The organism is Vibrio sp. SG41-7, from assembly GCF_014164465.1.
GTDB classification, from domain to species: Bacteria; Pseudomonadota; Gammaproteobacteria; order Enterobacterales; family Vibrionaceae; genus Vibrio; species Vibrio splendidus.
Window position 1 is genome coordinate 1 of sequence record NZ_JACJFF010000037.1, and the last position, 45,431, is coordinate 45,431.

General features: G+C 43.4%; 35 protein-coding genes and 2 pseudogenes. 16 read left to right on the forward strand and 21 right to left on the reverse strand.

Features of this window, described 5'->3' with window-relative positions; genetic code table 11:
* Positions 1-75 precede the first annotated feature (75 nt).
* Positions 76-1,290 carry a serine/threonine transporter SstT gene (sstT, locus tag H5300_RS11935; protein WP_004732110.1) on the reverse strand — a complete coding sequence of 405 codons (1,215 nt, stop codon included), beginning with the start codon at positions 1,288-1,290 and terminating at the stop codon, positions 76-78.
* Positions 1,291-1,926: 636 nt separating this feature from the next.
* On the opposite strand from sstT, the gene H5300_RS11940 reads away from it, so the two are divergent.
* From H5300_RS11940 to H5300_RS11950, 3 genes are all read left to right on the forward strand, one after another.
* Complete coding sequence (locus H5300_RS11940; protein WP_017072398.1) at positions 1,927-2,247, forward strand: hypothetical protein; 321 nt, start codon at positions 1,927-1,929, stop codon at positions 2,245-2,247.
* On the forward strand, positions 2,248-3,471 hold the full coding sequence (locus H5300_RS11945; protein ID WP_017081815.1) for an HlyD family secretion protein: 1,224 nt from the start codon (positions 2,248-2,250) through the stop codon (positions 3,469-3,471). It begins immediately after the preceding gene.
* 188 nt (positions 3,472-3,659) lie between these two features.
* Positions 3,660-4,322, forward strand: coding sequence for an OmpA family protein (locus H5300_RS11950; protein ID WP_029224309.1), 663 nt, complete (start codon positions 3,660-3,662; stop codon positions 4,320-4,322).
* 56 nt (positions 4,323-4,378) lie between these two features.
* Here H5300_RS11950 and H5300_RS11955 read toward each other — a convergent pair whose 3' ends face one another.
* Complete coding sequence (locus H5300_RS11955) at positions 4,379-5,404, reverse strand: AraC family transcriptional regulator (RefSeq protein ID WP_182796040.1); 1,026 nt, start codon at positions 5,402-5,404, stop codon at positions 4,379-4,381.
* A gap of 437 nt (positions 5,405-5,841) precedes the next feature.
* Between H5300_RS11955 and H5300_RS11960 the strand changes: the two genes are divergently transcribed.
* The 6 genes from H5300_RS11960 (at position 5,842) to H5300_RS11985 (ending at position 12,513) form a co-directional block, all read left to right on the forward strand.
* Positions 5,842-6,663: an alpha/beta fold hydrolase gene (locus tag H5300_RS11960; protein ID WP_259397683.1), complete on the forward strand. Its 822-nt coding sequence runs from the start codon at positions 5,842-5,844 to the stop codon at positions 6,661-6,663.
* Between the two features lie 55 nt (positions 6,664-6,718).
* Positions 6,719-8,521 (forward strand): arylsulfatase, encoded by a 1,803-nt coding sequence (locus tag H5300_RS11965; protein WP_081089959.1) that lies wholly within the window; start codon positions 6,719-6,721, stop codon positions 8,519-8,521.
* Positions 8,521-9,606: a transporter gene (locus tag H5300_RS11970; RefSeq protein ID WP_017081820.1), complete on the forward strand. Its 1,086-nt coding sequence runs from the start codon at positions 8,521-8,523 to the stop codon at positions 9,604-9,606. Before H5300_RS11965 ends, H5300_RS11970 begins: the two co-directional genes overlap by 1 nt.
* Positions 9,607-9,686: 80 nt before the next feature.
* Positions 9,687-9,986: a muconolactone Delta-isomerase family protein gene (locus H5300_RS11975; RefSeq protein ID WP_182796041.1), complete on the forward strand. Its 300-nt coding sequence runs from the start codon at positions 9,687-9,689 to the stop codon at positions 9,984-9,986.
* A 141-nt stretch (positions 9,987-10,127) separates the two neighbouring features.
* Positions 10,128-10,838: a DUF302 domain-containing protein gene (locus H5300_RS11980; protein WP_182796042.1), complete on the forward strand. Its 711-nt coding sequence runs from the start codon at positions 10,128-10,130 to the stop codon at positions 10,836-10,838.
* A gap of 322 nt (positions 10,839-11,160) precedes the next feature.
* Positions 11,161-12,513 (forward strand): BamA/TamA family outer membrane protein, encoded by a 1,353-nt coding sequence (locus H5300_RS11985; protein ID WP_182796043.1) that lies wholly within the window; start codon positions 11,161-11,163, stop codon positions 12,511-12,513.
* Between the two features lie 154 nt (positions 12,514-12,667).
* Here H5300_RS11985 and H5300_RS11990 read toward each other — a convergent pair whose 3' ends face one another.
* Complete coding sequence (locus H5300_RS11990) at positions 12,668-13,201, reverse strand: DUF4136 domain-containing protein (protein ID WP_054541576.1); 534 nt, start codon at positions 13,199-13,201, stop codon at positions 12,668-12,670.
* A gap of 273 nt (positions 13,202-13,474) precedes the next feature.
* Between H5300_RS11990 and H5300_RS11995 the strand changes: the two genes are divergently transcribed.
* Positions 13,475-14,095, forward strand: a complete 621-nt coding sequence (locus tag H5300_RS11995) for a glutathione S-transferase family protein (RefSeq protein ID WP_108121867.1) — start codon at positions 13,475-13,477, stop codon at positions 14,093-14,095.
* A gap of 99 nt (positions 14,096-14,194) precedes the next feature.
* On the opposite strand, the gene H5300_RS12000 is transcribed toward H5300_RS11995, so the two are convergent.
* The 5 genes from H5300_RS12000 to malT form a co-directional block, all read right to left on the reverse strand.
* Entirely contained in the window at positions 14,195-14,653 is a 459-nt protein-coding gene (locus H5300_RS12000) for a copper chaperone PCu(A)C (RefSeq protein ID WP_065206703.1), read from the reverse strand.
* Positions 14,654-14,736: 83 nt separating this feature from the next.
* Positions 14,737-15,333 carry an SCO family protein gene (locus H5300_RS12005; RefSeq protein ID WP_182796044.1) on the reverse strand — a complete coding sequence of 199 codons (597 nt, stop codon included), beginning with the start codon at positions 15,331-15,333 and terminating at the stop codon, positions 14,737-14,739.
* Positions 15,330-15,770, reverse strand: a complete 441-nt coding sequence (locus H5300_RS12010; RefSeq protein WP_102448285.1) for a hypothetical protein — start codon at positions 15,768-15,770, stop codon at positions 15,330-15,332. The genes H5300_RS12005 and H5300_RS12010 overlap by 4 nt, the downstream gene beginning before the upstream one ends.
* A gap of 203 nt (positions 15,771-15,973) precedes the next feature.
* Positions 15,974-16,894 (reverse strand): DUF368 domain-containing protein, encoded by a 921-nt coding sequence (locus tag H5300_RS12015; protein WP_182796045.1) that lies wholly within the window; start codon positions 16,892-16,894, stop codon positions 15,974-15,976.
* 579 nt (positions 16,895-17,473) lie between these two features.
* Positions 17,474-20,182, reverse strand: a complete 2,709-nt coding sequence (malT, locus tag H5300_RS12020) for an HTH-type transcriptional regulator MalT (protein ID WP_026012276.1) — start codon at positions 20,180-20,182, stop codon at positions 17,474-17,476.
* A 568-nt stretch (positions 20,183-20,750) separates the two neighbouring features.
* Here malT and H5300_RS12025 point away from each other — a divergent pair.
* The 3 genes from H5300_RS12025 (at position 20,751) to glgB (ending at position 27,929) form a co-directional block, all read left to right on the forward strand.
* Positions 20,751-23,204 (forward strand): glycogen/starch/alpha-glucan phosphorylase, encoded by a 2,454-nt coding sequence (locus H5300_RS12025; RefSeq protein ID WP_017078593.1) that lies wholly within the window; start codon positions 20,751-20,753, stop codon positions 23,202-23,204.
* Between the two features lie 188 nt (positions 23,205-23,392).
* Positions 23,393-25,573, forward strand: coding sequence for a 4-alpha-glucanotransferase (gene malQ, locus H5300_RS12030; protein WP_017090326.1), 2,181 nt, complete (start codon positions 23,393-23,395; stop codon positions 25,571-25,573).
* A 175-nt stretch (positions 25,574-25,748) separates the two neighbouring features.
* The gene (glgB, locus tag H5300_RS12035; protein ID WP_182796046.1) at positions 25,749-27,929 is read left to right on the forward strand and encodes a 1,4-alpha-glucan branching protein GlgB; all 2,181 of its coding nucleotides are present in this window, start codon (positions 25,749-25,751) and stop codon (positions 27,927-27,929) included.
* A gap of 80 nt (positions 27,930-28,009) precedes the next feature.
* Here glgB and H5300_RS12040 read toward each other — a convergent pair.
* The 6 genes and pseudogenes from H5300_RS12040 to H5300_RS12065 all read right to left on the reverse strand — a co-directional run bounded on the left by H5300_RS12040 (position 28,010) and on the right by H5300_RS12065 (position 33,633).
* Positions 28,010-28,480: pseudogene (locus H5300_RS12040) on the reverse strand (TetR/AcrR family transcriptional regulator).
* 222 nt (positions 28,481-28,702) lie between these two features.
* Complete coding sequence (locus H5300_RS12045) at positions 28,703-29,542, reverse strand: energy-coupling factor transporter transmembrane protein EcfT (protein WP_017078595.1); 840 nt, start codon at positions 29,540-29,542, stop codon at positions 28,703-28,705.
* Entirely contained in the window at positions 29,539-31,233 is a 1,695-nt protein-coding gene (locus tag H5300_RS12050) for an ABC transporter ATP-binding protein (protein WP_017078596.1), read from the reverse strand. The genes H5300_RS12045 and H5300_RS12050 overlap by 4 nt, the downstream gene beginning before the upstream one ends.
* 6 nt (positions 31,234-31,239) lie before the next feature.
* A complete protein-coding gene (locus H5300_RS12055; protein ID WP_004732085.1) occupies positions 31,240-31,788 on the reverse strand; it encodes an ECF-type riboflavin transporter substrate-binding protein in 549 nt (182 codons plus the stop codon).
* 319 nt (positions 31,789-32,107) lie between these two features.
* Positions 32,108-33,238: an HlyD family secretion protein gene (locus tag H5300_RS12060; protein WP_017061874.1), complete on the reverse strand. Its 1,131-nt coding sequence runs from the start codon at positions 33,236-33,238 to the stop codon at positions 32,108-32,110.
* Positions 33,238-33,633 (reverse strand): DUF3302 domain-containing protein, encoded by a 396-nt coding sequence (locus H5300_RS12065; RefSeq protein WP_017078598.1) that lies wholly within the window; start codon positions 33,631-33,633, stop codon positions 33,238-33,240. The genes H5300_RS12060 and H5300_RS12065 overlap by 1 nt, the downstream gene beginning before the upstream one ends.
* Before the next feature lie 250 nt (positions 33,634-33,883).
* Here H5300_RS12065 and H5300_RS12070 point away from each other — a divergent pair, with 250 nt between their 5' ends.
* The gene (locus tag H5300_RS12070) at positions 33,884-34,786 is read left to right on the forward strand and encodes a DMT family transporter (protein ID WP_182796047.1); all 903 of its coding nucleotides are present in this window, start codon (positions 33,884-33,886) and stop codon (positions 34,784-34,786) included.
* A 31-nt stretch (positions 34,787-34,817) separates the two neighbouring features.
* Here the strand turns inward: H5300_RS12070 and H5300_RS12075 are convergent, their stop codons facing one another.
* From H5300_RS12075 to deoD, 4 genes are all read right to left on the reverse strand, one after another.
* On the reverse strand, positions 34,818-36,398 hold the full coding sequence (locus tag H5300_RS12075) for a GGDEF domain-containing protein (RefSeq protein WP_102462190.1): 1,581 nt from the start codon (positions 36,396-36,398) through the stop codon (positions 34,818-34,820).
* Positions 36,398-37,867 (reverse strand): hypothetical protein, encoded by a 1,470-nt coding sequence (locus H5300_RS12080; RefSeq protein ID WP_017078601.1) that lies wholly within the window; start codon positions 37,865-37,867, stop codon positions 36,398-36,400. Before H5300_RS12080 ends, H5300_RS12075 begins: the two co-directional genes overlap by 1 nt.
* Positions 37,868-38,052: 185 nt before the next feature.
* Positions 38,053-39,522: a hypothetical protein gene (locus H5300_RS12085; protein ID WP_004732073.1), complete on the reverse strand. Its 1,470-nt coding sequence runs from the start codon at positions 39,520-39,522 to the stop codon at positions 38,053-38,055.
* Between the two features lie 81 nt (positions 39,523-39,603).
* Positions 39,604-40,314, reverse strand: coding sequence for a purine-nucleoside phosphorylase (gene deoD / locus H5300_RS12090; RefSeq protein ID WP_004732072.1), 711 nt, complete (start codon positions 40,312-40,314; stop codon positions 39,604-39,606).
* A gap of 347 nt (positions 40,315-40,661) precedes the next feature.
* Between deoD and H5300_RS12095 the strand changes: the two genes are divergently transcribed.
* On the forward strand, positions 40,662-41,738 hold the full coding sequence (locus tag H5300_RS12095) for a L,D-transpeptidase family protein (RefSeq protein ID WP_182796048.1): 1,077 nt from the start codon (positions 40,662-40,664) through the stop codon (positions 41,736-41,738).
* Positions 41,739-41,883: 145 nt separating this feature from the next.
* Here H5300_RS12095 and H5300_RS12100 read toward each other — a convergent pair whose 3' ends face one another.
* Positions 41,884-42,150, reverse strand: a complete 267-nt coding sequence (locus H5300_RS12100; RefSeq protein WP_004732066.1) for an Lpp/OprI family alanine-zipper lipoprotein — start codon at positions 42,148-42,150, stop codon at positions 41,884-41,886.
* Between the two features lie 361 nt (positions 42,151-42,511).
* On the opposite strand from H5300_RS12100, the gene H5300_RS12105 reads away from it, so the two are divergent.
* The gene (locus tag H5300_RS12105) at positions 42,512-43,843 is read left to right on the forward strand and encodes a DEAD/DEAH box helicase (RefSeq protein WP_004732064.1); all 1,332 of its coding nucleotides are present in this window, start codon (positions 42,512-42,514) and stop codon (positions 43,841-43,843) included.
* A 166-nt stretch (positions 43,844-44,009) separates the two neighbouring features.
* Here the strand turns inward: H5300_RS12105 and H5300_RS12110 are convergent, their stop codons facing one another.
* Both H5300_RS12110 and H5300_RS12115 read right to left on the reverse strand, forming a co-directional pair.
* Entirely contained in the window at positions 44,010-45,260 is a 1,251-nt protein-coding gene (locus tag H5300_RS12110) for an SGNH/GDSL hydrolase family protein (protein WP_102442357.1), read from the reverse strand.
* 82 nt (positions 45,261-45,342) lie between these two features.
* Positions 45,343-45,431 (reverse strand): annotated as a pseudogene (locus H5300_RS12115) (IS5/IS1182 family transposase); the annotation flags it as partial.

Here is a 45,431-nt window from a genome sequence, read left to right on the forward strand (position 1 = left end):
CTTTTAGAGCTTAGAGCTTAGAGCTTAGAGCTTAGAGCTTAGAGCTTATAGCTAAAGCCTAATACCCAAGAGCTGTTAAGCTTTGTTTTGCTCAGCTTTACATACAGCCGCAGTGAACACGACGTCAGTTGAGCTGTTAAGCGCTGTTTCAGCAGAATCTTGAATCACACCAATGATGAAACCAACCGCTACAACCTGCATCGCTACATCGTTTGAGATACCGAATAGGCCACAAGCTAGAGGAATCAGTAGCAGTGAACCACCGGCAACGCCTGATGCGCCACATGCTGAAATTGCAGCAACAAGGCTTAGTAGAATCGCAGTGAAGATATCAATCTCAATACCCATTGTGTGTACAGCTGCAAGCGTTAACACAGTGATGGTGATTGCAGCACCAGCCATGTTGATGGTTGCGCCTAGAGGGATTGATACAGAGTAAGTATCTTCATCTAGCTCTAGCTTCTTACAAAGGTTCATGTTCACTGGGATGTTTGCAGCGCTTGAACGAGTGAAAAATGCCGTTACACCAGACTCACGAATACATTGCAGTACAAGTGGGTATGGGTTCTGTTTTGTCTTTACAAAGACAAGCAGTGGGTTAACGACAAGAGCAATGATCAGCATTGAGCTTAGTAGAACCGCTAGCAGTTGACCGTAGCTTGCTAGTGCATCGAAGCCCGTTGTTGCGAACGTAGTCGAAACAAGGCCGAAGATACCGAATGGCGCAAGACGAATAATGAAGCGAACAATGTGTGAAACACTGTGGCTAAGGTCTTCGAAAACCGCTTTGGTTGTTGCAGATGCGTGGTGCAGTGCAAGACCAAGACCGATTGCCCAAGCAAGAATACCGATGTAGTTAGCGTTCATTAGTGCGCTAACTGGGTTATCTACAAGCTTGAATAGAAGCGTATGAAGAACTTCGGCAATACCTTGAGGAGGGTTAGCACCTTCAGCGCCAGCAACCAGTGTCAAAGTGGTTGGGAACATGAAGCTCAGTACTACAGCCGTCAGTGCTGCAGAGAACGTACCAATCAGGTAAAGCACAATGATTGGACGCATATGAGTATGCTGACCTTTCTTTTGGTTTGCGATAGAAGCTGCAACAAGAATGAATACTAAAATTGGGGCAACAGCTTTCAGAGCACCAACAAACAGACTACCTAATAGGCCTGCATCTTGAGCTGCTGAAGGAGAAACCATGGCGAGAACGACACCGAAAACAATACCAGCAAGGATCTGTAGAACGAGATTTCCACGAGCGATGCGGGCGAGCATGTTGTGATTTTGCATAAAATACCTGCAATTGTTAATTTATTATAGTGATGTATTTTTTATAAAGTTGTACCAAATCCAACTATACACTAGTGGAATGGGCGGTCATATTAGCGGGATCTAAGAGGGTGTCTAGGAATAGTTTACTTTTAGGGTGGTTGTTTGCGCCATGTGGTGCTTTTGGAGCTAAATGTTAAATCTTTGTGCTTTTGTTGAGGTATAAGTCTGCTGAATAATGTTCCATTGGCTTAATGTTCTAGTATTTATGGTGTGTAAACCATTACTGATAAAAACATTGTGTTCGGAAATAGCTGCCTAAACTTGTATAGGTAAAAAAAACCACTTCAACAGACATCATAGACATCACCTGCTTTGCTTAATCTACGTTGGTGCATGACTTGCCATGTTTTGTCGTCATCTAATCTTTCTATCGGCATTCCCACCTACTTAAGCAGCGTTAGCTGTGAATCTCATCAGCTCTCCTTAATAGCGTCAGGCTACTGAACTTAATACCTTGCTACTTTGATATACCGCACACCTTATCTGATGAATTATATCAACATGTTATTTTATATGACGTAATTTATCTAAAATTGCCGTTGTAAGTGGGGGGCATATATCCTGTGTTGGTCTTAATTTACAAGAGTATGAGCAATGAGTTTAATCAGTATCCCTTATGTAGAGACCTCTGCAGATACCGTTTTACATATAGCAGCCGCTATCGTGCTGATCAGCACCATAGCGGCTGGCCTGTTCGGTTTTTGGAAGCTTCACGAGATCCCTATTCAAAAGGCTCATAAGACTGACCACCATCAGATAGGGTTGATTACCGCGCTCACTTGGATTGGCTTCATTTGGCACTGGGTGTGGGTGCTCGCCATTATCATTGCGTTTGTAGATTTTGAAAAAGCCATTATCCGACTGCGTGATTTATGGAATTCTCCGGCTCAAGTTAATCAATCAGAGGATGTCTAAATGTTAGAAGGTTTAGCGGTTTGGTGTTTGTTCATCTATTTATTAAGACTTGTTGGCATGCCTTGGAACACAGGGACTAAAGCATTCGCTTATCTAGGAGGGAGCGGTTGGTTGTTATTTGTGTGGGTAGGATTAATTAACTATACACCAATGGATTTGTCGGGAGGCTCTGTGGTGCAGTCTCCTCACATTCAGCTTCGCCCAACCTCAACCAATGTCTCGGGCAAGGTCGACCAGATTTATATCACCCCGAACCAACGCATTGAGAAAGGGCAGTTAATCTATGAGATTGAAAACGAGCCTTATCAAATTGCTTATGAACAAGCGAAGATTTCGCGCGACTCGGCAAACGTAGCGGTTAGCACTGCGGCTGAAGAAGTAAAAATCGCTGAATCCAGCTATCAGGCAGCGTTACATGATTTTGAAATGACACAAAGTGAGCTTTCAGCTGCTCAGTCAAATAGAGACTTACAGAAAAGAACGTTGAAGCGTTATCTTGAACAAAACCGAGTCGTGCGTAATACGATCACTGAAAGCATGATTGATAACCAGCAAACGGTCGCCGATTCTGCTGTGTACACTGTGGCCAAGCTTGAGTCACAGCTGAGCAAAAAGAAATCTGATGTAGAGAAAGCCAAGCTACAAATAACCAAAGCGGAACTCTCGGTTGAATCCCGTCAGTCAGACTTTAACGAAACAATTCAGAAGGTGAATAAAGCGAAATGGGATCTTGATAGCACCAAGATTTATGCACCCGCTGATGGCTTTGTGACTAACTTTATTCTTCGTGAAGGTCAGCTTGTTTCTAGAGTTCCACGATTGCAGATGTACACCAACGAGAAATACGTATTGATGAGAGTGAATCATCAAGCGATTAGAAATGTTAAACCGGGTCAATTGGCTGAATTTACAACGCCAGTTTATCCAGGGAAAGTATTCACGGCAGAGGTTGAAGGTATTATTGAAGCAACCGGCGAAGCGCAAAGTAACTTGCTTGGCTTTGACCAGAATGTTCGCTCTACGACAGGCAAGAACCTACAAAACAAACATCACTTTGTTAGGTTGAAAGTCTTTGAACCTGAAGGCTATAGCGTACCAGTCGGCTCGGTTGGTTTAGCTTGGATTAGCGGAGAAAAGCCAACAGAGCTTATGGCGTTTCTTGATGTAATACGTGGAATCATTTTACGTATGAAGTCGCAGCTTTACTACTTCTACTCTTTCTAGATCTAGAACCAGAGTTAATTCGGTTATTTAATTCCGAATTATTCAAAATAAGATTATTAATGAAATTACGGGCCACAGTCGTGGTCTGTAATTTTAATATGTTTGCTATTCAGTGAATATTTAATCGAAAGTCTAAATTTAACTGGAATATATTTATGCTATTCATATCTTCTGAAATAAAAAGATGCATTAAACCTATTATCTCTCTGTTGCTATTAACGAGCTTGGTGGGCTGTCAGGCGACTCAACGTCAGGACGCAACGACTGGTGAGATGGAAACGAATTCCACAACAAAAGGGGCTGCGATTGGTTCTTTGTCTGGTGCTGCGATTGGTCTCCTGTCTGGAGATAATTCAAAAGAACGGAAAAAGAGAGCGTTAATTGGGGCAACGGCTGGCGGTCTCATCGGTGGAGGAGTCGGCTACTCACTGGATAAACAAGAGGAAGCTTTGCGTCAGGAGTTGCTAGATTCAGGCGTTCAAGTAAAGCGTGTTGGTGAAAATGAGTTAGTGTTGGTGATGGAAAACGGCATCGGTTTTCGCTCTGGTGAATACCTACTTGAAGCGACGGTATACAATTCATTGAATGGTGTTGCGAGAATATTGGTCGAGTACCCAGATTCGTATTTGCAGATCAAAGGCTATACCGACAGTACTGGCAATGATGCTTCTAATCAGCAGTTGTCTGAGAAACGTGCTGATTCAGTAAAAGCTTACTTAGTGAATCAAAAAGTGAAAGGTGGACGAATCAGTACCAGCGGCCTTGGTGAACGTTACCCTATTTGTGACAATGCAACCGAAGACGGAAGAGCCTGCAATCGCCGTGTCGAGATCAGTATCCAAGCCATCTAGCGAGGTGATGCAATCTTTCTCATCCGCAAGTAGAGACATTTTGCGGATGTTCTATTTTATTCTAATGACTTGAGGTATTGCTTTGGTGTCATGCCTCGATGTTTCTTAAACATATGTGTAAAACTGTCTAGGTGGCTATATCCCAATTTGTGGGCAACTTCGTCGACAGGCATTGATTGGCTTAGCATCTTGACGGCTTTATTACTCAAGACAAAACCACACATTTCGGTGAAGTTATGGCCATACTTGTGGAATCTGCGTTGAAATGTTTGTGTAGATAGACCAAATAATTTCGATACTCTTTCGAGCGTCGGTAATCCAAAGTGACATGAGTAATTGATGGCCTCATAAACCAATTTAGTATCATCGCTTGGATCGGGCATATCTAAGCATCGATCCAAGTCCTCAAAATTTAAAGAAAAGGTTTGTTTGGTATCTTGATTTTCAGCCAGATTTGCCAAGCGTAAGTTGGAATGAAACCAGATCTCTGTTTGATGATGATTCCATGTTACGTCACAGCCAAAATAGTCTCGATATAGGTTCTCATCCGCACGCTCCCCAGAAAGTAATACGCGCATCGGAGCGAAATCTACCCCAAGGTATTTCTTTAATATCTTTAATATCTTTAATATCTTTAACATCAAAACAGCGACTCTAATACTGTCATGAACGTCTAAGTGTTCTGCGTCATACTGATTGTTGTAAGTCCACTTGATGATAGACCCCGCAGGTGCAGCAACCCAAAAAGCACCGGATTGAATACACCCCATGCCGTAATTTACCTTTCTTATCGTCGACATTAAGTCATGACCAGAGAACATCCATTGGCCTAATCCGCCCAAGTCTTCGACCCGGAAATGGCGTACAGCCTCGAGCATAAAGTTTGGATTTTTTGTATAGCATTCGAGTTCTTCATAAAGCTGAAATACCTCAGAAATGGGCAACAGGTTCATTGTGTGATTAAACGCGGATTGGGGAATTGTCTGTGGGGAGATTGGATCTGAATAATATTGATTACATACGTTGTAATACAAATTCATCAGGCTATTTACCCTTATAAAGTAAGTTGTGTTGATAGTCATTGATCCATCCAAACCTCTGTGAATTAGGTCATAAATATAGCATAAATGACGTAATTTAACGAGTTTTAACAGACCCCAACGATGTTAGTTAACATCAAATATATCGGTAAAGTAGTGGCGATAATATTAGTAACAATGGTGTTAACTACAATTGTTGATAGCTGTAAATACTGAGTTGAGTAAACCCCAATACTATTTTTTGAGAACCATAAATAAATTGGATGGAAATTTTTAATCATGGTTTCAGCGTCTTTTAACTTCAGAGAATTAAATAGAGATTAATTAATGACACATACTCCTAAGATAGAAAAAATTAGCGTGTTTGATCGTATTAACGCATCGGCACTGATGTTATTGACTTCTGAATATAAAAGCTTGGAGCAGTTGCGAAGAAAAAACGACTATCCAATGTTCCCAACATTTGAAAGACACCATCCATGCCAATAAAGCGAACCAAGATAAATGGTGTCGATATTCGATACGCACATTCTGAAGCGATTGGTAAACCGACTCTTGTGATGCTTTCCCCTTTTCCTCAAAGCATTCTTGCGTATGCCCCTATTTGGACAGGGTTGGCTGAACACTACAACCTATATGCCTACGATATGCCAGGATTCGGCGGCAGTACTGGCGGGTTTGAATATATGTCTTTCAAGGCTCAAGGTGACTTTTTAAAAGATTTCTTGAATCATTTTGATATTCAATCACCACACTTATTAGGGCCTGATGTTGGTATGCCGGCGATCGTTTATTACACGGGCACTTATGACAACGATGTAAAAAGCCTATTGATAGGTGATGGCCCAGCGATTGACCCTTCGTCAAATGCAAGTGCCATTCGCAAAATGGTCGGCTCATCATTCTGGCGCACTGTCTTTAAAGTGACAGGATCTGGGTCTTTAATTCAAGGCTGTATCAAGGTTTGTTATACAAACTATCGCCCTAATGAAGAAGAGGTTTCGGACTATATCGCATCGTATCGCAATCGAATGCCCGCCGTAATGCAATGGTTCAAAGATTACCCAAAAAGTTTAACAACGGTTGATCCACTTCTCGAGAGAATTGAGTTACCTACTCAAATATTTTGGGGAGAAAACGACGCCATTCTCTATGTCGAGAATGGGGAACGTCTCGCTGAACGCATGCCGAATGCTGAATTAACAGTGTTTAAAGACAGTGGCCATTTTTGTTATCAAGACAGTCATAAAGAATTCGAATACATGGTAATTGATTGGATTACTAAGCAAGAGGAAAAATAAGTGGTTATTGAGACCGGTAAACAGAAATTGAATAAGAGGCTCAGGTTATTTTGATATGAACAAAGAAAGAAAATATCGGGTGTTCAGTAGCTTACTGATGAGTTTCACTTTGATGTACGCTCATACCTCGTTGGCACAAGAAAAACAGCCGAACGTTTTAATCATCACCGCTGATGACATGGGCTTTTCAGATGTTGGTGCATTTGGTAGTGAAATTCAAACGCCAACAATCGATTCTATCGCGAACGAAGGGCTACGTTTTAACAACTATTACACCAATCCTTTATGTACCCCAACCCGAACTTCGCTAATGTCTGGCGTTGATCATCACCGTGCGGGCGCCGGTACTATGGGTCTATTCACTGCACCAAACCAAAAGGACAAACCTGGGTATGAGGGTTTCCTTCGAGAAGAATTTGTCACCCTAGGTGATCTTATGAAGGGAGCGGGTTATACGACGTTTGTTAGTGGCAAATGGGATCTGGGGCGTTTTCCTAATTTGATTCCAAGAGCGAGAGGTTTTGATCGTGATTTCGTTATGCTGGATGATCATGGTAGCCACTACAGTATGTTAGCGATGTGGGAAGAGGCACCAAAGCTACAATTTACTGAAGACGGAAAGTACCTTAAAGAGCTGCCAGATAACTATTACTCGAGTAAGACTTACACCGATAAAATGCTGTCTTTCATGAAAGATAATAAAGCAAAGGATGACAAGCCTTTCTTTGCTTTCCTCTCTTACCAAGCGCCTCATGATCCTTTGCATGTCGATGAACCGTGGAGAAGCATGTATCAAGGGCAGTATGACAAAGGTTGGTCTGCAGTACGATTAGCTCGTTATAACAAGCAAAAAGAGCTGGGTATTATTCCTGAGTTTACTGAACTTGCGGAGCGATATTGGTTCGTGCCGGATAGTGAGATGCTCGCACCAATTGTCAGAGCGGCACTAGGAAGAGAAATGGAGCTTTATGCTGGCTTGATGACCAACATGGATCATCATCTTAACCGTGTAATACAGTACTTGAAGGACAGTGGCGAATATGACAATACCATGATTTTGTTCTTTGGAGACAACGGCCCTGAGGGCAACGGCACTTTTGACAGAATCACGACGTTTGGAACGAAAAATTACATTTTCAAAGCAAGAAACTGGTCTGATCAAGGTGATATTCGTTTGCAAGGCACAGAGAATAACTATACCGAGCTCGATCCCGGTTGGGCGCAAGTTTCGGCTGCACCATTCTTTGGACATAAAGACTTTGCCTTGGAAGGTGGAATTCGTAATGCACTGATTGTTAAACCGGCGAAAGATAGCCCGCATAAGCCCGGAAGTATTCGTAATGATTTTATGCATGTTCAAGACATTTTCTTGACCTTAGCTGAAATGACCAATCAAGATTTCCCCAATGGATACACTCAGGCTAAATCTTGGCTTGAGATGTTAAATGATCCTGAGGCAACGGTTCGAACGGGAGAGGATTGGTTTGGTTGGGAGAGTGGTAACTCACGAGCATTACGTCGCGGCGAGTGGAAAATCTCTAATAATATTAAGCCTTGGGGTAATGAGCAGTGGCAACTGTATAACATTGAGAAAGATCTCTCTGAACGTTACGACCTAGCTGATAAGCATCCAGAGATATTGAATGAACTCGTCTCAATTTATGAAAACGAATATGTGCCAAAGAACAATGTCATTCTTGGCAGCCGAAATTTCCATGAAAGTGATTGGTGGGATGGGCCTCTTCGTTTTGAAGAGGGCAATGATGAAGGATCAGAGTATCCGCCTGGTTTGTACAAAAAAGGATGGACGCCACCTCAAGATATGATGGCAGAACCTAAGCAAGTGGAGGAGGAATAATGATGAAAGGATTCAGCATAAATTCAGATTCAGTTAATCAAATGACTAAATACCTCGTGGGTGCCGGGCTCATTGTTTCTACCAGTGCTAGTGCTTTGACATTACCTCCAAGGTTTTATGAACGTACGTTACTAGGAGTAGAAGCGATACCTATATTAGGGATCAGCTTTGACGGAAATATTAACCCATTTGACCCTACATTAGGTGACAACGGTAATGCTCATTTACCACAACCCGGTATTGATGACATTCATTTAGAAGGAACAATGGCGTTAGCGGGCTATTCGATTAGCTTCCCCATTAGTGACAGGTCAGCTCGTATTTCCTACTTACAACCTGTTGGCAACATGAATGTGACAGCGACGGGGCAAGTAACTAGTGGTGGGCAAACAGTATCCAATGTGCCTATTCAGTATTATTCAACTAATGGTATCGGTGACCCATTTTTTGAATTTACGATTGGGCTAATCGGTTCTCCAGCATTAGATGAGCTACCTAAAGCGATTCGTTATCAACCGGGCTTTCAAATGGACTTATTGGTCGACTTAAGCGTACCGCTTGGTGAATATGACTCGGATCAAGCGATTAACATGGGCACGAACAGATTGTGGGGAAGAGTGGGTTTCCCGATGATGTATCAGTTAGGAGATGTGTGGGCGCCAAGTAAGCGTGCTTCGCTAGAACTCCTACCTGCTGTCACTTGGTATGGCGATAATGACGACATGTATGGAGGCGGCTCTCAAAGCACTGATTTAGGTTACAGCCTCGGTGCTCATTTGACTTACGATTTAAGCCAACATGTGTGGGTTTCTTTGGACTACTCCTACGTGAAATCAGGTGATTATACCAACAGCGGTAATGTTCAAGTTTCCAACAATGGAAGCTTTGAGGGTCAGGACTTTTCAAGCGTTGGCTTTACGGTTGCTACGGATCTTACGCGTAATTTGAATGCCTCATTGGGTTATCAGACGACCATTAATGATGGTGGTGCTGGCGAAGCGCAAATGAGCACCTTCAGTTTCAACTTGGTCTATTACTGGGCAGATATTCTTGATGGGTTAGACCGGACAGGTTTTAAGTTCTAAATATGAATTTTTAAACTCAGCTTCCTACTTCCTACTTCCAGAGTGATGGGGGAAGCTGAACTATAGTTTGAGAGGTTTCAATGTATTTTGTAAAAGTGCGTGTTGAACATGCGGGGTTAACAGAGAAAGAGCTGTGGGACCTTTGGGAAAAAAAAGCCGAAGCGGCGTTAAAAGCTAAGTCAGCAGGTAAGATTAAGTTTCTATATAAAATTACAGGACAACGCGGCGTGATAATGGTTGTTGATATGGAGCACCATGAAATAGAGCAAACTGTTCATGGCGATATGCCAATGAGAAATATCATGGTTCTAGAAGAGGTTATCCCGGTTCGTGACTATGAAGAGTTTGCTGAAGATGTAAAGCGCAGGTGGAAAAAGTAATATTTATAGACTGAGGGGAATGATTTTACTTGGTCTATTTAATTATTCATTTTTATTACTATCTCCATCCCCCTATTTAAAAATTATTCAGGGCATTGTAAATGCGAAAGTTAATTTTTTTTAGCGTTAAGCTGTACTCTATTGGTAGGTTGTTCCTTTAATAAGATATTTGAAGGAAAATACCAACTCGTTGATGATTATATCGAAATTATTGATAGCAATATTAAAGACCTACCTCAACTGTCAAATGTTATCGCGATTGATCATTCTAGACTTGCCAATCAAGCTGAAGAGCCGCTTTTACCCTCGAAGGTAATTATGTTTCATGATCCAGTTTTGGAGTCGAGTCTGATAGAAAAAGAACGTTTAATTGCGTTAGATATGCCTTTGAAAATATTGGTATATATGGACGAAAATGGAGACTCCAACGTGATTTGGAATCAAACTCGTTATTTTGAGGAGCGTTATAACGTTAGCTTCACGGTTGAGGAAAAGCAACAATATGATGAGGCTATGAGTGATGTTTTGAATGGAGTGCCCGAGAGCGCTTTGAATTCATTCACTAGTGATAAAATGGCGCAAAACGACGTGATAACCATCGAAAGTGAATTGTCTTTAGAAGAAACCATCAGAAAAGCACTTGAGGTTATTAGCCGTAATGATGACGTAACGATCTTTAAAGAGATCGATTATCAAAAACTGGCAGCTCAAAATGACGTCAAGTTACCGCCAACATATCTCATTATGTATGGTGCACCATCGCCAGGAGGTAAAGCCATGAAGCAAGCACAAACGTTAGGCCTTGATGCATTTCCACAAAAATTATTGGTTTGGCAGAATGAGATGGGATAGGTACGTGTAAGCTTCAACAATTTATTTCTTTTAGCCGATAGGCAAGACGTTCATAAATCTTTTTCATTATTGATGATACAGAAGAGGCTTTTAATAAAATATAAAACTAGCTATATATTTACCTACTACTATAAAACTTAATGAAACGTTCCCAGTGTTTCTTGTTATTTATAGTGACGGTGTGTTTTTCATCTAATTGACATTGTGCTAAATATCACTCTACCGTGTTCGATATAACTCAGTCCACTGCTCCTAACTCTTTTTGGTGACACGTGACTTGTAAGTGTATTTATATGTTAAGGCTTTAATGGAAATATAATAAGTGATTTTTTTAAAAGTTGGCGGCCTAATTAACCCCTTTGAAAATAACATAGTAGGTGTTGTTATGGTGTGTGTGATTAGCTTAGTGAGTTTCTCTTCTATGGCGGCTACGCCAGTTTCAAGTAAGTATGTTCTTGAGCGTATCAATGAAATTAAATTAAATAAAAACAATCTGATAATTCCTTTCGCATTTAATACTGAGTCCATGGGTTTTAATATGGGTGTAGGTGGTGTCTTTCAAGGTATTGGACAAGAACAACTGAAAGTTGGTGCAGCTGCGTATTCGGGAGGCGCTGATAGTTATGCATTGGGAGGAGGAGTCTGGAACTACCAAGTAGAGAGTATAGAAAGGCTATTCATCTCTGTATATGGAATGTATGCGTATTACCCTGAAAATACGGCTTATACAGGGGCTGAATATTATCCATATCCTAATGGGATTCCGATACCAGGAAGCTCCAGCTCTTCCAGTGAGCAAAACATTCAAGCGAGCGGGTTTTCTAATTGGTTAGACATTAAACTAGAGTACATATTACCGATTGGTACCGGTAAAAGTGAGATTATCAAGAGTTATCGAGTATCCAACGGTTTGCTAGTCGATCTTCCCGTCAGGCACCAATGGAATCCATTCGAGTATGGATCAACAACCATCATCATGAACCAGTTCAATCGATATCAGTCTTTCGAAAATGAAGACCAAATCAGTGGAGATCTTCATGCCATAGAATTCGGTGTTCAGTACGATAATACGGACTTCTATCCAAACCCTAGTATGGGAAGTCGACAGTATCTGAGTTTTTCTGGCGATGGCAATTTGATTGACTCTGATGGCGATTGGAATTTTATTCAGTTAGACGTCAGCAAATACTTTTCAATGGGACAGAGCCAATTTGCATCGCAACGAATCTTAGCTTTTAACCTGTGGACTGGTTATTCGCCGAGCTGGAGTGTAAATAATGACTCCGACAGCGGACGGCTTGTTGAGAATTCCCCCCCTTATAACGAAGGAGCAACGTTAGGAGGTTGGAACCGAATGCGTGGCTATGATTCCTATCGTTTCCATGACAAGGCGAGCCTATATTTGTCTGGTGAGTATCGTTATACCCTTAAATATAACCCGATAACAAACGTTAATTGGTTGAGCTTTTTAAATGTCGATTGGTTCCAACTGGTTGGGTTCGTTGAGGTGGGAGAGGTGGCAAGCGACTATAACCTGAAAGAGCTAACATCAGATATGAAAATGGACGTTGGGGTGTCTTTACGAGCATTTGCTGGAGGTATAGTTGTGCGTACGGACCTCGCTGTTTCTAATGAAGGAGCCAACCTCTGGTTTATGGTGAATCAACCCTTTTGATTGAGAAATCGAGGTATTATTTATCAAGCTTTGGTCTACTGATGCTTCTCTTACATTGGTGACTAAGGTGCCTTCTTCCTTGAAGGCCTGGGCTTTTCCTCTCTCTAAACTGAATGACCAAAATTTAGAGAAGTAATAACCTAGAAGTTTTCATTCATTTATACGAAGGGTACTGTTGGAACATTTCAGCGACTTCCTCGGAAATCAGTTCTCCACGTTCCTCAGAACTCATTGAGCGAGTTAATTTTCGGCTTGAATTCGCTGTCCATACAACGATGTTTGTTCGGTCATCGACCAACTCTACAACTAATTGTCCATACGTCTGTTCGTGATAATTTTGTGGGGTGGACATTACCCCGCGGAAATTGTTCCGACCATAGCCAATACCAAAGGAAGAGCCGGAAGAAACAAGTTCTGATTCTTGCTGAAGTTGGTAGCGAACATATAGGCTGCCTCCGTCTTCTACAAACTCTACCTCAGTACGATCCATTTCTTTGATGATCGCACTTTCAATCCTGATTGAATCGATGCTGATCGGCACTTTATTCATTGTTTCTGTCGCTGTTTCAAGCGAGCCGAAATCATAGGTTTTATACATTGAGAAATCGGTTTGCTTATCAAAGTCAGTATTTATTGTAGAGCAGGCCGCTAGAGGAAGCGTTAATAATATTGTTGTTAAGCGAAGCATGTTTTATGTCCTATGACGGTGGTTTGAAATGAATCTCTCTTTCTATGGTGATTATACTTTTCTGGTATTCGAAGATTTCTGTTCGATATATCCAATCAATCAGACAACTAAATTGATGTTATTAACCGAACTTTGGTTTTATTGCTCAAGGGGAAATTATAGTGAACTGGATAAAGGGAGTATTGACTTCAATGATTAGCACGGTTGTTGTGCTTCACTTGGTTGTATTTTTTGCATCAGTCACTGGTGTTTAGTTATATAGGTAAATAATGCATGATTGATATTTATGGCACCCCAAATAGCCGCTCTACTCGCGTACTTTGGTGTGCAGAAGAGCTCGGTATTGAATATAACTTTAAAAAAGTTGATTTCTCATCGGGTGAAAATAAGTCCGATGCGTATTTGGCAATTAACCCAGCAGGTAAAACGCCAGCGATCGTCGACGGAGATTTTGTCTTGTCTGAATCAACAGCGATTTTAGAGTTTTTAGCGCAGGAGTACGGTAAGGGGCAAATCAAACCAAGCGACAAGAGTGACAATCGAGAAAAGGCACTTTGTGCTAAATGGTGCTCTTTTGCGGTTTGTGAGCTTGAGCAACCTTTGTGGACGATGGCTAAACACAGCTTTATTTACCCCGAAGATATGCGTCAGGATGGCATTTTACCTGTCTGTCAAAAGGAGTTCCAAAACGCTTTATCAGTTTTGAGCCAACAACTTGATAGTAACGAATACCTATTGGGTGAGGTGTTTTCTATTGCTGATATTTTAATTTCACACACCTTAGCGTGGGCGCTAAGTTTTCAGCAAGAGATCCCACAATCTAATTTGATGAGTTATGTGCAACGTTGTACATCTCGTCCCGCATTTAAAATGGCTCAGCAGAGAGAGCCTTGAACTTTACTTTGATTAAGTAAAAACAGCCATGATAACTTTCGTCATCATGGCTGTTTTCTTTTATAGCTATAACAGAATGTTTGTTAGTGCTGTATTGTATTAATGATGATCGTGATTCATCTTCTTCATGCCGCTCATTACTTTCTTAACCGGCGCATCGAAGGTCTGCGTTTCACCATTGGCGAAAGTCAGTGTCATCTCGATTTTCTCACCTTCTTTTAGGCTGCTTGCTAGGTCGAACAACATGATGTGTAGGCTACCTGGTTTAAGTACCGCTTCACCGTTCGCAGGAATGGTGATCTCTTGAATTTGGCGCATTTTCATAACATCGCCATCCATGATTACATCATGAAGTTCTACTTTACCTGCTGCAGGTGTTGTTGCAGAAACAATAGCGCGATCTTTATCGCTGTGGTTCATCAGAGTCGTGAATACCGCGCTGTTCACTGCTGAAGGCGGTGTTGCACGAGCGTACGCGTCATGAACCATAATATCGCTACTAGCCTGAGCAAAAGGGGTGAGCAATAAGCCTGCTAGAGCAAGTGCTTTTAACTTCATGTTGTTGTCCTTAATTTTTATGTTTTGGTCTGGGACCTGACTTTATGTTTGAACTTTATTGGTTAAGTTCTTTGTTTTTACGTTTACTGCGTCAGCTTGTTGATAGCCTCAACAATTGGCGCTGGCGTCAACGTGTGCGGTACTTTGGTAATCAAGGTACCGTCGGGCTTTAAAAAATAAAAATATGAGCTGTGGTCTAGGGTGTATTCCAACTCTGAACCTTCAAGCTTGGTCTTTCTGAAAATAACGCCGTAGTTATGAGCCAGAGTCGTTGTGATATCCAATGGACCACTTAGTCCTTCCATCATCGGGTGGAAATATTGCGCGTATTCATACGAGGCTTCAGCGGCATCACGTTCAGGGTCAAGAGAAACAAACATTGGGCGAATCTTGGCTTTTGCTTCATCAGAAACTTGGTTAAGTGCTCCGGCCAACATAGCCAAAGAAGTAGGGCATACATCTGGGCAACGTGTGAAACCGAAGTAAACGATGCGAATTCTGTCATCGGTTTGGTCAAAGATTTCCGTTGGTTGGTTGTCTTTGCCGAAAAGAGTCGTTGCGGAGAACTCTTGTTTTGCAGCGTGTTGTTCTTGAACTTCGTTTTGCCCATCAAGATAGCTTTTGACACCAAAGCCAAGTACAAAAGCGACAACCAATGCTAACGACCAATTTCTACTCATCTTGCCATCCTTATTGCAGGGTTTACAGTATCGACACCATCAGTGAGTTCACCGATCCATGTCATTTTATCTAAAGTACATACAGGTAAAATCACATCACCTTCATAGGTATTGTTGCCAATGCTCTTTAATTGAAAACGCGCTGATCCCATTTCCATTTCTAAACCTGTGAGCGATAACATCAGTGTCTCAGATGCAGCACCTTCCCAAACGACCTTTATCTTTGTGGGTAGAAGAGGTTGCGCGGTTTCGCGATCAAGCGACATTGAAATGGATTCCTGCTCACACGATATGGTTGAAAGCATGCAGTAGTCATCCAAGTTGACTTCGGCAGTTGAGTGCTCAATGACCGACTTAAATTTTTGAAATACTTGCGGCCCATAAAAACCTGCCACGAGAGCAATGCCAAGAGCCACCACCTTTAATGCTGGGTGCATGTCGTGTTCTCATCTAATTTTATAAGAGCGGCGATGTTATCATACCCCTCAATACGTGCTTGTATCAAAAAGCAATTTTGTGCGTATGGTAGAACTAAAAAAGCGAAGCCATTGGCTTCGCTTTTGTCTGTTCAATCGAGAAGTGAGCTTAGTATTTCTAAGCATTATCCGTTCTAAACGCTTTCCAGAAGTTGGCTGAATGATTAGTCAGCGTTGCGCTCTGCAAATTTCTCTAGTCCTAGAACCAAGGCAATAGCAGCCAACATCATCATAATCGCCATTACCAGCTGAGAAGGCTGAGAGGTTACGGCTTCAAAATCAAACGGTGACAGATTTTCTTGAAGTAGAGGAACTTGCTCACCTTTTGAGTTTGTGCGCCAGCTGATGGTTTCTTTCCACGGCCAAATCTTAGGCAGCGTACCGATCATCAAACCAGTTAAGAACACTAGTGTGAAATCGCGGAATGAGCGCAGTAACCAAGAAAGTACGTGCGAGAAAGTCAGTAGGCCAATCACACAACCACTAAGGAATAGCGCAAGCACGTCGATTTGGAACTCTTTAACCGCACCAAGAACCGGACCATACATACCAATCAATAGCAGAATGAAGCTACCCGAGATACCCGGCAAAATCATCGCACAGATCGCAATCGCACCCGCAATGAGGATATTGATACTGGTAGGCTCCATTTGCAGCGGCTTAAGCACGGTAATGCTATAAGCGAAAGCAACGCCAAGCAGCAAAAACACGAATCGAATCATATCGCGCTTCTCTACTTGCTTAAGAATATGGAAAACCGACACCAAGATCAGGCCAAAGAAGAAAGACCACAGTGGAACGGGGTGGGTGACTAATAACCAAGAAATCAGTTTTGCAAATGTCGCAATGCTCGTGAATACGCCTGCGAACAGTGAAATCAGGAAGAAACCGTTGATGTGGTTAAATGCGGCTTTGAAGCCTTCGCGTTTCCATAAGCCAAGTACACTAGGGTTAATCCTGCGAATGCTTTCTAGCAGCGTATCGTAGATACCAGTGATGAATGCGATGGTTCCGCCCGACACGCCAGGAACAACGTCTGCTGCGCCCATTGCCATGCCTTTGAAAAAAGTACTTAAGTAGTTCATTGCTTCATAGAGTTGAGGGTGATTTTGTGCAGTATACAAACTTTAGTGTAAAAAAAGTATGAATATGCCATTGGGGAGGGGCTTTTATTACTCTCTTAATTGTAAGGCAATAAGTTGAAGTGAACATTTGCCTAACATTTAAAATACAACCACTTAGTAATTTGTCATTAAGAGCAAAGATAAAACTGATCTCTTATCAATATTGCATCTTGGTTGCATTATGCAAATGCACTTTGCAATTCGCATGACAAATTCATGGTTTTTATGCGATGCAGGGCTTATAAAACGCCGAATTAAAGTTGGCGCGCTAACTGCATTATATACATTGACCCTTCTTAAGCCGAGGGTCACCTAGCCAACTGACGTTGTTAGTGAACTTATGATTTGTTCACAAATATATAGAGCCAATCGCGATTATTGCGGTTGGCTATTTTTTTGCCTGTCGTTTGGTGATTGTCTTTTTTCTTTTCCAGTTCCTACATTTTTAAGCTCTAACCTCAGATGAAAAAAAAGCCAGCCACCATTGGTGACTAGCTTAAGCTTTTCTCGAATCAATCTCGAATCAATCTCGAATCCGTTTTAGTAACCCATCAACTGCAGCAAGTTCTCTGCCGTGCTGATTGCTTCTTTGCGGTTAGCAATGTTGAGCTTTTGGTAAAGGTTACGGATGTGAGTTTTGATCGTGGTCCCCGCTACATCGAGCTCTTGAGCGATTTGCTCATTACTGAACCCAGAATAGATCAGACCAAGTACTTGCCATTCACGCTGGGTGAGTGGGCTAGTGCGCACAAGCTCAGGAATATTCGGGTGATTAACCAAGTTCTCAACAAAGTCTTCATCGAAGTGAACCGAGCGGCTGCGTTGGGTGGTTGAGATATCTTTCATGATCTGTTGAGCGCGATGGCGTTCTAAGTCACCTAAGCCTGGCTTGTTGCTCAATTTATCCAAGATATGCCCGATAGTCCCACCGTCGACCAAGAAGTTACCAACCATACCGGTTTGGTTGGTCATATGAAGCGCTTCTTCAAGTAGCACGCGTGCGCTGTCTTCATCGTTAATTTGTGTACGCAACACCGCTTCAACGATCAAGTTTCGGTTGGTGTCTGTAATCAGATGTGAACGCTGCGCTTCACTCTTAAGGAAAGTCAGCGCTTCTTCCGCATCTTCATACTGCTCAAGGATGATGTGAGAACGTACGATGTTTCTCCATTGAAGCTGACAGAAGTGGTTACTCGCCGATTCAGGTCGAACCGCCACGCTTAGCCAATCACGGATTGCCTCTTTATTGCCTTTTACTTGCCAGAACAGAATCAAAGAAAGAGAAGCATTTGCGGTCCAATCTACGTGGTAAGTTGATTGACGTAGCAGGTGTTGAATTTGGTCGATAAATTTCGACGCTTTATCAATCTCGCCGCGGCTCAATGAAATTCGAGCCAGCATTGAGTAACTGTGCAGGTGCTTACTTGGTGAGTGGTGTCCAAGGATATCTAAGCCTTTGTAGCAACACTCTTCCGCTTCATCTAATCGGTTCCAGCACCAGAAGATCTGAGCGCGAACACGCAGCAAAAATTCATGTAGAGGCACGTATTGAAGCTGATGCTCTTCGATCAATTTGAATGCGCTGTCTTGTAGCTCAAACGCAGCTTGAACATAACCTTGAGCAATCAAAATTTCGCTTTGTTGCAGAATCGCCCACAGCGCCTGATGGTAAACTTGATACTGGCGAGCAAGCTTCTCTGTTTGCTGCATCATCGGTAGCGCACGGCTCAGGTTGCCCATCACGTGATTCACTTCACCTACAACTGACGTTGCCACAATGCGGCTACGATAAACGGTCGTGTTCAGCTGGCTTAACGACAGCTCAGCCAATTCCAATGCTTTCTCAGGCTCATTGCTGTTGATGGCAACTTGGGCGCGCAAGGCGTTGTATTGGCCTTGCTGCTGAGTATCGAGTTCGATGTTTCGAGCTTGATATTGAGTCTCAGCCTCTTCCAACAAAGTCCCCACTTGATCATAGCGGTGCTGACTTTGTGCAAGCCAAGCGCGCAGCATTGATAGCTTCGGCTCACTGTATAGTTGATCCGTAGTCAATTGCTTGATCGCCATCTCTAATGATGAAAGCTCACCTTGGTTGAACATCGGCCAACCGTGTTCAGTCAGGATTTGGATGATCAGCTCTGGGTCTTCAGCGCGCTGCGCGTGTCGCAGTGCTTGATGAGGCGTTTTCTGTTTGATCCACGCTTTCGCGGCACTTCGGTGCAACTCGGCTTCTTGTTGCGGAATTCGAGCTTGGCGCTCATGTGCGAGGAATTCGCCGAATAGATTGTGGAATCGGTACCAGTTCTTCTCGCCTTCAAGCGGGTAGATGAATAAGCCAAATCGGTTGAGTGATTCGATCATACCCAGTGCGTCTTCACGCTGTGTAAGCGCGCAGACTAATTCGTCATTGAAATGATCAAGTACTGAACACTGCATTAAGAACTGTCGGGTTTCTTTATCCAGTAGATCGAATACTTCTTCAACCAAGTAATCCCAAAGGTGGGCATGGTTAAAGTGAGAGAAAGACTCTGCCGATTGCGCAAGCGTACGTTTTTGATGCTGAGCTTGAAGGGCAATAAGCTGTAACGCCGAAGGCCATCCCTCAACATAAGTACAGATACTGCCAGCGGTCGTGTCATCTACGCCATCGGCGACACGTTGGTTGAAGAAGCGCGTCGTCTCTTCAGTATCGAAAGCCAGCGAATCGTTGCCAATCTCAATCATCAAATCACGAACGCGAAGGTTTGCCGTGCCAAGTGGTGGAGTGCCACGGCTAGTCACAACAAGCGTCAGGTTGTCAGGCATGTGCTTGAGGAAAAAGCGCATCGCCTCGTGAATGTCATCGTTATTAACTAAGTGGTAGTCATCCAGCACAAGGAAACATTCTTGGTGGAATTCAGACATCTCAGCAAACACTTCACTTAACAAAGAATGCAACGATGAAAACTGTCGTTTTTCTGCCAGCTTTTGGGCATTAGGGCAGGCATTTTGAGTTGCTTTATTGAGTGATTGCATTAGGTAGTTGATAAAGCGAAAAGCATCGTTGTCACTGTCATCAATGCTGTACCAACCCACATTGGGTTTATCTACCAGCCATTGTGCTGCCATTGTGGTTTTGCCGTACCCCGCTGGAGAGCGGAATAATACAAGCTTATAGCAATCTGCGTGTTGGAGCAGATCGAGAACCCTAGGTCGTAGGATTGCATTATGTAAGCGGCCGGGACGAGTCAGTTTCGAAGGGATCCACATGTCGAAGTTTTTCACCTATTCCGTGGCTTATGTTCTGGATTACCTCAATCTATCGTTGAGTGTAATCGAATGACATCAGCCTAATTACTTAAGTCTTCAATCATATTACGTGAAGCAAAACGGCACCGACTATGATCCTCCTCAGAAACCTTGCACTCCTGCATGTTTTTAGGCATCTACGCCCTTTATTTGAGACTTTGCTCACATAGCGGGTTGGTTTGTGAATGTGACTTCCTTCATTCCAACACGTGAATCTATGCAAAAGATGAGAGGACGAAATTATTTTCGTGATCTGAATATCAAATTTGATAATGACTTTAATCCGGTTAAATAAAAGTCACATCAATTGAAGGTAAGTTATCGAACGGGAGCTTGTGATCTTAGTCACTCCAAGTTTTTGTTCGAAGTCAGAACATGAGAGTCAGATCACTAACCCTATGTCGGTACGCCCCCTACGCCCTCCCATCTACTCCTAGTTTGTCGCGTTAGCGGGAGGATGTTTAGTTAATGGTGACCATGCACGATATGTCACAGATGAATTAGAACTATTAAAAGCGAGATTTCTGAAATGAAACCAACTCAGCAAAAAACTTTCGATAAAGTGTCGTTCCAAGAAAGCGTTAAGAAGCATTTATCTGCAACCTACGCAACAACGATTGAAAACGCAGATAGCCGCGCATGGTACCTAGCAATGGGGCGTGCGCTAGCAGAACTCACAACATTTGATCTGTTAGAAACTGAAAATGACGAAAAAATTAAGAACGCGAAAAGCGTTAACTACCTTTCATTAGAGTTTTTGATTGGTCGTTTAACCGGTAATAACCTGATCAGCATGGGTCTGTATGAACAGATCACTCATGCAATGGAAGAGCTAGGTCAAAACCTAACTGATCTTCTAGAAGAAGAACGCGACCCATCACTAGGTAATGGTGGTCTTGGTCGTCTAGCCGCTTGTTTCATGGATTCTTGTGCCGCTCAAGAATATCCAACAGTGGGCTACGGTCTTCACTACGAATACGGTCTATTCAAACAGTCTTTCCAAGACGGTCGTCAACAAGAAGCACCTGACGCATGGCGTGGTGTTGAAGGTTACCCATGGGAAGTGGCTCGTCCAGAACTAGCACAACACATTGGTTTTTATGGTCATGTAGAAGTTGAATACATCGACGGTAAAGAAGTTCGTACTTGGGTTCCGGGTATGGAAGTGAAAGCAATGCCTTGGGATCTACCTATCGTAGGTTACGAGTCAAACACGGTTTACCCACTGCGCCTTTGGGAATGTCAGGCAATCGCACCATTCTCACTAGCAAGCTTTAACAACGGTGACTACTTCGAAGCGCAACACTCGCTAATCGATGCGGGTAACATTACTAAAGTACTTTACCCGAACGACAACCACGAGAAAGGTAAGACACTGCGTCTAATGCAGCAGTACTTCCACTCAGCAGCGTCTGTTCGCGATATTCTACGTCGTCACGAAGCAGCAGGTTTCTCTCTAGAAGATCTGCCTAAGCAAGAAACGATTCAACTGAACGATACGCACCCAACTATCGCTATCCCTGAATTGATGCGCATCCTGATCGATGAAAAAGGTTTAACTTGGGACCAAGCTTGGGAAATCAGTGCTCATACGTTCGCATACACGAACCACACACTACTTCCAGAAGCATTAGAGACTTGGTCTGAATCTTTGATCAACCGCCTTCTTCCACGTCACATGGAAATCATTTTTGAAATCAACCACCGCTTCATGCAAGAAGTTCGCAAGATGTGGCCTGGTGACGGTGAGAAGCAAGCGAAGCTTTCTATCATCCAAGAAGGTTTCCACCGCATGGTTCGCATGGCAAACCTATGTGTGATTGGCTCTTACAAAGTAAACGGTGTAGCTGCGCTTCACTCTCAACTGGTTAAGAAAGACTTGTTCCCAGAGTTCAACGAAATCTTCCCTGGCAAACTGACTAACGTAACGAACGGCATCACGCCACGTCGTTGGTTGAAGTTCTGTAACCCAGGCCTATCTACGCTAATTACTGGCAAGATCGGCACTGAGTGGCCAGCAAAACTAGAGCAGCTTGAAGGCATCGCTAAGTTTGCAACAGACGCGAAATTCCAAAAAGAATTCATGGCTGTTAAGAAAGAAAACAAACAGCGTCTTGCTGATTGGGTTCAAGAGAACATGGGTATCGAGCTAGATACGAACGCTATCTTCGACGTGCAAATCAAGCGTCTTCACGAATACAAGCGTCAGCACCTAGATTTGCTACACATTCTATCTCTGTACCACCGTATTCTTAACGAACCTGGTTTCGAGTGTGAACCACGCGTATGTTTCTTCGCAGCGAAAGCAGCACCGGGTTACCACCTAGCGAAAGAGATCATCTTCGCGGTTAACAAGATTGCAGAGAAGATCAATAACGACCCTCGCATTGGCAACAAACTGAAAGTGGTATTCATCCCTGATTACCGTGTAAGCATGGCTGAAATCATTATTCCTGCGGCAGACGTTTCTCAGCAAATCTCACTGGCTGGTAAAGAAGCATCGGGTACGGGCAACATGAAGATGGCGCTAAACGGCGCGCTAACTATCGGTACTATGGATGGTGCAAACGTTGAGATTCGTGAAGAAGTTGGCGATGAAAACATCTACATCTTTGGCCTAGACGTTGATGGTGTAGTGGCATTGCAAGCTCAGGGTTACAACCCATACGATTACTACAACGCAGACCCACTGCTGAAAGCATCTCTAAACCTACTGACTGGCGATGAGTTCTCTCCAGGTCAACCAGGCCTTCTACGTGCAACGTTTGATAGCCTACTCGACGGTGGCGACCCGTACCTATGTCTTGCTGACTTCGCATCTTATGTGAAAGCACATGAAGACATGGGCAAGCAGTACAAAGACCAAGCAGGTTGGGCTAAGAAAGCAATTCTTAACACAGCATTGGTTGGTAAGTTCACATCAGACCGCTCTATTCGCGATTACGTGAACAACATTTGGAAACTTGAAGCGGTTAACCGTTAATACTTCCAAAGTAGCCAAGGCAGTTTCTGCCTTGGCTCAATTAGCTTGTGAGCAAACGAAAGGCTTAAAGGTTTGTCGTTTATAAACAAGCTGCTTACAAACCGATTGTCACAAGCTAATTGATTAGTAAAAAATTAAATTAACAACCCTACAAAATAGAAAGCGTCAGAACGTTTTCGGAGAGAGCGATGAAAGAACAGACCGTATTAAAACAAGTCGCAGAAATGGCAAACATTGCCGACAGTTACGTTAGTGCGTGGGGCGATGAAGCACAAGTATCAGAAGAGACGATTACGTCTCTATTGGCTTCATTGGGCTACGATACAAGCAGCGATGATGCACTGCTTAAATCTGCAGAAAGAAAACACAAAAAAGATGTACTAGACCCAGTTCTTGTCTTGCGTGACGGTGAGCCAGTAGAAGTGGCGCTTAATCTAGGTGTTAGTGCTCGTGAAAGTGAGTTCAGCTGGCGCTTAGAAACCGAGCAAGGAGAGGTACTTGAAGGCTATCTTCAATCTCAAGTCGTTCGTGACGAGCGTGCCGAGGGTGGCCCTTTAGTGTTTGCATTGCCAAGTGATTTGGCATGGGGTTATCACAAGCTGATTGTGAGTCGTAAGCGCCGTAAGAAGCCTTACGAGATGACATTGATCATTACGCCAAAAGCGTGTTTCAAGCAGTCACCAATCGAGCAAGGCAAAAAACTTTGGGGACCAAGTGTTCAACTGTACACACTAAGAACTCAGCACAACTGGGGTATTGGTGATTTTGGTGACCTTAAACAGCTTGTTGCTGATATCGCTTCTCGTGGTGGTGATTTTGTTGGCCTAAACCCAATTCACTCATTGTTCCCAGCGAACCCAGAAGGCGCGAGCCCATACAGCCCGTCGTCACGTCGTTGGTTAAACATCTTATACATTGATGTGAGCTCAGTACCTGAATTCGCATTAAGTGCTGAAGCACAACAAACGGTAGGCAGCGCTGAATTCCAACAGCGTCTACAAAAAGCTCGTGAAGCGCACTGGGTAAACTACACCGAAGTGTCTGAGCTTAAGATGAACATCTTGCCTATGTTATTCGCAGAATTTAAGACTCGTCATCTAGACAAGAACAGCGATCGTGCACAAGCGTTCTTAGCGTTTGTAGAAGAGGGCGGTGAAAGCCTGATGCATCAAGCGGCGTTTGATGCTCTGCACGGTGAGTTACATGCCGAAGATTCAGGTATGTGGGGCTGGCCTGTATTCCCTGAGAAATACCGCACATTCGAAAGCCCAGCGACACAGAAATACATTAAAGAGAACCTAGAGAATGTTCATCTTTACATGTACCTGCAATGGTTAGCGGATTGCCAAATCAACGATGCACAGTCTCTTGCTGAAGAGAAAGGCATGGCCGTTGGTTTGTACCGTGACCTAGCTGTTGGTGTTGCGGATTCAGGCAGCGAAACTTGGGCCGATGAAGGCAACCTAGTGATGGATGCGAGCATCGGTGCTCCACCGGATGTGCTTGGTCCTCTAGGTCAAAACTGGGGTTTACCACCGCTTAATCCTGAAGTGCTTCAAGAAACGAGCTACGACGCATACATCAAGCTACTCCGTGCCAATATGAAGCACTGTGGTGCACTTCGTATTGACCACGTATTAGGCCTACTGCGTTTGTGGTGGATTCCAAAAGGTGAAAACGCAACCAAGGGTGCGTACATCTATTACCCAGTACAAGACATGCTGTCAATTCTGGCGCTTGAATCTCACCGTTACCAATGTAGCGTTATCGGTGAAGACTTAGGTACGGTGCCGGATGAAATCGTCGATATCCTAGCGGATGCGGGTGTGCATTCTTACAAAGTATTCTTCTTCGAAACATCAGAAGATGACGGTGGCTTTATCTCACCGAAACATTATGCACCACAATCGATGGCGGCACTTTGTACTCATGATATGCCAACGCTTCGCGGCTTCTGGCATTGTGATGACTTGAAAATGGGTCAAGAGATTGGTTTATACCCAGATGCAGAACAGCTAGAAACCTTGTTCGACGACCGTCTGGAGTGCAAACAAGGTATCTTAGATTCAGTAGCATGGCATGGCTTCTTACCTGAAGGTGTTGGTCGTGATGCAAGCCAAGTACCGATGGACTCTTATCTTGCTGAAGCACTTCAACTGCACGTTGCGGCTGGTGGTTCGACACTGCTTAGTGTTCAACTGGAAGATTGGTTAGAGATGGACAAGCCAGTAAACATCCCTGGCACTGTCGATGAATACCCTAACTGGCGTCGTAAACTATCAATGAACTTGGACGAAATATTTGCTCACGAAGGGGTAAATCGTATCGCTTCTAAGCTGACTGACGTTCGAGAAAAAGCAGCTAAGTAATGACGTTGAGTGGCTTGAAAATAGGTGGTTTTTTGCTTACGCCGTACGAAAATACAACCTCGGTCACTCAATAATGAATGCTCATCTGGTAGAATAAACCGTCGTTATATTGCCCGCACTAATAGCGGGCATTTTTGTATTATATTTTTTGGATGTTTGGTTAGGGAGAAGCGTTTTGGAACTAAGTTCGATTTCAAAGCAAAAACAAATATATACCCAACTATCACAGGCTTGTTTCACTGACCCATTTGCGTTTTTAGGGCCATACTTACCTTCTGAGCAAGGTGCATTACGTGTGTGGATTCCTGGGGCAAATAAAGTCGAGTTGATTGTTGGAAAGGAACCTCGTATTGAGTTAGCGCAAGAGGGTGAAAGTGGTTTCATTCTTAAGCAAGAGAGAGATTTACGTTTTACTCACTACAAGCTCGCGGTTGATTGGGCTGGAGTCGAGCAGATCATCGATGATCCATACCAGTACCACGATCTGTACGCGAGTTATGAAGATCTCCATACACCTAAAGATATGTATCATCACATGGGGGCTCAGTTTATTACGCTAGAGCGTGATGGACAGACGATTTCAGGTACGCGTTTCTTGGTGTATGCACCGCATGCAACAGCGGCAAGCTTAGTGGGTAACTTCAACGCTTGGGATGGTCGTCGTCATCCAATGCAACGCTTAGATTATGGCATGTGGGGCCTATTCATTCCTGAACTGGAAGAAGGCGCTCAATACAAGTTTGAATTAAAAGGACCTGATGGCGAAGGCTTACCACACAAAGCTGACCCATGGGGTTTTTACTCTGAGCAATACCCTTCATTTTCTTCAGTGACTTACGATCACGCTCGTTACGAGTGGCAAGATACTCAGTGGCAGAATCGCCCAGTAACGCAAAAGCGTAAAGAAGCACTTTCGTTCTATGAACTGCACGCTGGTTCTTGGAAGCGTAACGCTGAAGGGGAATTCTTAAACTACCGTGAACTTGCTGCTGAATTGATCCCATATTTAACGGACTTGGGTTACACGCATGTCGAGTTGATGCCGGTTTCAGAGCATCCGTTTTACGGTTCTTGGGGCTATCAGCCAATAGGCTTGTTCGCACCAACGAGTCGTTTTGGGTCTCCTGATGACTTCAAATTCTTCGTCGATCAATGTCACCAAGCTGGTTTAGGTGTTGTTCTGGATTGGGTTCCAGCGCACTTCCCTAGTGATGATCACGGCTTAGCCAATTTTGATGGAACACCTTTGTTCCATGATCCAGATCCACGTCGTGGTTGGCATCAAGATTGGAATTCGTACATTTATGATTTAGGCAAAGAGCATGTGCGTCGTTTCTTGGTTGCAAACGCACTGTACTGGTTCGAACAATTCCATATCGACGGCATTCGTGTTGATGCGGTTGCTTCGATGTTGTACCTCGATTATTCGCGTAGCCATGATCAATGGATTCCGAACGCAGACGGCGGCAACGAAAACTACGATGCCATCGCAACCCTTAAGTGGATGAACGAAGAAGTTTACAAGCACTTCCCTAATGCGATGACTATTGCTGAAGAATCGACGGCTTTCCCTGGTGTTTCAGCCCCAACCTTTATGGGCGGTTTAGGCTTCGGGTTTAAGTGGAACATGGGTTGGATGCACGATAGCTTGTCTTACATCCAAGAAGATCCAATCAATCGTAAATATCACCACGATACAATTACCTTCCCATTGGTTTATGCACACAGTGAGAACTATGTATTGTCTCTATCTCACGATGAGGTGGTTTATGGTAAAGGATCTATCCACGAAAAAATGCCTGGTGATGAATGGCAGCAAACGGCAAATCTACGTGCTTACATGGGTTACATGTACGCGCAGCCGGGTAAGAAGCTGAACTTCATGGGTGCTGAATTTGGTCAGACGGCGGAATGGAACCATGATGATCAACTGCAATGGTTCTTGCTAGATTATGAACGTCATAAAGGTGTTCAGCGCTTAACGAAAGATTTGAACAATCTGTACCGTTCTGAAGCTGCAATGCATGATCTTGATTTCGACCCGAAAGGTTTTGAATGGCGTCTACAGGATTCAGCTGAAGCGAGCATCTTAGCTCATGAGCGTATCAGTGAATCAGGCGAGCGTGTATTGGTGGTTTCTAACTTTACCCCCGTTCCTCATGAGCACTTCCGCTTAGGTGTTCCAGCACAAGGTCAGTACTCTTTGTTATTGAATACAGACTCTGCGGATTATGCAGGCAGTGGCTTTGAAGTGAAGCCGGTTGCTAAGGTTGAATCAGTAGAAAGCGAAGGCTTAGACACATCGATTGAGCTGCGTTTACCACCGTTATCGACCGTTTTTTACAAGCTAAATTAGGTCTATAAGTTGAAATAAGCGATAACTAAAAAGAAAATGGGAGCCGAAAGGCTCCCATTTTTGTATTTATAACGCTTGGTTTAATGCTGATTGAAGTTCGTGAGATAGAGCATTGAACGTCCTACGACAGTCTCAAGGATTCGAACGGAATCAAGCCCAAAGCTATTAAACATTATCTCGCGGAATTAACCATCTGAACTGATGTTAAACTGTTCAGGGCTCTTTACCTGGGAGGCATGGAAAAACATCAATTTGATCACGAATCGAAATTGATCATTATCTAGAGCGTTTTGCCAAGATTGAATGAATACTTCTTCCGACGAGAACTCTAGATTCTCTATAACAATTGATAGCATGTGTTGGTGTAACGCTGATCGGATAGCGCGAGTCGATGGATAATAGCCCTGAAGCGTCGTCAAACTAATGCCAATTTCTTGAGCAATCCTTGCATAAGTTAGTGCTTCATGTCCTTCAGCCAGAAAAAGGTTTAGTACGATCTCGTCGTAGTGCTTTTGATTTTCTAGTTTCTGTACTTGAGTAATTCGAGCCATTACAAATCTCTATTGAGTGTAACATTCTGTAAACGTGTATATTAAGAGTTTCTAAATTAGATTTCAAACCAAAGACGTAAGTAAACGGTCAGTTTATCGTCAAAAATAGTCAGTATTGAGTTATTGGTTCAATTGTTAATCAGATCTTGGCACACATAAAAACACCGCCCTATTGAGCGGTGTGTAATTTTAAGTCGTTGTTTGTATGTGGTAAATGAAAAATTAGAATGGATACCAAAACAATTCAGGTTCAAGAATGCGTTTCGCTATGGCCAACACCACAATAAAAGCAATGACACTCAAACAAACAAAGTCGATACGTTTCAAAGGCGCATAGCTATACCAAGTACGTGCCTTGTGTCGGCCAAAGCCTCGTAACGTCATTGCGTTAGAGATTTCGTCTGCGCGGTCTAAGCTAGAGAAAATGAGCGGTCCTAGAACCTTAGCCACGTTTTTGATTCGAGTTATTAGGGGCGCTTTCTTCGAGAGTTCTACACCACGAGCTTGCTGAGCATGCATGATATTGATGAAGTCCTTCTTAACTTCTGGCAAGTAACGCAGCGTTAAGCTTACCGCATAGGCGATCTTGTACGGAACGCCGATACGGTTGAGGCTCGCTGCAAACTCAGTCGGGTGCGTAGTGAATACGAATATTAACGCTATCGGGAACATACTCATGTACTTGAGCGTCACCGTGACTAAGTAAAACAGAGTCTCTTGGCTCAACGAGTAGTTACCCGGCAATGTCAGTAATAAAGTTTCGCTACCGATGAGCTCAGTGCCTTGCTGCGGAGCAAGCAGGAACATGAATAAAGCATTTAGACTTAAGACACTCGCCGTACCTAATAACAAAGGCTTATACACGCGTATAGGCACATTGGTGAGCTTTAATAGGTATAAACCAGTCATAATAAGCAGCGTAATCAATCTCAGGTCGAACGTAGTCAATACCACGGTTACCCAAGCTAAGAAGAGTGCAAATTTCGTGATGCCATTTAATGCGTGCAGGGGGGATTTGGTATCAATGTAGTTGATGCCGAATTTTACTTTTGATGCGTTCATAGAGAACTTCTCTCGTAGTCGATGAAGTACTGCATAAACGCATTGGTATCGTCGATTTTCATCATAGTCGCGAGTTCATAAATACTAGTGGTACAGAGGTTTGCACGTTCTAGAAGCGATGGCTGACTAAACACTTCCGTCATGGCTGCATTGGCAATCAACTTGCTGTCTGCGATTACGATTGAACGTGTGGTGTACTCGAGAACGAGATGCATGTCGTGTGAGATGATCACCACAGTAATACCCAAATCACGGTTAAGCTTTTGGATAAACGCCAACATTGACGTGTAGTTTCGGTAATCTTGGCCTGCTGTTGGTTCATCCAATATGAGGAGTTCAGGTTCCAACACTAAGATAGAAGCGATGGTTACACGCTTTTTCTGACCGTAGCTCAAAGCTTCGATAGGCCAGTGACGGAACTTACTCAGCCCACACAGCTCAAGAATGTTTTCAACTTTTTCTTTAATCAGCTCTTCTGCAATATTGCGGTTACGAAGACCAAAAGCAATCTCGTCAAAAATCATATGATGCGAAATCATATGATTTGGGTTCTGCATTACCACACCGACCTTTTGGCTTCTTTCGAAGATAGAAAGCTCAGATAAGTCTTCACCATTTAGATAGGAAGAGCCTGAATCGGCATCGATCACACCCATGATGAGTTTGGTGATGGTAGATTTACCCGAACCGTTCTTGCCCAGAATCGAAACAAACTCGCCTTTGCCAATCTTGAAGCTCACATCTTCGAGTGCGTTCTTCTCGCCGTCGTAAGAATAAGTCAGACCATGAACTTCGAGTAAAGGTTGATACTGCTTTTCTGCAGCTGGGGCAGGGCGATCAGCAAACCAAGCTTGAACTGCTGGGCGGAACCTTTTGTAATCCAAAGCTTTGAGGTTTGACAGCTTATCTTCGCAGGTTAGTGGGGCTTTCGCCGCTTTAAGCGCGGATAAGTAAAGAGGCTCACGAATACCGTGCGTATCAAGTAACTTAGACGCTAAAATTTCATCGGGAGTCATATCCGCGACGATTTCACCGCGCTCCATTAAGATCACACGATCGATATCACGATGTAGGACATCCTCGAGGCGGTGCTCGATAATCACGATGGTTTTGTTGGTTTCTTTATGCAGTTGGTCGATGATCTCAATCGTTGCCTTGCCTGTCTTAGGGTCAAGACTTGCTAAAGGCTCATCAAACAGCAAGATATCAACGTCATCAACTAAGATGCCTGCTAGCGATACTCTCTGCTTTTGACCACCTGAAAGATCGTGTGGCGAGCGCTCAAGCATGTCCGCTAGGTCAACCATTTTTGCAGTCGACTTAACTAACGGGTACATGTCAATGTTCGACATCAACTGATTTTCGAGTGCGAAAGCAATATCTTCACCGATACTCAAACCCACAAACTGGCTGTCAGTATCTTGCAGTACTGTGCCGACTTGTTCGGTATAATCGTGCATCGAAAATTCAGAGATATTCTTGCCGTTGATCTCTAAAGAGCCAGTTACCTCACCTTTAATTGCATGAGGTATTAGGCCATTGAGACATTGACCTAGGGTAGATTTACCACTGCCACTTGGTCCAATAATGACGATTTTCTCTCCTTTCTCTATCCTTAGATTGATATTTTTTAGCGTCGGTTTATCCAGCGACTCATATCTAAAAGAGAAGTTCGAAAATGCTATAGTCATTATCGCTTATGCCTCAGTCAGGTTGCGGCTTTGTTTGTTGCGTTTAGCGACTGATTTTAGGATCAGGAAGCCCACAACAGCGATCAAAACGGTGTTACCCGCTGCGATGATAGACAGTTGAGTGAAGACTTTAGTAAACGGTTCTGCATATAAGATAGTATCTAGGAACGCAGAGCAGCCATAGCCTACAACGTTACCTGCAAGGGCTAGTATCACGAACAATACAAAATCTTTCATTGGCAGTTCGCCTTGTTGAAGACGGTTCTTAGTCATCATAGGGAATAAGCCGATAACCATACCTACGATACCTGAGCCTAGTACCCAAGTTAACCAAACGCCCCAGCCTGCGAACAGATCCGTTACCCAGTGACCGATAAAGCCAACCAAGAAGCCAACAATTGGGCCGAACAAAACAGAAAACAGTGCTAGGACTGCCATCGCTGGTTTCAATGTCGTGTTCGCAAACACTGGGACACCAAACATAGGTAAACCACCAATGCCGTACAGTGCCGCGCCAATGGCAATAACGACCACTGTTTTAGCTGAAAAGTTCATAGATAACCTCGAATACTGAAAGATAAAGCTTAATAAAGAACGAATATTCACCATTATTAATATGCGTCTCAATGAGAACGTTTTTTGGGCAAATATAAAAAATAAGGCGCGCATTATACAGTAGAACGCTTCCATAAGGGAAGGTAAGTGTCTAGATGTCTAAAATTCCATCTGAACACTTAAATATCGTGTAAAAAGCGCAATTTTACGGTTAATCAAGCAACAAAAAAGCCAGAGCGAGTCTGGCTTTTCATGCGTCTTAACAATGTGTTAAGCGGGTTCGTCACATATCTACGACCGTTTAGTGGTCTAGGTATAGTTAGTGGTCTAGATATAGATAGTTTTGCCAACTCTTCATGCGAATAAGGACCTTACGCATGATCGATACGTGGGTAAAGCTGTCAGAATAAACAGCAACTTCAACCGCAGTACCCATAGGTAAATGGTAGTCAGACAGGTCATCAGTGATGGTCATTTTAGCAAATACACGTCCATTAGTACGAAGTGCATTGGTACCAATAAGTGTCCCGCGCGCTTGAATTTGACTCTCACCAATAGCTGGGATTATTTCATCAATGCGTCCTTTGAAAATCTTGCCTGGTAGTGCTCTGAATAAAAATTCAGCTTCGAAACCAGGATGCAGTCGTTGCAATGAGTTTTGTCTGAATGCTGCGATGTAGTATTTTTCTTCCGTATGGACAAATGTCATGACAGGAGCAAGAGGTAGCGGTACAGCCATTACGCCTGGACGCAGTGCTAGTTGTGTAACATATCCATCCGTTGGTGCTCTCACGACCGTTTGGTCAAGGTTGAATTGAGCCTTACGTAAGTCTGCAAGTAATCCTGCCACTGCGGTGTTCTCGCCACCAATTTCAGAATTTAGAGCAATCTGAGCTTGTTGTTGACTTGCTTCTGCTACTTTTACTGCAGCTTCCGATGCCTTGTAAGCTTGTCTACGAGTATCCAATTGTTGTTCGGTGAACGCACCACTTTCAAAGCCACGCTTATAACGAGAAAACTCGCGTTGCGCTTTGTCTCTTTCTGCAATCGCTTTGATTTTAGCAGCTTCAGCTTCAGCAACTTGAGATTCAAGCCCAAGTGCTCCTTGGCTTGCTTCTTTTACTTTCGCTTCGAGCTTAGCGACTTCTGCTTCAAAAGGGATAGGGTCAATTTTAAAGAGGATGTCTCCTTTCTTTAAAGGAGAATTCGCCTCAACAGGAACCTCAATGACTTTACCTCTAACGCCTGAAACAATTGGAGTCGTTGAGTAAACTTGGTTGCCAAGTTGTGTGAAAGGATGGTTGTAGTTCATTAATAGGATCAATGTTCCTACGATGACCACACCACCGAGCACTGCGGTAGGCACTGTCCATTTGTTTAGTGGGATATTAAATACTTTGAAAATAGTGATACAAAGTGCCGCGTAGGTCATTATCAGTAGTAAATCCATTACTTAGCCTCCTGATCTTGAACGTTGTTTGACTCTTTTTCTGTGCTGCTTTGTTTAGTATTTGCTTGTTTGAGCTGTGCGATCTCTTCTTGAAGGGTGCTAACTTGATCGATTAAAACATCCACTCGGTGATGAATATCGTGCTGCTCTTCTTCGAGTTTTTCGAAGCCCCAGCCTCGGTCTTTGCGCCATAATGTTGCCCAAATCCATAGAAAGGGCCAAATTGTGTGCAAAGTGAATAGGCTAACCCAGCCTGAGACGTGAATTGCGTCTTGGTGAGGATGATTACGTTCTTTGGCTATTTCATAAGGGATATCGTGAATAACGATGATGCCGTAAAAGATGACTAGAGCAACGAAAATGAGTAAGCCGAGTGCAAAGTAGTCTAAAAACATAACAGATCCTTGTAATGTTAGATGTTAGTTATAAATATAGTACGCTATCATCCAAGTAATTGTTATAAAAATGATTTACTGAGTTAGAAATAATGAGTGTTCGCTTCTAATGTGAGCAAAACCATTGATGAATCTTATGAAATCTCATCGCGTTTGAAGAGGCTATTTCGGCTTTCTGGTTGGTATTTTAGCTGAAATGATGACAGCTACGATTCTAAATGACGTGCACAACCACAAAGGATAAACACGGATGTATATAGGTGAATTGGCGGCTATTGGTGCTGCGATTGTGTGGGCGTGTGCGACATGGATTTATGGACAGTTTGGTCATCGCTTCTCTGCTATGCAGTTGAATATTGTTAAGGGTGTTGTAGCCTCTGGCATGATGCTGTTGGTCATGCCGTTAATACCGATGCCTGAATTTGAATTGAGTACCAACCATTTCCTGATATTGGCCATTTCAGGTGTTATTGGAATTGCGATTGGAGACAGCGCCTATTTTGCGGCATTGAAGAGAGTCGGTGCAAATAAGACTTTGTTGCTCGAATCTTTGGCTCCACCTCTTTCTGGCGTGCTGGCACTCATGTTTCTTGGTGCTGTATTGACAGTACAAAGTTGGCTCGGTGTCGTGATTACAACACTAGCGGTGACCTTCGTTGTCTTCCAGCCATCAAAATCGGCGAGCGGTGAATCGAATGACAAAGCACAGTGGGGTGGCATTGGTTATGGGCTTGTGGCGAGTGTTTGTCAGGCATCTGGTGTGGTTATTTCTCATTACGCGTTAGTGGCGGGTGACATTCCACCATTGTTAGGTGCTTTGATTCGCCTGACGATTGGCGTGTTTGCCGTAATGCTGATTATCCCTTTTGTTGAAAAGAAGCCGTATTCATCGATAAAAAGAGATTTATGGGAAATGACCAAGCTCGATAAACTTTGGTTATTAGGGGCAATCTTTGTCGGAACCTTTTTGGCATTGTGGCTTCAGCAAGTGGCATTGAAGAATGCGAACCCTGCGATTGCACAAACGTTGATAGCGACTAGCCCGGTCTTTATTTTGGTGATTTATGCGCTGAAAGGGGAGAAGGTGTCAAAGCAAAGCGTCATAGGGACGCTTGCTGCCCTTGCTGGAATATCTCTGTTCTTTTATCAATAAGATGCAGGCTTAGCTACAGGCCTACATGCCACTACTCTGTACACACTTGATTACGGCCATTGGCTTTAGCTCGGTATAGCGCTTTATCGGCACGGTAGAAGGTACGCTGAGTATTTTCTCCGTCGCGATGTAAAGTGATACCGATACTCACGGTTAAACCGCGTTCTCCGAGTATTTCATGCCATCCGAATTGGAAGATGCGCTCTCGATAATTTTCAGAGTGCATTTCTGCTTTAGGAAGATCCGTGTTCTCTAGAATGACGAGGAACTCTTCTCCACCAAACCTGACACACGACGCGCCTCTAAACTTAAAGTATGAACGCAGCTCTTGAGACACACTAACAATCGCTTTATCACCGACTAAGTGACTCAGTTCATCATTGATAGACTTGAAGTGGTCAATATCAACAACCATCAAGGCGAAAGGTGCTTCGTGAAGCAACAGGTCTTTTAGTTTTACATCTAACCATCGACGGTTGTGTAACCCGGTCAGTGGGTCGGTGAAAACATCTTGTTGTAGTTGAGCAACTGTATTCTTGTGCTGTTCAGTCGTCTCTTTGAGTTCTCTATTTTCTTGTTCAGAGAGAATGAGTTTTAGTTGTAACTCAAAACGCGATAGGCGGCGTAGTTGGCTTGCACCGAGTTCGCTGATCGGGATCTGCTTCATCAGATCCGTTTCAATTCGGTAACCTTTTTTCTCATAGCTCAGAGCTTCTTGAAAACGGCCCTGATTCATACATACGTCACTCAAAGAGTCATAGAAACGCTTTGCAAGCACTGGCGATGAGTAGGCTTTTACACGTTTGTCTGTGCTCGACAAAATCATGCTCGCATAGTCTTGCTTTCCTGTTGCACTTAGGCAATGTGCTAACTCGAGACGAGTCATGGTCGCGAGCCAGCTTGCTTGAGTGCTGTTGGCTGGGTATTGAACTTTTGATAGGCAACGTAAGGCTTCATGGTATTTTTTCTTAGCACGAAGCACTTTCGCTTGGTAGAGCAATATTTGAGCTGTGAGCAACTTGTCACTCACTAGAATACTTAATTCTTCGCACTCATTCAGTAAATCGCTGGCCGCGGTAATGCGGTTGAGCAGAAGTAGGCTTGCTACCATATGCAGCTTGAATTTGAGGCGAAGTGAGCGACTGCTTATCGCGTGGTCGATACTGCTGATTTTTTGGTAATAGCGAAGAGCTCTGTTGTGATCACCATAGGCATCACACAGGTTGCCCATGCCTAAGATAGCCAATACATATTCATCGATATGGCCGTGTTCAACCGCAATTGTCGATGAGCTGACGAATTCATTCAGTGCCGATGTGTAATCACCAATTTCAACTAAGCGGTCGCTTAGGCTGGTCTTTACTGTGAGAATGTCTTCGATATCTACAGGAAGGTGGAGTAGGTCGAGTGCAAACCTGAGTTCTTCGATACTGGTTTGATTTTGTTGTAACTCGGCACGGTACTCAGAGCTGATGATATAGCAGTGCGCTTGCTCAGTTTGCGTGGTCGAAACGTGCTGGCGAATGTGGTTCCAGAATATGATCGCTTCTTCACCCGATACCGATGAAGGGTCTAAACCAGCATCTGTGATTTTGCGTAATAGGGTTTCCATTATTCTATTACCTCAGCATCGTCTTCTTCTAATTGTTCAAGAGTGAACGGGAACGTCAAAATATCATTGAGGCTGACGGTAGGTCTCGAACCTTTTAATCCTTTTCTATGCCATGGATATATTTCTAGCATGGTGCTGAGAGTTTGGAAGGTTTGTTCTGCGGCTTCGCCTTTCTCTGAAAGCATCATAGCAACACGCTCTGAACTCAGCCTAGCGATGAAGTCGTTTTGATTACACAAGGTATGAGCAATCTCGGTACAGACATCTAAGTAATCGGTATCGACATGATGGAACATAATGATGCTGTGGTTCGAACGCTTAAGTTCTGTCTTAAATAGGACCAGCTTCTCCCACCAAAAGGTTTCAGATACGACATAAGAGAGGTGCTTTTCAGGATCGTACTCATGCTGGCCACGAATACGATTAATCAGCTTTCGTGCTCTCTGTTCAAGCTGGCGTTTTGAACTGCGCGCTTTGTCTAAACCGACACGATTCGTTTGCTCTTTAAGCATACCGATGGAATATTGACGGTACTTTTTAAAGGCGACCAACGCAGCTTTGAAATCTTGGTTTTCTTCTGCAACCAAGGATTGTTGGTAACAAATTTGGCTAAGCAACTCACCATTATCGAATTCATTTGCAGAGTGTTCAGCGAGTTTCAGCAATTCTGCCGCTTGTTCTGGTCTTTTTCTCAGGAGCTCCAATCGAGCTCGACTGATGTAAGAGTGCGCTTTCATCCAAACGAGGTTATGTTCTACGGCTAGATTGTGCGCTTTAGCTGTCGCGCGCTCTGCATCATCTAGACGTTCAAGGCCAAGCAGAGCAAGGCCTCGAAAGTCCCATACTTCGGCATGCCAAGTGTTATCTTTATGCTCTTTTAACGCTTCTTCTGCACCGTCGAGTACCGACAGCATTTCGACATAGTTGTTAAGCAGGTAGTAATCCCAAGCGAGCAGTATTCTTGCTTTGCCCTCTAGCCAACCAATGCGGCTGTTGTTAGCCACTTTAACGGCAAGTTGATGGGTAGAACGTGCAAGCTTATATTCATGAGTCATTCGCCAAATGTTGCCAAGCCCAATGAGACATTCAATTTGAATCTCGACTTCATCAACCAGTGCAGACTGCTCTAAGGCATTGATCCAGAACTGTTGGGCGGAATAGTACTTGGCTTGTCCCCAGTACTGGAGCGCGTGTAAATGGAGGATTTCAGGGAGGAAAAGGTCGGTATCTAATCGGTTCTGGCGCTTGTAGGCTTCCTTGATGTACTTCAAACCTTTTTGGTAATCCATCAGGTTCCAGCTACACCTTGCCATTAACATTAACGACTGGATAGCACCCTCTTCAAACAGAACTTGCTCCGATCGGACTAGGCACTGTTGGGCAATCTCTAGGATCACCGATGGCTCAGAGTCGACACGAGTTTTGAGTTGTTCTAGTTCTGTTTCAAGAAGGTACTGATTTTTGTCCAAGAGTTAGATCCATAATTATCGAACATATTGATAACACAATCATTATAAGAGTGTGATTTGAGATAAGCACCAATTATCTTTCTTAGGGCCTTAAAGGAACATGTATCTTTTCCAATTATGGGTGTTACCTCATGTTGTTGCTTTAAAATCAATGAGTTCCCGAATAATTATCTAGAGGTCTGTTTCTATGAAAGTAGTTGCTTTAGGGTCAATGGCTGCTCTGCTACACCTAAGCGCTGCGCTGCCGTGAGCCCTTGCTTATCTTGGTAGCACAGATTGTGCCAAGCTCTAAATATGTCGAGCAATGGAAGAATGCCCCCAGGACGAAGCTTACGTCTGGGCTCATTGATGAAGCTATCAAATAACAGCTGGAAGCGTTGTTGATAGAACTTGGTTTGCTGAATTGAGGCAGTGTTAAACCACTGTTTTGGTTCTGGATTGTTACCCGTTAGGTAGCAAATACCTTTCTGGTTATCACCTTGATTTGCGATAGCCCAACGATCGCGCCACCAACTCATGTGAACGATGTCGATCTTTTCGAAACTTTGATCGTCTTGCCAGCCGGGATCTTCCTCTACATACATAAGGTCAATATTTTGACTCTGAATGCGCGGCAAACATACACTTAAAGCGGCAGATCTTAGTAATGGATCTTGTGGCATATAGATAGCGACATGCTTGTCTTCATTACACATATCAAGCACATGTAAGAAGTGAGCATAAGAGGTATAAGGCGGTCGAATCAGCGCGCCTTTTGAAGGGTAGCTAAATGTGGTGAGGTTACCCATAGGATCCTCAACGTTACCTCTCGCTAGAATCACTTGGTACTGCTGTTCAATACGCTCTTTCAACTTGTCAGATGGCTGAGGTTGTTCGAGGTTCGCTTCTGATGAGTGATCTTTGGATACAAAACGCGCAACGTCATCGTAAGGATTGTGATCAACATTCCCTGAAGGCTCTTCATTTTGAGAATAGTTGACGTGTTGGCAAAGGATATAGCCAGAATGCGCTTCGCCAGTCGCTATCCAAACCACACCGTTGTTACTTTGTGGCTGTAGACGCTGGTAGTGGGATGCGAACTCGTAATCTTTGGCATGATTAACCCATCGTGCATCGATCATCGCTAATTTACGACGGCAACGGCTCGCGATGTGGTCAACATGATCATAGAAAGTCTTTGGGTTGATCTCAAGTTTTCTGCAGATTTCACGTACGGAATAACCCATGAACAATAAGCCCATGAGGTTTTCTTGAAATTGAAGTTTTTTATTGGATCCAGACCACTTGTCAACGAAGGTTGACTGGCAGTCTTTACATCGATAACGCTGCCTGTCGCCACTGTAGCCGAAGGCATGGTAAAGATGTTTGTGGGTATGAACCGATAAGCCGAAGTTATCGCAATCATCATTACGACAGGCAGGGAGCCCATCGCTGTGAAGTTGTCTTAGGCGATGAAGTTCGCTTAACACTTCACGATTGTTAAGTAAGGGGGGGAAAGCTCCACATTCACGACAAACCATCGCCGGACGCTTAGGGTTTGCGTGTTGCAAAACATACCGTTTTGCATCGCTCAAGCCAAAGTTGTCACACGCCAATGTTTTACAAAAGTTGAGTTGCAAACCATCCGCATCTTTTGGCAGCTTGTCGTTAGACACGATCTCCCCCTCGGGATTATTTGAGCAGCCAAGTAAGCTTGGCTGCGGGGTAACGCTTTTCAATGTATCTTATTCAAGTCGTTAGATGTTGATTGCAGTCTCTAGAGCCACTTTCATCATGTCGTTGAAAGATTTTTGACGATCTTCAGAGCTTAATTTCTCACCACGGATGATGTGGTCAGACACTGTTAGGATGGTTAGTGCTTTAGCACCAAGATCCGCAGCAACACCGTAGATACCAGCCGCTTCCATATCAACACCAAGGATGCCTAGCTTTTCCATTTTCTCGAAAAGGTCAGCTTCTGGAGTGTAGAAAAGGTCTGCAGAGAATACGTTACCAACTTTAACTGGAACTTCTTGTGCACGTGCTTGGTTTACAGCTTCTTCTAGAAGACCGAAATCAGCGATTGCAGCGAAGTCGTGGTTGTTGAAACGAATGCGGTTTACTTTTGAGTCTGTAGAAGCACCCATACCGATAACAACGTCCATTAGTTTAACGTCGTCACGTACCGCACCACAGCTACCTACGCGAATAACGTTTTTCACGCCGTATTCAGCGATAAGCTCGTGTACGTAGATGCAGCATGATGGGATACCCATACCGTGGCCCATTACAGAAACTTTCTTACCTTTGTAAGTGCCTGTGTAACCAAACATGTTGCGAACGTCACAAACTTGCTTCACGTCATCAAGGAATGTTTCTGCAATGTATTTTGCGCGAAGCGGGTCGCCCGGCATAAGTACTGTTTCTGCGAAATCACCAGCTTGAGCATTAATATGAGGTGTAGCCATGGTCGTTCTCCAAAGTTTAAACGGTAATGATAGGAACAGGATTTAATCAATTACCGATTCTGTTGAATTGAATTCGTTTTGTTGAGGCAATATTAGCGAGTTAAAACGAGGCTCCATGAGACTTTAGTCACAAAACCGCTTTGCCATTATAGTTTTATTAATATTGATAACCAAATGTGTTGAAAGCGTAAAGGCAATCGATTTTGTATGGGTAAATTGCACGATATTTAAAGAGAAATCTCGAAATACAAATCTGTTGCATATTGTCTTCGAGGCAACAATACGTTGTAGAGACGTTTGATCAGCGATAATCTAAACTTTGATAAAGAGACAAACCAAGGAATTTTATGTCGTATTGCGCTAACTCGACGCCTTCGCACTCGATGAAAACACAGTTACAGACGAAAATAAGGTTACATAAGCTAGCGTTGGTCGCTGTTAAATCCACATTGATTGCTGTTAAGTCCACATTGATTACGATTAGAACGACTTTGTTTGCTGTGAGAACAGCTTTACTTGCTCGGGTAATCATTTTGCTTGCTGGCGCGATGACTTCGTCGTGGGTGTCTGCTGCAACTTTTGAGTTGCCACCAACAGAAAGCCGTATCGTGGGCAGAATACAGCAACACGAAGTTGCGGCGGGTGAAACCTTGGCGATCATTGCAAAGCAATACGATATTGGCTTTCTCTCTTTAATGGCGGCAAACAAAGGGGTCGATCCTTTTCTTCCTGCTGAAGGCTATGTGTTAAGCATTCCTAGCCGTTTGATTCTGCCGGATACTCCGAGAAAAGGCATTGTGATTAACCTTGCCGAGTTGAGGTTGTACTACTTTGAGCCTGAGAAAAATCAGGTGCATGTCTTCCCTGTCGGTATTGGACGAGTAGGGCGTGATACTCCCGAAATGATCACTAAGATAAGCCAAAAACGTCCAAACCCGACTTGGACTCCTCCAAACTCAATTCGCAAAGAGTACTTAGAAAAAGGGATTGAGCTACCAAGAGTGGTTCCTGCTGGGCCTGAAAATCCTTTAGGTGAATATGCATTGCGACTTGCCTATGGTGCTGGTGATTATCTGATACATGGTACCAACAAAGACTTTGGGATTGGCTTGCGAGTGAGCTCTGGGTGTATCCGTATGGAACCTAAAGATATTGAGTGGCTTTTTGAGCAGGTGAGTCGTGGTGAACAAGTCACAATAATCGATGAGCCTATTAAGGTGTCTTTAGAGCCCGATAGAAGTGTATTTGTTGAAGCTCACGAACCTTTGACGCGAAGTGACGGCTCTAAGAAATTACTGCAAATCCCTGTTGAATTAAAATGGTGGCTTGAAGACGCTGATCTTCCTAATTCAAAGGCAAAAGCAGTTATCTTTGCTCAAAATGGTGTGCCTGTTGAAATCGCACCACCTGTGATTGAGTTCTAATTTGATAGGTTGTGAATAAAGCCTTATAGCTTTCTTTCTCTTCCCCTCAATAAAAAACACCACCTCTAAAAGAGGTGGTGTTGTCAATTTACTGCATGTATATACGTCTTTTGAAATCTACAGCTTCATTGAGCTTCTATCTCAATTACTTAGTGTAAGACTCAGCAATGTTGTCGATACGGTCGTTAGCACGATCCGCTTCTTCTTTTGCTGCCATAGCCGCAGCTGATGCTTCTTGAGCTTTCATTTCAGCAGCCGCTTTGTCACTCTTAAGCGCTTCTACTTCGCTGCTTAGCTCAGCAACTTGGTTAGTTAGTTGGTCCATTTCTGATACTGCTGCTTCTTCAGGCTCTGAAGAACAACCAGCTAAAATAAATACTGAGGCTGCAGCTGCGATTAACGTCTTATTCATAAGAACTCCTTGCTTATTTATCATCAAAAGATGCGCTATACATTCTTTATCATATAGTCGCTTCATTAATGATTGTAGCGACTAATTTTTTAACTGCAAAAACAATAACTAAAGAAATTGCTAAATTTTTGAGGTAATTAGCTAAGCATCACGTTCTGTCTCAATTCTGAGATGAGGGGTTTCGAGGTCGTTTTGATACTACTTTGGAGAGTGGTCCCTTTGTTAGCAACGCATACAATGTTCTAGTTAACATCAGATAAAAGGATAAATTTACTGTGATCTCTATCCTTATAAAGTACTTTCGCGGTATCATGTCACGTTAAATTAATTTTATTCAATACCATCATGACTGGAGAGTCCTTTGCACTTTAAAGATTTAGGCTTAGATAACCGCTTACTGAAGAACTTAAAACATTACGACTTCAAGAAAGCGACAGAGATCCAATCAAAAGCGATCCCTGTTGCTATTGCTGGTAAGGATCTATTGGCTTCATCAAAAACGGGATCAGGTAAAACATTGGCGTTTGTGTTGCCGATGATACATAAAGCATTAAAAACAAAAGCGTTTTCTGCTAAAGATCCTCGTGGTGTAATTTTGGCTCCTACTCGTGAGCTAGCAAAACAAGTTTACGGCGAGCTGCGTAGTATGCTTGGCGGTCTGTCTTACGAAGCTACACTTATCTTGGGTGGTGAAAACTTTAACGACCAAGTTAAAGCCCTGCGTAAGTACCCTCGTTTTATTGTTGCGACTCCAGGTCGTCTGGCCGATCACCTTGAGCACCGCTCACTGTTTTTAGATGGTGTTGAAACGCTAATTCTTGATGAAGCTGACCGTATGCTGGATTTAGGTTTCGCACCTGAATTGCGTCGCATTGCGAATGCAGCTAAGCACCGTCGTCGTCAAACGTTGATGTTCTCTGCGACGCTTGATCACGCGGAAGTGAATGGCATTGCAAATGAAATGTTAGACGCACCTAAGCGTATCTCTGTTGGTGTTTCTAACGAGCAGCACCTTGATATCACTCAGAAGTTCTACCTGTGTGACCATCTCGATCACAAAGAAGCGATCTTGGATCGTGTGATTGAAGAAGCTGAATACCGTCAGGTGATGATCTTCACTGCAACTCGTGCCGATACTGATCGTTTAACGGATAAGTTAAACGAGAAGAAGCTTAAAGCCGTTGCATTGAGTGGCAACCTAAACCAAACGCAACGTAACGCGATCATGAGTCAATTTGAGCGTGCGGTTTACAAGATCTTGGTAACAACCGATGTTGCTTCGCGTGGTATCGATATTCCAAACGTAAGCCACGTTATCAACTTTGATATGCCTAAGCATACAGAAGAGTACGTGCACCGTGTTGGTCGTACTGGTCGTGCGGGTAACAAAGGTGATGCAATCTCTTTGGTTGGTCCAAAAGACTGGGACAGCTTTAAGCGTGTTGAGCTTTACCTTCAACAAGATCTTACTTTCTCTGTGCTTGAAGGTCTAAAAGGTAAATTCAAAGGTATTAAGCCTCGTAAACCTGCTTTTGCTAAAGGCGGACCTGCGAAGAAGAAGACCAGCACCCAAGTTAAGAAAACGCCGAAGAAACCGGTTAAGCGTGATAAGAGCTTCCACCAAAATGTGGCTGTGGGTGATACCGTGTTTATCCCTAAGAAGAAAGTCGCACCAAAAGTGGACGACGAGTAATCAACTTGCGTGACCTAAAAGCTTAGCTTTGAAAGGTTGATGCAAAAAAAACCGCCAATGATGGCGGTTTTTTTGTATCTGTATTTTGTCTATTTCTCGTCTCTCTTTATCTTGCCCTATGCTCTTTTAACTTCTGAAAAGTTTGAAAGGACTCTTATCTTTGCATCTATTCAAAGTCGAAGGTCGAAAATGAAGACATGAGAATATTATCCGCTAGATATTTATGAATTGCAGTAGTTGGGTGCGTCACCCCCCAAAACACATAGCGGTCTGAGCCATAGGTCGAGCAATCATTAGTCAAGCTATGGCGATATAAGTAATCAGAAGCTGAATGGCGTTGAATATCTAAACATGCATCCGTAGCGTTCTGAAATCCATGCTGCTGCGGGTTTTCAGTAATGTGGTTAAACAGATCATGAGCATTGAAAAGTACGACATTGACCCCCCTAGTTTGGTAATACTCAGCTTGCTCTTTGATGAAGAGGTTAAACTCAATTATTTTGCTCTGAACAATAGAAATTTCGTCTTCTGTTGAGTATTTAAATTGTGGAGCTTTTGTGGCGTCAGGGAGGGTGAAGAGCAAAATGTTTTGAGCTCCACTTCCTGTTAAACGAATTAGAGCGCTGCTGAAATCAGCTTTTACATCAGCGACCGACCGTTCGTAATTCATAAAGTCGTTAAGGCCGAACTCCAAAGTAAATAATGAGTTTTCTGGACGGTAATTCTTTGCGGCTTCCATGTATTTCAGGTACGACGTGACTTGGTCATAAACACCTTTGAGGACTCCATACTGATTTGTGCCTGCAGCTCCACCAACTGCCCAGTTATACAGAGGTATGTTTTTTTCTCTAGCCAGGTACTCAGTCCAGACTAAGCCATTTGAGAAGTGACCTAAGAACCATGAGTTAGCATTGGGAAGAACCCATTGCGAACCGTTGAATAAGTTTCCAGTATCAGAAAGGCTATCCCCAAATGTGATGATTCGATTAATTTTATTATCTTGGAGTTCTTCGTCATTGGTCCATATTGAGTGGTTGTAGGAGAACCGACTGTCTGCTGCAAAATAAGTGATGTCGGCGGCATCATGCTGGATGTCTAGTGTCTCTTCGCAACGTTGTTCTATTTCTGATTGTGGTGTTCCACTAAAGAACATGTTTTTATACGATGAGGGCGACCACCAATATCCATCAATAGTGTAGTAATTGCCATCTTCGTTTCTTGCCCATTTCCAATCAGTTGCAACTGAGTCATTCGATATGTCGGTTCGGTACCAGCATCTGATATATGATCGTGTATCAAGCATCTGCCCTTGTGCTACTTCGTCAGGAATTGTTGCATCTAGAGGCATTGATGTATCGGCGATAGCTGATGCAATTAGAGGCATTGTCAACGTAAATACCAAGATCATTTTCTTCATTTTAGAGTACTCATTTAGCAAAGTAAGTAAGGTTAATTACTTTATTATTAGGGCGTGTTGATCTTTGCTGTACATTTCGCGTTCAACAATACATCGGTAGCCACATTAACATGAATGCCAGCGATAACATGCTGGCATAATTCCTTTCTAGTTTGTCATATCTACTTGAAA

Coding starts and splice junctions, on each gene's coding strand:
- H5300_RS11945 (WP_017081815.1), top strand. CDS start 2,248: ATGTTAGAAGGTTTAGCGGTTTGGTGTTTGTTCATCTATTTATTAAGA.
- H5300_RS12055 (WP_004732085.1), bottom strand. CDS start 31,788: ATGAACTTTTCAGCTAAAACAGTGGTCGTTATTGCCATTGGCGCGGCA.
- H5300_RS11960 (WP_259397683.1), top strand. CDS start 5,842: ATGCCAATAAAGCGAACCAAGATAAATGGTGTCGATATTCGATACGCA.
- H5300_RS12010 (WP_102448285.1), bottom strand. CDS start 15,770: ATGCACCCAGCATTAAAGGTGGTGGCTCTTGGCATTGCTCTCGTGGCA.
- sstT (WP_004732110.1), bottom strand. CDS start 1,290: ATGCAAAATCACAACATGCTCGCCCGCATCGCTCGTGGAAATCTCGTT.
- malT (WP_026012276.1), bottom strand. CDS start 20,182: ATGTGGATCCCTTCGAAACTGACTCGTCCCGGCCGCTTACATAATGCA.
- H5300_RS12060 (WP_017061874.1), bottom strand. CDS start 33,238: ATGGATTTACTACTGATAATGACCTACGCGGCACTTTGTATCACTATT.
- H5300_RS11995 (WP_108121867.1), top strand. CDS start 13,475: ATGATTGATATTTATGGCACCCCAAATAGCCGCTCTACTCGCGTACTT.
- H5300_RS12025 (WP_017078593.1), top strand. CDS start 20,751: ATGAAACCAACTCAGCAAAAAACTTTCGATAAAGTGTCGTTCCAAGAA.
- H5300_RS11970 (WP_017081820.1), top strand. CDS start 8,521: ATGATGAAAGGATTCAGCATAAATTCAGATTCAGTTAATCAAATGACT.
- H5300_RS12005 (WP_182796044.1), bottom strand. CDS start 15,333: ATGAGTAGAAATTGGTCGTTAGCATTGGTTGTCGCTTTTGTACTTGGC.
- H5300_RS12000 (WP_065206703.1), bottom strand. CDS start 14,653: ATGAAGTTAAAAGCACTTGCTCTAGCAGGCTTATTGCTCACCCCTTTT.
- H5300_RS11965 (WP_081089959.1), top strand. CDS start 6,719: ATGAACAAAGAAAGAAAATATCGGGTGTTCAGTAGCTTACTGATGAGT.
- H5300_RS12095 (WP_182796048.1), top strand. CDS start 40,662: ATGTCGTATTGCGCTAACTCGACGCCTTCGCACTCGATGAAAACACAG.
- H5300_RS12065 (WP_017078598.1), bottom strand. CDS start 33,633: ATGTTTTTAGACTACTTTGCACTCGGCTTACTCATTTTCGTTGCTCTA.
- H5300_RS11955 (WP_182796040.1), bottom strand. CDS start 5,404: ATGACTATCAACACAACTTACTTTATAAGGGTAAATAGCCTGATGAAT.
- malQ (WP_017090326.1), top strand. CDS start 23,393: ATGAAAGAACAGACCGTATTAAAACAAGTCGCAGAAATGGCAAACATT.
- H5300_RS12070 (WP_182796047.1), top strand. CDS start 33,884: ATGTATATAGGTGAATTGGCGGCTATTGGTGCTGCGATTGTGTGGGCG.
- H5300_RS12110 (WP_102442357.1), bottom strand. CDS start 45,260: ATGAAGAAAATGATCTTGGTATTTACGTTGACAATGCCTCTAATTGCA.
- H5300_RS12100 (WP_004732066.1), bottom strand. CDS start 42,150: ATGAATAAGACGTTAATCGCAGCTGCAGCCTCAGTATTTATTTTAGCT.
- H5300_RS12015 (WP_182796045.1), bottom strand. CDS start 16,894: ATGAACTACTTAAGTACTTTTTTCAAAGGCATGGCAATGGGCGCAGCA.
- H5300_RS11990 (WP_054541576.1), bottom strand. CDS start 13,201: ATGCTTCGCTTAACAACAATATTATTAACGCTTCCTCTAGCGGCCTGC.
- H5300_RS12050 (WP_017078596.1), bottom strand. CDS start 31,233: ATGACTATAGCATTTTCGAACTTCTCTTTTAGATATGAGTCGCTGGAT.
- H5300_RS12045 (WP_017078595.1), bottom strand. CDS start 29,542: ATGAACGCATCAAAAGTAAAATTCGGCATCAACTACATTGATACCAAA.
- H5300_RS12075 (WP_102462190.1), bottom strand. CDS start 36,398: ATGGAAACCCTATTACGCAAAATCACAGATGCTGGTTTAGACCCTTCA.
- H5300_RS11940 (WP_017072398.1), top strand. CDS start 1,927: ATGAGTTTAATCAGTATCCCTTATGTAGAGACCTCTGCAGATACCGTT.
- deoD (WP_004732072.1), bottom strand. CDS start 40,314: ATGGCTACACCTCATATTAATGCTCAAGCTGGTGATTTCGCAGAAACA.
- H5300_RS11975 (WP_182796041.1), top strand. CDS start 9,687: ATGTATTTTGTAAAAGTGCGTGTTGAACATGCGGGGTTAACAGAGAAA.